The 56,604-nt window shown below is 69.4% G+C and carries 52 protein-coding genes, 1 tRNA gene and 3 pseudogenes (2 of these 56 only partly in view); 23 read left to right on the top strand and 33 right to left on the bottom strand.

Going from position 1 to position 56,604, the window contains the following annotated elements:
- Window positions 1-674 carry the 3' portion of a hypothetical protein gene (locus J8M51_RS35195; protein WP_256966295.1) on the top strand. It extends 157 nt beyond the left edge of the window, so only the last 674 of its 831 coding nucleotides appear in the window; its start codon lies beyond the left edge, outside the window; it ends in the stop codon at window positions 672-674.
- Between the two features lie 137 nt (window positions 675-811).
- Here the strand turns inward: J8M51_RS35195 and J8M51_RS35190 are convergent, their stop codons facing one another.
- From J8M51_RS35190 to dcd, 4 genes are all read right to left on the bottom strand, one after another.
- Entirely contained in the window at window positions 812-1,768 is a 957-nt protein-coding gene (locus tag J8M51_RS35190; protein ID WP_086763599.1) for a CU044_5270 family protein, read from the bottom strand.
- A complete protein-coding gene (locus J8M51_RS35185) occupies window positions 1,761-2,354 on the bottom strand; it encodes an RNA polymerase sigma factor (RefSeq protein WP_086763601.1) in 594 nt (197 codons plus the stop codon). Before J8M51_RS35185 ends, J8M51_RS35190 begins: the two co-directional genes overlap by 8 nt.
- 125 nt (window positions 2,355-2,479) lie before the next feature.
- A complete protein-coding gene (locus tag J8M51_RS35180) occupies window positions 2,480-2,998 on the bottom strand; it encodes a phosphoribosyltransferase (RefSeq protein ID WP_086763603.1) in 519 nt (172 codons plus the stop codon).
- On the bottom strand, window positions 2,995-3,570 hold the full coding sequence (gene dcd / locus J8M51_RS35175) for a dCTP deaminase (RefSeq protein WP_216588116.1): 576 nt from the start codon (window positions 3,568-3,570) through the stop codon (window positions 2,995-2,997). Before dcd ends, J8M51_RS35180 begins: the two co-directional genes overlap by 4 nt.
- A 549-nt stretch (window positions 3,571-4,119) precedes the next feature.
- Here dcd and J8M51_RS35170 point away from each other — a divergent pair.
- Window positions 4,120-4,193 (top strand) — tRNA-Gly (locus J8M51_RS35170).
- A gap of 761 nt (window positions 4,194-4,954) precedes the next feature.
- Here J8M51_RS35170 and J8M51_RS35165 read toward each other — a convergent pair.
- The gene (locus J8M51_RS35165; RefSeq protein WP_086751229.1) at window positions 4,955-6,097 is read right to left on the bottom strand and encodes an acetate/propionate family kinase; all 1,143 of its coding nucleotides are present in this window, start codon (window positions 6,095-6,097) and stop codon (window positions 4,955-4,957) included.
- 309 nt (window positions 6,098-6,406) lie between these two features.
- On the opposite strand from J8M51_RS35165, the gene J8M51_RS35160 reads away from it, so the two are divergent.
- Entirely contained in the window at window positions 6,407-6,934 is a 528-nt protein-coding gene (locus J8M51_RS35160) for a phosphate-starvation-inducible PsiE family protein (protein WP_256963986.1), read from the top strand.
- On the opposite strand, the gene J8M51_RS35155 is transcribed toward J8M51_RS35160, so the two are convergent.
- A complete protein-coding gene (locus J8M51_RS35155; protein WP_086751224.1) occupies window positions 6,908-9,085 on the bottom strand; it encodes an FUSC family protein in 2,178 nt (725 codons plus the stop codon). The two genes, J8M51_RS35160 and J8M51_RS35155, sit on opposite strands and share 27 nt — an antisense overlap.
- 81 nt (window positions 9,086-9,166) lie before the next feature.
- Window positions 9,167-10,300: a hypothetical protein gene (locus J8M51_RS35150; protein WP_179202831.1), complete on the bottom strand. Its 1,134-nt coding sequence runs from the start codon at window positions 10,298-10,300 to the stop codon at window positions 9,167-9,169.
- 445 nt (window positions 10,301-10,745) lie between these two features.
- Here J8M51_RS35150 and J8M51_RS35145 point away from each other — a divergent pair, with 445 nt between their 5' ends.
- The 3 genes and pseudogenes from J8M51_RS35145 to J8M51_RS46360 all read left to right on the top strand — a co-directional run.
- Complete coding sequence (locus J8M51_RS35145) at window positions 10,746-11,195, top strand: DUF1931 family protein (RefSeq protein ID WP_086751219.1); 450 nt, start codon at window positions 10,746-10,748, stop codon at window positions 11,193-11,195.
- A gap of 268 nt (window positions 11,196-11,463) precedes the next feature.
- Entirely contained in the window at window positions 11,464-12,888 is a 1,425-nt protein-coding gene (locus J8M51_RS35140; RefSeq protein ID WP_086751217.1) for an NAD-dependent succinate-semialdehyde dehydrogenase, read from the top strand.
- Between the two features lie 110 nt (window positions 12,889-12,998).
- A pseudogene (locus J8M51_RS46360) lies at window positions 12,999-13,394 on the top strand (IS110 family transposase); the annotation flags it as partial.
- 130 nt (window positions 13,395-13,524) lie between these two features.
- Here the strand turns inward: J8M51_RS46360 and J8M51_RS35130 are convergent.
- From J8M51_RS35130 to J8M51_RS35070, 13 genes are all read right to left on the bottom strand, one after another.
- Complete coding sequence (locus tag J8M51_RS35130) at window positions 13,525-14,187, bottom strand: SDR family oxidoreductase (protein WP_086751215.1); 663 nt, start codon at window positions 14,185-14,187, stop codon at window positions 13,525-13,527.
- Between the two features lie 589 nt (window positions 14,188-14,776).
- On the bottom strand, window positions 14,777-15,169 hold the full coding sequence (locus J8M51_RS35125) for a DUF2267 domain-containing protein (RefSeq protein ID WP_086751213.1): 393 nt from the start codon (window positions 15,167-15,169) through the stop codon (window positions 14,777-14,779).
- Window positions 15,170-15,190: 21 nt separating this feature from the next.
- On the bottom strand, window positions 15,191-17,122 hold the full coding sequence (locus tag J8M51_RS35120) for an MFS transporter (protein WP_086751211.1): 1,932 nt from the start codon (window positions 17,120-17,122) through the stop codon (window positions 15,191-15,193).
- A 475-nt stretch (window positions 17,123-17,597) separates the two neighbouring features.
- Window positions 17,598-18,095, bottom strand: a complete 498-nt coding sequence (locus tag J8M51_RS35115; protein WP_179202830.1) for an Hsp20/alpha crystallin family protein — start codon at window positions 18,093-18,095, stop codon at window positions 17,598-17,600.
- A gap of 47 nt (window positions 18,096-18,142) precedes the next feature.
- The gene (locus J8M51_RS35110; protein WP_086751205.1) at window positions 18,143-19,924 is read right to left on the bottom strand and encodes an FAD-dependent oxidoreductase; all 1,782 of its coding nucleotides are present in this window, start codon (window positions 19,922-19,924) and stop codon (window positions 18,143-18,145) included.
- Window positions 19,924-20,187: a UBP-type zinc finger domain-containing protein gene (locus J8M51_RS35105; protein ID WP_086751203.1), complete on the bottom strand. Its 264-nt coding sequence runs from the start codon at window positions 20,185-20,187 to the stop codon at window positions 19,924-19,926. The genes J8M51_RS35110 and J8M51_RS35105 overlap by 1 nt, the downstream gene beginning before the upstream one ends.
- Before the next feature lie 6 nt (window positions 20,188-20,193).
- A complete protein-coding gene (gene trxA, locus J8M51_RS35100; protein WP_086751201.1) occupies window positions 20,194-20,652 on the bottom strand; it encodes a thioredoxin in 459 nt (152 codons plus the stop codon).
- The gene (clpB, locus tag J8M51_RS35095; RefSeq protein WP_086751199.1) at window positions 20,649-23,288 is read right to left on the bottom strand and encodes an ATP-dependent chaperone ClpB; all 2,640 of its coding nucleotides are present in this window, start codon (window positions 23,286-23,288) and stop codon (window positions 20,649-20,651) included. The genes trxA and clpB overlap by 4 nt, the downstream gene beginning before the upstream one ends.
- Window positions 23,279-23,650, bottom strand: coding sequence for a chaperone modulator CbpM (locus tag J8M51_RS35090; RefSeq protein WP_179202829.1), 372 nt, complete (start codon window positions 23,648-23,650; stop codon window positions 23,279-23,281). Before J8M51_RS35090 ends, clpB begins: the two co-directional genes overlap by 10 nt.
- Window positions 23,650-24,579, bottom strand: a complete 930-nt coding sequence (locus J8M51_RS35085; protein WP_086751196.1) for a DnaJ C-terminal domain-containing protein — start codon at window positions 24,577-24,579, stop codon at window positions 23,650-23,652. The genes J8M51_RS35090 and J8M51_RS35085 overlap by 1 nt, the downstream gene beginning before the upstream one ends.
- Before the next feature lie 6 nt (window positions 24,580-24,585).
- Window positions 24,586-25,170, bottom strand: a complete 585-nt coding sequence (locus J8M51_RS35080) for a nucleotide exchange factor GrpE (protein WP_086751194.1) — start codon at window positions 25,168-25,170, stop codon at window positions 24,586-24,588.
- A gap of 10 nt (window positions 25,171-25,180) precedes the next feature.
- Window positions 25,181-27,097, bottom strand: a complete 1,917-nt coding sequence (gene dnaK / locus J8M51_RS35075; protein ID WP_086751191.1) for a molecular chaperone DnaK — start codon at window positions 27,095-27,097, stop codon at window positions 25,181-25,183.
- Window positions 27,098-27,163: 66 nt separating this feature from the next.
- Window positions 27,164-27,691 (bottom strand): general stress protein, encoded by a 528-nt coding sequence (locus J8M51_RS35070; RefSeq protein ID WP_179202828.1) that lies wholly within the window; start codon window positions 27,689-27,691, stop codon window positions 27,164-27,166.
- A gap of 250 nt (window positions 27,692-27,941) precedes the next feature.
- On the opposite strand from J8M51_RS35070, the gene J8M51_RS35065 reads away from it, so the two are divergent.
- Together J8M51_RS35065 and J8M51_RS35060 are read left to right on the top strand one after the other, a co-directional pair.
- Entirely contained in the window at window positions 27,942-29,669 is a 1,728-nt protein-coding gene (locus tag J8M51_RS35065; protein WP_256963985.1) for a PucR family transcriptional regulator, read from the top strand.
- A gap of 358 nt (window positions 29,670-30,027) precedes the next feature.
- A pseudogene (locus tag J8M51_RS35060) lies at window positions 30,028-30,371 on the top strand (transposase family protein); the annotation flags it as partial.
- Window positions 30,372-30,531: 160 nt separating this feature from the next.
- Here J8M51_RS35060 and J8M51_RS35055 read toward each other — a convergent pair.
- From J8M51_RS35055 to J8M51_RS35045, 3 genes are all read right to left on the bottom strand, one after another.
- Window positions 30,532-31,683: a tyrosine-type recombinase/integrase gene (locus tag J8M51_RS35055; protein WP_086751189.1), complete on the bottom strand. Its 1,152-nt coding sequence runs from the start codon at window positions 31,681-31,683 to the stop codon at window positions 30,532-30,534.
- Entirely contained in the window at window positions 31,683-31,895 is a 213-nt protein-coding gene (locus tag J8M51_RS35050; RefSeq protein WP_086751187.1) for a helix-turn-helix domain-containing protein, read from the bottom strand. Before J8M51_RS35050 ends, J8M51_RS35055 begins: the two co-directional genes overlap by 1 nt.
- 230 nt (window positions 31,896-32,125) lie before the next feature.
- Complete coding sequence (locus tag J8M51_RS35045) at window positions 32,126-32,383, bottom strand: helix-turn-helix domain-containing protein (protein ID WP_267299758.1); 258 nt, start codon at window positions 32,381-32,383, stop codon at window positions 32,126-32,128.
- A 493-nt stretch (window positions 32,384-32,876) separates the two neighbouring features.
- Between J8M51_RS35045 and J8M51_RS35040 the strand changes: the two genes are divergently transcribed.
- From J8M51_RS35040 to J8M51_RS35020, 5 genes are all read left to right on the top strand, one after another.
- A complete protein-coding gene (locus tag J8M51_RS35040; protein WP_086754679.1) occupies window positions 32,877-33,701 on the top strand; it encodes a helix-turn-helix domain-containing protein in 825 nt (274 codons plus the stop codon).
- Between the two features lie 7 nt (window positions 33,702-33,708).
- The gene (locus tag J8M51_RS35035) at window positions 33,709-34,398 is read left to right on the top strand and encodes a zinc finger domain-containing protein (protein WP_086754680.1); all 690 of its coding nucleotides are present in this window, start codon (window positions 33,709-33,711) and stop codon (window positions 34,396-34,398) included.
- 821 nt (window positions 34,399-35,219) lie between these two features.
- Window positions 35,220-35,621 carry a plasmid mobilization protein gene (locus tag J8M51_RS35030; protein ID WP_179202993.1) on the top strand — a complete coding sequence of 134 codons (402 nt, stop codon included), beginning with the start codon at window positions 35,220-35,222 and terminating at the stop codon, window positions 35,619-35,621.
- 4 nt (window positions 35,622-35,625) lie between these two features.
- Window positions 35,626-37,302 carry a relaxase family protein gene (locus J8M51_RS35025; protein ID WP_086754682.1) on the top strand — a complete coding sequence of 559 codons (1,677 nt, stop codon included), beginning with the start codon at window positions 35,626-35,628 and terminating at the stop codon, window positions 37,300-37,302.
- A 50-nt stretch (window positions 37,303-37,352) separates the two neighbouring features.
- Window positions 37,353-37,745, top strand: coding sequence for a hypothetical protein (locus tag J8M51_RS35020; RefSeq protein ID WP_086754683.1), 393 nt, complete (start codon window positions 37,353-37,355; stop codon window positions 37,743-37,745).
- A gap of 182 nt (window positions 37,746-37,927) precedes the next feature.
- Here J8M51_RS35020 and J8M51_RS35015 read toward each other — a convergent pair whose 3' ends face one another.
- The 5 genes from J8M51_RS35015 to J8M51_RS34995 form a co-directional block, all read right to left on the bottom strand.
- A complete protein-coding gene (locus J8M51_RS35015; RefSeq protein WP_086754684.1) occupies window positions 37,928-38,677 on the bottom strand; it encodes a DUF317 domain-containing protein in 750 nt (249 codons plus the stop codon).
- 41 nt (window positions 38,678-38,718) lie between these two features.
- Window positions 38,719-39,264 carry a DUF6879 family protein gene (locus J8M51_RS35010; protein WP_086754685.1) on the bottom strand — a complete coding sequence of 182 codons (546 nt, stop codon included), beginning with the start codon at window positions 39,262-39,264 and terminating at the stop codon, window positions 38,719-38,721.
- A gap of 75 nt (window positions 39,265-39,339) precedes the next feature.
- The gene (locus tag J8M51_RS35005; RefSeq protein ID WP_317853000.1) at window positions 39,340-40,113 is read right to left on the bottom strand and encodes a WbqC family protein; all 774 of its coding nucleotides are present in this window, start codon (window positions 40,111-40,113) and stop codon (window positions 39,340-39,342) included.
- Window positions 40,114-40,126: 13 nt separating this feature from the next.
- The gene (locus J8M51_RS35000) at window positions 40,127-40,816 is read right to left on the bottom strand and encodes a YdcF family protein (protein ID WP_086754687.1); all 690 of its coding nucleotides are present in this window, start codon (window positions 40,814-40,816) and stop codon (window positions 40,127-40,129) included.
- Entirely contained in the window at window positions 40,813-41,859 is a 1,047-nt protein-coding gene (locus J8M51_RS34995; RefSeq protein ID WP_086754696.1) for a helix-turn-helix domain-containing protein, read from the bottom strand. Before J8M51_RS34995 ends, J8M51_RS35000 begins: the two co-directional genes overlap by 4 nt.
- Before the next feature lie 118 nt (window positions 41,860-41,977).
- On the opposite strand from J8M51_RS34995, the gene J8M51_RS34990 reads away from it, so the two are divergent.
- From J8M51_RS34990 to J8M51_RS34960, 7 genes are all read left to right on the top strand, one after another.
- On the top strand, window positions 41,978-42,394 hold the full coding sequence (locus J8M51_RS34990) for a hypothetical protein (RefSeq protein ID WP_256964190.1): 417 nt from the start codon (window positions 41,978-41,980) through the stop codon (window positions 42,392-42,394).
- The gene (locus J8M51_RS34985) at window positions 42,394-42,819 is read left to right on the top strand and encodes a hypothetical protein (RefSeq protein WP_086754689.1); all 426 of its coding nucleotides are present in this window, start codon (window positions 42,394-42,396) and stop codon (window positions 42,817-42,819) included. Before J8M51_RS34990 ends, J8M51_RS34985 begins: the two co-directional genes overlap by 1 nt.
- Window positions 42,820-42,834: 15 nt before the next feature.
- Entirely contained in the window at window positions 42,835-43,134 is a 300-nt protein-coding gene (locus J8M51_RS34980; protein ID WP_398857519.1) for a DUF7848 domain-containing protein, read from the top strand.
- A gap of 130 nt (window positions 43,135-43,264) precedes the next feature.
- A complete protein-coding gene (locus tag J8M51_RS34975; RefSeq protein WP_179202992.1) occupies window positions 43,265-43,426 on the top strand; it encodes a hypothetical protein in 162 nt (53 codons plus the stop codon).
- A 16-nt stretch (window positions 43,427-43,442) separates the two neighbouring features.
- Window positions 43,443-44,639 (top strand): cupin domain-containing protein, encoded by a 1,197-nt coding sequence (locus J8M51_RS34970; RefSeq protein ID WP_086754690.1) that lies wholly within the window; start codon window positions 43,443-43,445, stop codon window positions 44,637-44,639.
- Complete coding sequence (locus tag J8M51_RS34965; protein ID WP_086754691.1) at window positions 44,636-45,622, top strand: aldo/keto reductase; 987 nt, start codon at window positions 44,636-44,638, stop codon at window positions 45,620-45,622. Before J8M51_RS34970 ends, J8M51_RS34965 begins: the two co-directional genes overlap by 4 nt.
- Window positions 45,564-46,349 (top strand): phosphotransferase, encoded by a 786-nt coding sequence (locus tag J8M51_RS34960; RefSeq protein ID WP_179202994.1) that lies wholly within the window; start codon window positions 45,564-45,566, stop codon window positions 46,347-46,349. Before J8M51_RS34965 ends, J8M51_RS34960 begins: the two co-directional genes overlap by 59 nt.
- A gap of 211 nt (window positions 46,350-46,560) precedes the next feature.
- Here J8M51_RS34960 and J8M51_RS34955 read toward each other — a convergent pair whose 3' ends face one another.
- Complete coding sequence (locus J8M51_RS34955) at window positions 46,561-48,483, bottom strand: AAA family ATPase (protein ID WP_086754698.1); 1,923 nt, start codon at window positions 48,481-48,483, stop codon at window positions 46,561-46,563.
- A gap of 176 nt (window positions 48,484-48,659) precedes the next feature.
- Window positions 48,660-49,076, bottom strand: a pseudogene (locus J8M51_RS34950) (transposase family protein); the annotation flags it as partial.
- A gap of 1,562 nt (window positions 49,077-50,638) precedes the next feature.
- On the opposite strand from J8M51_RS34950, the gene J8M51_RS34945 reads away from it, so the two are divergent.
- From J8M51_RS34945 to J8M51_RS34935, 3 genes are all read left to right on the top strand, one after another.
- The gene (locus J8M51_RS34945) at window positions 50,639-51,190 is read left to right on the top strand and encodes a hypothetical protein (RefSeq protein WP_267299757.1); all 552 of its coding nucleotides are present in this window, start codon (window positions 50,639-50,641) and stop codon (window positions 51,188-51,190) included.
- Between the two features lie 150 nt (window positions 51,191-51,340).
- Window positions 51,341-51,649 carry a transposase gene (locus tag J8M51_RS34940; RefSeq protein ID WP_041668893.1) on the top strand — a complete coding sequence of 103 codons (309 nt, stop codon included), beginning with the start codon at window positions 51,341-51,343 and terminating at the stop codon, window positions 51,647-51,649.
- On the top strand, window positions 51,646-52,563 hold the full coding sequence (locus J8M51_RS34935; RefSeq protein ID WP_012998059.1) for an IS3 family transposase: 918 nt from the start codon (window positions 51,646-51,648) through the stop codon (window positions 52,561-52,563). The genes J8M51_RS34940 and J8M51_RS34935 overlap by 4 nt, the downstream gene beginning before the upstream one ends.
- A 932-nt stretch (window positions 52,564-53,495) precedes the next feature.
- On the opposite strand, the gene J8M51_RS34930 is transcribed toward J8M51_RS34935, so the two are convergent.
- The 3 genes from J8M51_RS34930 to J8M51_RS34920 form a co-directional block, all read right to left on the bottom strand.
- Window positions 53,496-54,125 (bottom strand): transposase, encoded by a 630-nt coding sequence (locus J8M51_RS34930; protein ID WP_179203407.1) that lies wholly within the window; start codon window positions 54,123-54,125, stop codon window positions 53,496-53,498.
- 182 nt (window positions 54,126-54,307) lie between these two features.
- A complete protein-coding gene (locus J8M51_RS34925) occupies window positions 54,308-55,369 on the bottom strand; it encodes a ParA family protein (RefSeq protein WP_256966140.1) in 1,062 nt (353 codons plus the stop codon).
- A 647-nt stretch (window positions 55,370-56,016) separates the two neighbouring features.
- Window positions 56,017-56,604 carry the final stretch of an ABC transporter permease family protein gene (locus J8M51_RS34920; protein WP_086761822.1) on the bottom strand. It continues 2,277 nt past the right edge of the window, so the window shows 588 of its 2,865 coding nt (coding positions 2,278-2,865); its start codon lies beyond the right edge, outside the window; the stop codon is at window positions 56,017-56,019.

Raw genomic sequence — 56,604 nt, 5'->3', positions numbered from 1 at the left:
CGGACCACTGGGGGGTGATCACCCGCAACACGATCGGTTCCCCCGTGGCCCAACTGCGCAACGGCCCCTTCGGCTCGTTCGGCGTCCTGGGCCCGGAGGGGCGGCCCCCGTACGGCCGGGGCAGTCTCGGCATCGAGGTGGCGAACGACTCCACCACCCTCACCCCCACCAGCGAGAAGGTCGACTTCGGCAATGAGGTCGACTTCTTCAGCAAGCCGGTGTCGGGCCTGACCCAGGTCGGCTTCCATGTGTTCCAGACGGGCGAGAACGTCGGCTACGGCGGGGGCGCGCCGAACATGCCGAACATCAGGTTCGAGATCGACCCGAACCTGGCCGCCCCCAACCACAACATCAACTACTCCACGCTGGTGTGGGTACCGGACGCCGCCCCGGTGACGAACCGCTGGACCGACTACCTCGACGCCACCAAGACCGGCACCTGGTATCTCACGGGCGCCGCAGGCCCCGCGACCAACTGCGAACAGTCGGACCTGTGCGACTTCGCCACGGTGAAGGCCGCGCTCCAGGACGCCGGCGACCCGGCGACCATCCTCACCGCCGCCGTCGGCAAGGGCCGCGACTTCATGTGGATCGGCGCGGTCGACGGCTTCCGCATCAACGAGACCGTCTACGACTTCGAACAGTGGGGAGTCCGCGCCCGCCCGGCCGACTGACGACGCCTCACGGACGGACCACGACCGGCCCCTCGGGGAGGGGCCGGTCGCGTCAAAGGGCCTGATGCCGCACATCCTCAGCACACCGGACGCCCAACACCGTGAACCCGTCCGAGAGTTCGAAGCGCCCGGTCGGTTCAGGGCCTCTCGCCGTCCCGGTCGACGAGGGACTGGGTCGTCTTCATCTCGCAGAAGGTGACCTCGCCCTTCTTGTACGAGAGCCCGGCCGACGAGCCGTCCTCGTACGTCACCTCGTAGTCGCGCACCGCGATGGTCTGCCGTCCCCGGTACTGGAAGGTGTCGGGGTCGAGGAGGTACTCCTGGCGCTGAACGGCCTTGCTGCCGCGGTCCGGGTACACGGCGATGGCGTCATGCCCCATGGGGTCCTTCACCAGGTGCGGGACCACCTCGATCCCGGGGTCCGCGGCCAGGGCACGGAAGAGCCTGGCCATCCCCCGCGGAGGCACGGGATAGGCCTCGTCGAGGGTCGCCAGGAGCGCGAAGGTCTCGCGCTGCTCACCCGTCAGGCCGCTGTCCTTGCCCATGGGGAACATCTCCGCCGCCCGCTTCCGGATCTCGGCGGGGTCGTCCGGCAGCGAGGCGAGCAGGCGATACAGCCGCCGCTGCGAGGGCTCGGTGTCGCCGTCCTTGTCGTCCTCCCGCACGGGGCTGTCGTACTGGACCCACTCCTCGCTCACCTCGGGCTTGTCATCGGGCGCCGCGTCCGACGCGCCGTCTTGGCACCGCGCGGTCTCCAGATAGACCCACTGGCCGTCGCGCGGATGCGGATCCGGCTGCCGCGACACCACTTCCGCCGCCCGCTCCAGGAGTGCCGTCGCGGACGTCAGGTCCGGGCCGGCAGGCTGCACGCCGCGCTCGGGTCGGTCGCCACCGACGAGCATGGTCACCAGCACCGCGATGGTGACCACCGTCGCGACGCCCCCCGCGGCCATCACGCGCCAGTCCAGCCGCACCCTGCGGGCGGATCCCTGCCGCGCCGCTCCCAGCAGCTTCTGGCGGCCGGGAAGCAGCCGCACCCGGTCCGGCGTCGGCGCGTCGGCGCGCAGCTCGTGCACCTTGGTCATGTCATCCATGGGTTACCGCCCCGTGGTGGTCGCTTACGAGGGTGGGGTCGGCGCCGAGCGCCGTGCGCATCCTGCGCCGTGCCCGGCTCAGCCGGGAGCGGACCGTGCCGACCGGCACCCCGAGGGCGTCGGCACACTCCTGGTAGGTCAGGTCCGCCCAGGCGACCAGCAGCAGTACATGCCGGTCCTTCGCGGGCAGGGACGCGATCGCCCCGGCCAGCGCCTGCTGCGAGGCCTCGGCCGTCACCCGCTCGTCGGCCCGTTCCGACCAGGACTCGGCCACCGGGTCGACGCCGGTACGGGCCAGCGCCCGCAGCGCCCGCACCTCGGAACGGCGGTGGCTGCCGATGAGGTTGCTGGCGATGCCGTAGAGCCACGGCCGGGCGCTGGCGCGCGCGACGTCGTAGCGGGCGCGGTTGCGGAAGGCGATGAGGAAGGTCTGCGCCGTGATGTCGTCGGCGTGGCTGTCGCCCAGCCGGCGCATCACATACCGGTGGATCTCGGCGGCGTGTCTGTCGTAGAGCGTGGCGAAGATCTCCGGCCGCTCCAGGGATTCCTGGACGACCAGCGCGTCGTCGGTGGGTGGGTCCCCCACGAGGCCCTCGCTTCTTCGTGCAGTAGGAGTGGAGTGCGTTCCACCCCCTGTTGTCCGAAGCGGCCGGAAGGGTTCACGGGCGGGGGGCCCGAAGAGCTTTCCCGACTACCCGAAGGAACGCCGGGTCAAAGGGCTTCCTTCGACGGGGTGACCGGCTCCCCCGACTTCCGCACCACGGGCAGAACACTCCAGGGGAAGTTGATCCAGTCGTCCGTCCGCTTCCACACGTACTCGCACTTCACGAGGGAGTGGGACTTCTCATAGATCACGGCCGACCGGACCTCGGCCACCGCGTCGAGGCAGAAGTCGTGGACGAGCTTGAGCGTCTTGCCCGTGTCGGCGACATCGTCCGTGATCAGGACCTTCTTGTCGGAGAAGTCGATCGCGTTCGGGACGGGGGCGAGCATGACGGGCATGTCGAGGGTCGTGCCGACGCCGGTGTAGAACTCGACGTTCACGAGGTGGATGTTCTTGCAGTCGAGGGCGTACGCGAGCCCGCCGGCGACGAAGACCCCGCCGCGGGCGATGCTGAGCACGATGTCGGGCTCGTACCCGTCGTCGGCGATGGTCTGGGCGAGTTCGCGTACGGCGGTGCCGAAGGCCTCGTAGGTGAGGTTCTCGCGGGCGGCCGGGGCGGCGCTCATACCTGGGTCCGGTGGAAGTTGAGGAAGGACCGGGAGGCGGTCGGCCCGCGCTGCCCCTGGTAGCGGGAGCCGTACCGCTCGCTGCCGTACGGGAACTCGGCCGGCGAACTGAGCCGGAACAGACACAGCTGACCGATCTTCATACCGGGCCAGAGCTTGATGGGGAGCGTCGCGAGATTGGACAGCTCCAGGGTCACGTGCCCGGAGAAGCCGGGGTCGATGAACCCGGCGGTGGAGTGGGTGACGAGACCGAGACGGCCGAGGGAACTCTTCCCCTCCAGCCGCGAGGCGAGATCGTCGGGGAGCGAGATGACCTCGTAGGTGCTCGCGAGCACGAACTCACCGGGGTGGAGGATGAAGGGCTCGTCGCCCTCGGGTTCGACGAGCCGGGTGAGATCCGACTGCTCGACGGAGGGGTCGATGTGCGGATACCGGTGGTTCTCGAACACCCGGAAGAAGCGGTCGAGACGCACGTCGACGCTCGACGGCTGCACCATGGTTTCGTCGTACGGATCGATCCGCACCCGACCGGCGTCGATCTCGGCCCGGATGTCCTTGTCTGAGAGAAGCACGCCCCGAGGATACGCAAGACGCGCGGGCCGCCCACCATCAGGACGGACTCCGCGCGCCTTCACGACGGACAGCCGTGGGCGTCCGTGGTCGTGGTTACCGCTTCTCCAACGCCACCGGCACGACGCTGCGCAAGCGCGCGCAGCGTGGGCAGCGCATGAGCCGACCAGGACCGAGGCGTTCGGCCTGCTGCATCGGGAACGAAGCGGTGCTGAACACGTGCCCATCGGCACAGCGGACGACGGTGCGCTCCATCAAGTCCAAGAGTCCCTTCCCCAAGAGCCGCGTCTGGCTGTCGACCTACCTACGTCGACCTGACGACGAGCCGCCACATTACGGGATGATTGGGACGGCCCTCCAGGCGGCACTCCGATCCCGCCGAGCCCCACCCGGACCCTCTTCCGCGCCCCCACCGTACGCCCCAACTCCCGCGCCCCGCAGCCCCGTCCCCACCCCGGAAACACCACCGGGCCCCACGCCTTCAGCACGTGGGGCCCGACATGAGGTAAAGTGACGACGCGTTCCGACACCGGCACCGACCGGCGTCTTACGCGGGTGTAGTTTAATGGTAGAACATCAGCTTCCCAAGCTGAGAGCGCGAGTTCGATTCTCGTCACCCGCTCCACGATGAAACCCCAGGTCAGCGGCCTGGGGTTTGTTTGTTGTCTAGTCCAATTTGGGGGTTGCGTGCCCTTTGCGTGCCCTAAGTCCCGCCAGCGTGCCCCCAAGGTGCACATCAAGGGGTGACTCCTGATGGTGCGTCAGCCGAATATCTCGAATGGTGAGACGCACTTTCTGTGACCTGCGCCACTTCTGGCTAGTGAGACCGTGAAGTCGCTAATGCAAAACGTCAGTTCGCGCTGGCGGATGAGGAACTCTGGCGGCGGCCCGGTCGGCGAGGTCGTGGAGGACGCGTTCACGGCCTCGCGCACGGTGCCTACCGCGCAAGGAGACCGCCCCACCCGCGGCAGGGGTGCTGGTGGCTGCATGTCGTCGCTGCCGGTGCGACAAGTACGTCCTCGCTGCCCGCAACATCGCGGCCGCTCAGAATCTGAGCGACCCCCCCGTTCAGATTCTGAGCGGCGCTCCCGGTTCAGGATCTGAACAGGCAGTCCGAGCGTTTCCGACGCAGGGCTGCGAACTGAAGCCTCGTGTGACCAGCACCGGGATGCCGAGGGCTAGCCAGTCGGGGTCGCAGGGTGTCCTACGGGCGTCGAAGGGGCGGTACGGGGCTCTGATGCTGGTCAGTGGAACCTCAGCCCGTGACCAGACAGGAGCGGCATACAGGACCAGACGTCGCCGCGCCCCCGTGTCGTCTTGGTGCAGGAGACCGGTTCTTTGCGCGGGCCAGGCAAGTGTGGATGTGCCGGCAGTTTCCTCGGCCAGTCACATGCCGAGCACCCGTCGGGTCTCGGCGGCGATCTGCTGTGTCTCGCCGGTTGCGACCACGAGGACCGGGACACCTCCCGCCGCCTGATCGATGCGTCGGAGGCCTTCCCGCATCAAATCCTCCAGCTCGGGGACGAGCAGCCCGCCTCGTACACCGAGCACAGTCAGGGCCGAGCAGATCTCCTCGCGTACCTCGGGTTGGTCTTCGCCGATCTCCCCGGTGAAGACCAGCGCGTCCAGCCGGTCCAGCGAGGCGGCCACCGAGGCAATGCCCCTGCGGCAGCTGAGTGTGAAGGTCGCCAGCGCCAACGCGGCCGCGGCATCACCCTCCGCGCGGGCACGCACCAGGTCCCGGGTGTCTCCCGAAGTACCGGAGAGGCCGAGCAGTCCGGAATTCCGGTGGAGTATGTCATCCAATTCGTCCGTGCTCAGACCCTGCCGCCGCTGCAGCCACAGCAGCGCGCCGGGGTCGAGGCTGCCGCTGCGCCGGCTCATCACCAGGCCTTCCAGCGGAGTGAGGCCCATGGTGGTGTCCACGCTGCGTCCGTTCCGGACGGCGCAGGCCGAGCAGCCGCCGCCCAAGTGCACGAGCACGACCTGGAGGTCGTCGACGGGTCGGCCCAGGGCCTGCGCCGTCCTCTGCAGTGCCCACGAGTAGGAAAGCCCGTGGAAGCCGTACCGGCGCAGCCCGTATTCGGCTCGCCATCGCTCCGGCACGGCGTACGTGCGCGCCTCTGTCGGCAGATCCTTGTGAAAGACGGTGTCGAAGCAGGCGACATGAGGAACGTCGGGCAGGAGTTCTCGTGCGGCATCGACCACACTCAGGGCAGGCGTCACGTGCAGTGGTGTGAGATCGGCGACGTCCGCCAGCAGAGCCCGTACGCGTGCGTCGATCAGCGTATGTCCGGTCAGGTGCGGACCGCTATGGACGATGCGGTGACCCACCGACGCAGGAGTGGGCACCTCGCTGAGGAAGTTCCGCAGTTCCACCGCCGCAGCAGGCCCCGGAGGCTCCGAGGCGTCTCGATCCGCCACCCGTTCGCCGTCCGCCGCGAACAGTGCGATGTGAAGGCTCGAAGAGCCGGCATCAAGGACCAGTACGTGACCACCAAGGCTCTCGTGGGAGCTGTCGGCACTCATCACACACTCCAGTGCTTTCGCGTCCTCCGGCACGGTCCGCCCGCCACGCGGCAACGGGCCCAGTACAGGTTCCCCGCCATCGCTTCGCGCGACTCCGGCAACGCAGAGTCTCGCTATCGCTTGCGGATCGGTAAGAACTCGGCAGATTGCGGACGTCCAGGGACTCACCCTTGTCCTGCCGCCGGGTAGGCCTCGGTGATGTCGCGCCTCGCCGCTTCCCTCAGGCTGCCACCACAGAGAGGGATCCGCTCGTTCACCCGTTCGGCAGCACGCCGCGCCTGCGGGCCGGGGCACCCCTAGCATCTGACTGTGCGACCCATTCTCCCGAAGATCGAGGGCGGCCGGGTACAGGGCCTCCTGCAGCTCATCGAGGACGGCATCCACCTCGTCGTCGCTGGGCTCCTCGTACTGCTCGCGGGGCTTCTGACCGTCGGTGTGGTCCGAGACGTCATCAGGTCGATCCAGGGGCCGTACCGCGAGGAGGCGGTCGTTCTCTCCGCGCTGGACAACGGCCTTGTGCTGTTCATCGTGGCCGAGCTGCTCCACACCGTCCGACTCACCATCAGGAACCAGACCCTCGACGCGGAGCCGTTCCTCGTCGTCGGCCTGATTGCCGGCATCCGCAAGGTGCTCATCGTGACGGCCGAGGCGGAGAAGTCTTTCCGGTGGAACACCGAGGGGATCGAACTGCTCATCCTGGCGGGGCTGATTCTCGTGATGGCGACAGCGGTGTACGTGTGGCGGCGCTCAACGCGGCCCGCGGACTACTTCCCGCTCCAGGAGATGCGGCGCTCCCCGTCTCCGGAGCCGTCACCCACCCCGGCGCGCGGGTCCTGATCCGTCACCTTCCGCAGCCGCGGCTCCCCGTACCCGTTGCTCCTCGAGAGCGGATCCGACGTCACGTTCCAGGGGGGTGCGGCTTACGGCCGTCGTGAGGTCCTCCAGGGCCCGCTTCTGCAATTCCGCCCCGCGTCGTAGCACCGGGCTCCGTTCCCGGGCGGCGCCCCCCTCCCAGGCGTGGAGCGCCTCCGCCACGCGCGCCCAGTCCGGATTCCGGTGCTCGCGGACGTCGACTGCCGCCTGCGCGGTGTCCTCCTCCAGGGCCTCGGCGAACCGATCCGCCTCGGGGACTGAACGGCTGACGTCCCGCGGGACGTGGCTCTCCATGAGCATCGCCGCCCGGCCGAACCCCTGGAGCGCCTCTTGCGCCTCCTCCGCCTCACGCGACGTCAGACCCCTGGGACGGACCGGTTCATGCTTTGCCTGGTCGTAGGCCTCCTGCCAGGCGGCACGTGCCTCCCTGCTTGCCAGCAGTGCCCTGCGCATGTCGGCGCGATGCTCCCGGGTCGGTTCGGCGTAGCTGCGGAGCACGGCGGCCGCGTAACGGCCGTTGGCGGCGAGCCAGTCCGCAAGCCGGCCCGGCAGCCGGAGTGTCTCCCATGCGGGGAACACCACGTACGCCAGCATTGCCAGGGCCCCGCCCAACAGGGTGAGCACCACCCGTTCCGGGACCGTCTGCTCCCATGCCTGGCCGCCCATGCCGAGCAGGAAGACGACGTACGCGGCAGTGAAGCACTGGGAGTAGGCGTAGCCGGTACGGATCAGCGTGTACGACAGGCCCGCCGAGACCACCGCCAGCACGCCGAACACGTGGGCGTCCGGGCCCAGGGCCCGCACCATCGCGGTGGCGAACGCGACCCCCGCCAGGGTTCCGGCGAAACGGGCCACCGCACGCGCGTACGTCTGGTGGAAGTCCGGCCGCATCACCATCACTGAGGCGATGGGCGCCCAGTAGCCGTGGCCGAGGGGTAGCCGGGAGGCGATCAGATAGCCCAGCACGGCCACCACCGCCAGGCGGACGGCGTGCCGGAATACGGGCGAGTCCGGGCGGAGCTCACGGCGGACCGCTCGAAGGACGACCGGGACCAGCCGGAACATGGTCGGGCGCACCCGGAACTGGCCGCTCGCGGGGCCGGGCGGCGTGGGCGCCTTCCCGCGCACACCGCCGCTCCCGGCGACTTCCAACGCCTCGCCGAGCAGTTCCACGAGCCGCTCGGCGGCCTGCCGCGCGGGACCCTCCAGCACCTCATGCTCCTCGTCGACGCGCAGGACGTCCGCGCTCCCGGACGGCACCTCGGCGGGAATGCCGCGGCGGATCGAACGGGCAGCCGCGTCCAGCACGTCGGCGGCCGCGTCGAGCAGCTCCCGTGCGCGGTCCCGCCCGGGTCCCTCCGCCGGGGCGCCGATGTCCGGGTCGGCGAGCGCTGCGACGACCGGCCGAATGCGCTCGGCGAGGCCCCGGGGGCCGTGGAGGACGGGGGGACGGGTGCGGGCCTGTGACGGCGTCACGGCCGCCGCGTCCCGGGCCGTCATCAACGGCTCCGGGTCGAACGGGGCGGTCGGTTCGTGTCGCAGTCGGCGGGCGTAGTCCGCCATGGCGGCCAGGGCGTCGGCGAGCGCGTCACGGTGCGCCCCCCAACGGCGGATCGGGAACAGCAAGATCAGCACGGCCTGCGCCACGCCTCCCAGCGCGATGATCGCGGCGTGCTCCAGGGCTCGCTCGACGCTCGTCGGCAGGGTGATGGTCACCAGCATGCTGCCGACGGTCGTCGCTGCGACGATTCCAGCGGTCGATCCGACGGCCCACGCCATCCCCGCGGCAAAGGCCCATACGGCCAGCAGCGGGAGGAACGTCACGAGTCGCCCTGCCGCCAGGTAGCCCACGAAGGTGCTGAGCGCCAGACCCGCGCCCGCGCCGAGCGCGATCACCTTGCGTGGCCGCCAGGTGCGCTGGAAGGTGGCCGCACCCGCGGAGTAGGCACCGAGGGCGGCCGATGCGGCGTACGCGGGGGAGACCAGCCACAGGGCCGGTCCGATGACGATCGCCACCCCAGCGGCCGTGCGCAGCGCGAGCAAGGGCTCCAGCCGCGTCTCCTCGATCGTGAGCCCGGATCGCATGACCTCCCTGAAGGCCCGCAGCCACGTCACGGGTGTGAGCCTAGCCGGAGCGTTCCGCCAGGTCGCGTCGACCGCGCCGCCGCTGTAGGAGCCATGTGCGCTGGTGGCGGTTCACTTCGAGGGCTGGTCAGCGTGGTCGTCCTGGAGCATGTGGCGACGTTCCTGTTCGCGCTTGGAGTAGGCGGCCGCCCGGATCGCCTCGTCGCTCTCCAAGCCTGATCCCAACGCGCCGCCCACGGTGGCGACCGAAGCGACGAACCAGGCCAGCGTCAGGTACTCCCCGGCGTGCAACGGGGTTCGCGTCATGGAGGCGAACACCTGATCGTTGAGGATGAACAGCGCCCACACCCAGTTGGTGACCATCAGACCCACGTAGCAGACGAGCACCCCGATACCCACGGTCGCGACCGTCGAGGCGTTGTACAACCACGCCCTCTGCCTCGCCTCCGGCGAGCTCTGCGCCGATCGATGCCACAGCTCCGCGTCTATGATCAGCCAGCCGATCATGATCGCGACAGATCCGACCGCGGCGATGACGAGGCGTGGCGTGCTGAGGGACGCGGCCAGGTTCCAGACGGTGGAGTTCACGGTGGCGACCGCCCCTGTGGCGAGCGCCGCCGCCAGGGCTTTCGACAAGCCCGGCACCAGCCGCCACGGCCGGTTGGCGCGGACCATACCGGCGAGCACCCGCAGGTAACCGCGCGGCCCGTTGACGACGTACCGAAGGTCGTCGGTCTCCTTCTCAGCGGTTCGGCCGGGATGAACAGGCTCCAGGTGATCGGCGGAGGGCCCCGACAGCGGCTGACTTCGCGGAGGTCCTGCAGCCCCGGTGGTTTGCGGACCCACCATGCCCAGCACGGCTTCTTCGACGGCCCGCCGGGCCCTCGTCTGCAGTCGCATGCCTCCCAGGGAGGGTAGAGAGAGCAGCGCCAGGCCGTGTGCGTGATTCACATTCACAGCGAGCCTGCGCCCGTGTGAGTGCAGCGGAAGGTCGGTGAGGGCCACGACGATGTCCCAGTTCTCCGTACTCCCACGGTCCATGATCCGGCGCATCAAGGTGGGCGGGTCTTCCGTCCCCGCGGTGAAGGGCTCACTGACCACCTCGACGTCGAACCGTCGCGCCTGGCCCGATCTGTCGGCGAGCCGAGCAGAAAGGGTCCGGGCCATGCGCCGCGCGATCTCCGTCGGCGCGTCCGGATCCGCCAGGAGAGCCACGACCGTAACGCCCCGCGACGACACCTGCATGGCTGCACCCTCCTCATCGGCCGCCTCTGCCGCTCCTAAGTGCCCACAGACGCCGCCGAGGTAACGTCGACGCCGCGTGACACGCTGTCCCCCGCCTTCAGCCAGAGTCCGCAAAGCCCAGCTATACGGGAAATCCACAACGCCTGCGAGGCACGGCGCGCCATGTCCTCCCCGGCGTCGGGAAACGGCTGGCGGACGGTATGGGCCGCGTCATCCGGATCGGGCTCCTGCGCACCGGCCTCTCCCGAGCGCTCTCCGGCCCTGCCGTCGGTCCGCACGCCCGTCCGACGACCCGGGCAGTCGGACGCCTGGGCCTGGCAGGGCAATACGGGGAGGCCGATTGAGCCCGGCATGCGCATGCGTTCGCGCGCCTCCGCAGGCCAGGCTGGCTGGAAAGCCCAGGGGCCGGAACCCACCCCGACCCCCGCAGCCGGAGGTTGCCGTCATGACCGTGATGTCCATCGCCAGGTTCGAAAGGTTCTTCCGGGCCGCCGCGGGGCTGGACGTCGACAAGAACGATCTCAAGCGCTACAGCGACTTCGTCGACGCCAAGCTCTACGATCTGCTGACCGTCGCCCAGGCCACTGCCAAGGCCAACGGGCGCGACATCATCCGGACCAGTGACCTGCCGATCACGAAAGGCCTGCAGGAGAGCATTCACCACTTCCGGAAGATCGACCAGGAGGTGGACCTCAAGCCAATCCTGGAACAGCTCGCCGCCCATCCCGCTCTGGACCGCACGCCCGACGAGGAGACCGAGGCGGCCTACCCGGACATCATCGGCGGCCTCAGCCTGGCCCTTGCCCAGAGCTTCAAGATCCTCCACCCCGACCTGAAGAACCCTCGAACCCAGCACTGGGACGAGGCCCGAGCCGTCTTCGACCTCCTGCTGTGAGCGGCAACCGGGCCAGACGGTGCAGGCCAGGGCCCAACGGCATCAGAGTGCTCTGCCTCCTCGACTGCCGCAACGATCCCGCCGGCCCGTCGCAGGGCATCGTCCACGTCCGAGTCCAAACACCGGCACCCCAGGCTGATCGGCCCGCATCTCGGCTGTCCCGGACTCGGATGGTGGGTCACGTCCGCTGGACCCCCTGGCTGATCACCTCCCGAGCACGGCCGTTACGGTCCGCACACCCGAGGTGTCACAACTCCAGGGAGGCGTCATGGACGCCCATGTCACCAGCCAGGGAAGCCCCATCGCCACGGTCAACCCGTACAACGGCGAGCGAGTTCGGGAGTTCCCGGCCCTGAGCGCGGAGGACGTAGGTCGCGCGATCGACGCGGCGCACCGTGGCTTTCCCCACTGGCGTGCCCGGTCTACGGCCGACCGGGGGGCCCTCGTACAACGCGCCGGCCGGCTCATGAGGGAGCGCAAGGAGGAACTGGCTCACCTCCTGACCCTTGAGGTCGGCAAGCTGATCGACTCCAGCCGTGCGGAGGTCGACCTCGCGGCCGACATCCTCACCTACTACGGCGACCACGGCCCCGACCTGCTGGAAGAGCGCCCCCTGCCGGTGGCCAAGGGCACGGCCGTGCTGGTGAACGAGCCGCTCGGTGTCCTTCTCGGTGTGATGCCGTGGAACTTCCCCCTGTATCAGGTGGTCCGATTCGCGGGGCCGAACCTCGTCCTCGGCAACACGATCCTGCTCAAGCACGCGAGTAACTGCCCCCAGTCCGCACTGGCACTCGAGCAACTGTTCATGGATGCGGGTGTCCCGACCGGGGTCTACACCAATCTTTTCGTGCGGGGCAGAGACGTCGGGAAGATCATCGATGACCCTCGTGTGCAGGGAGCGTCACTGACCGGAAGCGAGCGGGCGGGCGTGAGCGTGGGCGAGATCGCCGGCCGCAACATCACCAAGTCCGTCCTCGAACTGGGTGGCAGCGATCCCTTCGTCGTACTGGACGGTCACCACCTCGAACGCACCGTGTACGCCGCGTTCCTCGGCCGGATGGGCAACACCGGGCAGTGCTGCGTGGCGGCCAAGCGATTCATCGTCCTTGCCGACGTCTACGACGCCTTCCTCGGCGGGCTGCGCGACCGGATGAGCGAGGTGAAACCGGGAGATCCTTTCGACCCCGCCACCACGCTCGGCCCGCTGTCCTCGGAGGCCGCTGCCGAACTCCTGATGGAGCAGGTTCGTGACGCGGTGGACAAGGGAGCCACGGTAGTGCTGGGCGGCGGGCGGCCCGCCCTGCCGGGCGCCTTCGTCGAGCCGACCCTTCTCACCGACGTCACACCGGACATGCGGGCCTACCAGGAAGAGCTCTTCGGCCCCGTCGCCGCGGTCTACCGGGTGGCGGACGAGGACGAGGCCGTGGCACTGGCCAACACCTCCCCCTACGGCCTGGGAGGCGCCGTCTTCGCCGCCGACCCGGAACGTGCTCGCGGGGTCGCGGACCGGCTGGAGACGGGCATGGTGTGGATCAACCACCCGACGGCGTCCCGACCGGAGCTGCCCTTCGGCGGCATCAAGCGCTCCGGATACGGGCGCGAACTCGGTGACGTGGGCATCGTGGAATTCGCGAACCGCAAGCTCGTGCGCTACGTGGATGCCGACGCCCCGATCGAAGAAGTGCTGGGCTGATCTACGAGTCGGTCGACCGCGCTCTCCATGGCGAGCTGGTGGTGCGGGAACCGGACTGGTCGGCGCTTGAGCGGCTTCAGCAGCGGCTCACCGGACACGGGACGACTGCCCCGCCGAAGCTGCGAGCGGTGCCGCCGACCGTTGCCCGCGAAGCGGGCTGCCTGGTCGCCCGCCTGCCCGGACCCGCGACGCGCCGGATCGCCGACCTCCACCCGGGCGAGGCGAAGACCGACGCCAGGGACGCCGCGGTGATCCCGGACGCCGCCCGCGCCATGCCGCACACGCTGCGCTCCCGTCGCGGACTCGTCGCACTGATCCGCCCCAAGGCCCCCGCGCATGGCCACCCGGCTGATCGACGACGTCTTCGACGCGCTCGACGAACGGACCGCCGTCCATCGGGGCACCGGCACCGGCTTCCCCACCGCCGCCCACCTCGCCCCCTACGCCGGCCTTGCCCCGACGACCGGCAGTCGGGCACATCCATCCATGGCGAACACGCGCCCAGAGACCCAGAGGCGGCAAGCGGCAAGCTGTCCCTCAGCCTGCGGACCACCGAGTCGGCCTCGCTGCGCAGCGCCTTTCGAAGCGCCCGGGTGTGAGTCACGACCCGCACCCGGGCGAGGGCGGAGTGCGGCGTCAGCCGCCGGCCACGGCGCGCACCGCCTCCTCGACCGGGGTGGACCCGCTGATCAGCTCAAGGATGTGCCCGGCGGTCCTGGGCTCGTGGAACAGGGCCGCGAGCACCGCGGCCACGTCATCGCGCGGCACTTGGCCGCGGTCGGTGTGCTCAGCGAGCGTGACGCGTCCGCTACCGGGGTCGTCCGTCAGCATCCCCGGGCGCAGAATCGTCCAGTCCAGTCCCGGACGGGAGGCGATGTCGGCGTCCGCCTCGCCCTTGGCCTTCAGGTAGGCGGCGAACACCGGGTCGGTGCCGGGCGGCGGCGGGCTGTCCACACCCATCGAGGAGATCACCAGGAAGCGGCGCGTCCCGGCGCGCTCGGCCGCGTCGGCGAGGAGGACGGCCGCGTTCCGGTCCACCGTCCGCTTGCGGGCCGCGCCGCTGCCCGGTCCGGCGCCCGCGGCGAACAGTGCCGCGTCGGCGCCGCCGAGGTGGCCGGCCACCTCGTCCACCGAGGCGTGCTCCAGATCGCACACCACCGGTTCCGCGCCGTCCGCGCGCAGGTCGTCGGCGTGGTCCGGATTGCGGATCAGCCCTGTGACGTTGTCGCCGCGCGCCGAGAGCAGCCGGGTCAGCCGGCGCGCGATCTTTCCGTGGCCACCCGCGATCACCATGTGCATGGGGCCATTCTTGCCACACGCGACCGCTCACACCGGTCAAGCGGGGCTGCCGCGGCAGGTCCGGTCCCGCGGTTGCCGTCAGTCGGCGTACGCGCGCACGGCGCTGGTGCGCGCGACCACCCGGCCACCAGGTCGCGCCCGCGGGGAGGGGCAGCGCCGCCGCCGGCTCGTGGAGCAGGCAGAGCGTGCGCCCGCGGCGGACTCGCTGCAGTTCGGTGGCCGATCGGTGGCCAAGGTGATGCGTCGCGCCTCACCGCCGCCGAGTTCCGTCGCGGGCCGGCCCAGCGGCCGTTGTTCTCACCGGCACGGCCGTGCTGCTGTTCGCCGCGTTCTTCCTCGTCGCCGGCGAAGGAGCTGGCCGAGGGCCACCCGACGGACGCCCGACCACGGCACTGACCGCGGCCGCAACACGTCGTATCCGGCCGCGCAGACCAAGAACTGACACCGACGCATCGTGCGGACCGCGGCTACGACCACGACAAGTGCCGCACGGCTCCGGCCTGGACACCTCCACCTCACACGGAGGCCTTCGCCATGGTCAAGCCCGCCCAGCGTTGACAACGCTCATGGTTAATACATCTGGGACCAGTCAGTCCGCGAGGTCGGCCTTGCCGAACAGGACCGCGTAACTGGAGGGGAGTTGGCTGATGATCTGGTTCAGTTCACCGCCGGTGACGGCGTCGGCGACGGTGGTCAGGACCGCGCTGGCGTCCCACTGCGCCGTCCGCGGCCGGGCATTGGTGCGCTCGGCGACCCGGCGGTAGAACTCTTCGATCCCAAAGCTCTGGGCCTGCTGCGGCGTGGCACGGTCCAGAACTTGTCGCAGCGGGCCGGGCAGCTGGGATGCGAGGTCCTTGACCTCTCCCGGGCTGATCCGTTGGGCCAGTACTTCCAGCACGGCGTTGGTGACGTCCGCGGCTTCGTCCTGGTCGTTGTATTCGCCTCGCTCGCGTACGCGGGCGAGGAATCCGTCGTACTTCATCGCTGCCTCCTTCTGTCCCGGTCACCGCTGGTCGTGGCGGTCGCGCGGTGGGCTGTCGGGCCGTGCGGGTCCGTCCGTCGGCGCGTAGCCGCCGTCCGCGAGGCCCTTGGCCCGGGACTCCCGCTCGGATTCACGCAGGGCACGGTGGAAGCGTCCGGGGCCCCAGGTACGGCCGCCCACGGCCTGTTCGAGTCGGTCGCGGCTCGTCGGGCCGGCTTCTTGGAGCGCGTGGGTGATCTGTTCGATCTCGTCGTCGAGGCGTTGTTCAGCCATGGCGGACGTACGGCTTGCCGTGCCCGCGGTACCGACCATCCCCGGCGAGTACAGGGTGCTGCCCGGTCCGGTTCCCGGGCGGTAACGGCGGGCTCCGGCGCGCTCCCGCTCCCGGCGGCGGGCGGTGCGGTCGGCCATCCGCAGCTCCCGCTCGTGCTCGGCCTGTCGGACGTGCGCGGGCCGGAGGCGGTCTCGTGCGTCCTGTGGGGCGGGCTCGTTGCGCCAGTCCGCCTCGGCTTCCTCAGCGGTGAGCGGGCGGGCGATGTTCTCCAGGGACTGTTGTTCGGCCCGGACACCGAAGAAGACCTCGGCCAGCCCGCCCAGCGCCATGGCTGCCGCTCCGACGAGGAAGCCGATGGCCACCAGGTCGGCATCGCCCGTGTGAATCAAGTGGCCGAACAGCAGGGGGCCGGTGATTCCGCCCACGGCCGTACCGATCGCGAAGAACAGCGAGATGGACAGGGCTCGGGTCTCCATGGGGAAGACCTCGCTCACCGTCAGGTAGGCCGAGCTCGCTCCCGCGGACGCCACGAAGAAGGTCAGCGAGACCAGTAGGAAGAACCACCATGCGGTGAGGGAGCCGTTGATCAGCAGGACGGCGAGGACGGCTGCCACGACCGCCGAGCCGAAGTAGGTGCCCGCGATCATCGGTTTTCTGCCGACGGTGTCGAACAGTCGGCCGAGAAGGAGTGGTCCGAGGAAGTTGGCGAACGCGAAGATGGCAAGGAAGTAGGGGATCGAGCCGGAGCCGATGTCGAAGAAGCCGTTCAGGATCGTGCCCAGGTCGAAGACGATCGCGTTGTACAGGAACGCCTGTCCGACGAAGAGCGCCAGACCGAGAATGGCGCGACGCCGGTACCGCCGCAGAGCCACGCCGGCGATCTCCCTGAACGGGATGACGTCGCGCTGTCGTACGGTGACCGCCTCGCCCGGTTCCGGCAGCTCGCGGCCGGTCTCTTGGCGCACCTCGGCCTCGATCCGGTCGACGATGCGTTCAGCCTCGTCCTCATGCCCGTGGATGAACAGCCAGCGCGGACTCTCCGGCACATGGCGGCGTACCAGCATGATGCCCAGGCCCAGAATGCCGCCCAGGCCGAAGGCCAGCCGCCAGCCGAGGTCGGCCGCCAGCAGACTCTCGTTGAGAAGCAGCACGGCGACCAGGCTGCCGAGCGCCGCACCGATCCAGTAGCTGCCGTTGATGGCCAGATCCACCTGCCCGCGGTTGCGGGCCGGAATCAGCTCGTCGATGGCCGAGTTGATCGCGGCATACTCTCCGCCGATGCCCATACCGGTGATGAAGCGGGCGAGGTAGAGGTACCAGGCGTCGTGGGCGAACGCGGTCGCGACGGTGGCGAGGATGTAGATGCCGAGCGTGAGCATGAACAGCTTCTTGCGCCCGTACCGGTCGGTCAGCCTCCCGAACAGGAGAGCGCCCGCACATGCGCCTGCCACGTAGATGGCGGCGGCAGTGCCTATGTCGGCGCTGGTCAGGTTGATGCCGCTGCCCGGCTCGGTCATACGGGCGGCAACCGCCCCGACGATCGTCACTTCGAGTCCGTCCAGAATCCAGACGGTTCCCAGACCGATGACGATCCGCCAGTGGAATCGGGACCACGGCAGCCGGTCGAGCCGGGCGGGGACCTTGGTCGTGACGACACCGAGTTCGGCGGTGCTGGTCATCCCATGCCTCCTCGTTCAGGGCCACGGGCTGTTGCCTTTGGAGGGACAGAACAGGCCGGTACGGACCGGTCCGCATAGGGTGGTCTTCTGTGCTGCGCTGCCACCTTCTGGGACACCGTTTTCGCTTTCTCCATGAGGGCGACACGATGCTCTGGCGCTGCGCGCGTGGGTGCGGAGCGGAGGGAAGCAAGCGATACCCGACCGCACAGGACGCCGCGCGTTACGCACGGGCATTCGACCGCGAGGACCAAGCGGACATGGGCCGGCGAGCACCGCTGGGTCTGCTCCCCCTTCGGCTGCTGCGTGCCTGGCGTCTGCGGCGCCGAAAGGAAGCCGGTGGGGAGCCGCGCGCCGGGTCGCCGCCGCCGTGAGGGGTTGTCATACGAGATGTCGTTCATGAGTCACCTCGGGGGTCGAAGCCTCGCCGGCCCGGCCGCGGTGCCGGATGGGTGCCCGGAACCGCGGCGTTCGCGTCTCAGGCCTTGTTCTCGGTGCCTTCACTCGTCTCGCTGATCTCGATGCGCCGGGGCTTCGCGACCTCGGCCTTGGGGACGGTGATGTTGAGCACCCCGTCCGACATCCGCGCATTGATCCTTTCGGTGTCGACCTCTCCGGGCAGCCGCAGCCGGTACTCGAAGGATCCGATACGGCGGGTGCTCCGGCGCAGGACGCCTTTGCTTTCCTTCTCCTTGATCTCTCCGGTGACCACCAGCTCCTGGCCGTTCGCGTCGACGTTGATGTCCTTGCTCTTGACGCCGGGGAGTTCGATCTCGATGTGGAAGGCGTCGTCGGACTCCGTGACATCCGCCAGGGGTGTCCACGCGACTGCGGGCGCCGTGCCTCCCACCGTGGATTCGATCAGTCCGCTCATCTCGCCGAGCAGCTGGTCGAACTCCGTCAGCGGATTGCGTGCCCAGCCAAGGGGCCTGTCCTGCATCGCGCCACCGCGGTGGCGCCGGACGGGCGTGGCCATCTCCATCGCCTCCTTCTCCTTCTCGTGATCTCGTCGCCCGCTGGGTGTCATGCGAGCCAAGCGGACTCCTTCGGACGGGTGTGCGGTGAGCTGTCGGTGCCGCCGGGCGCGGCCGTGTGGTTCAGGTAGCGGTGCACGAAGTGGATGCACATCGAGCCTTCGCCGACCGCGGAGGCCACGCGTTTCACCGAGCCGCTGCGGACGTCGCCGGCGGCGAAGACGCCGGGCAGGCTCGTTTCCAAGGTCAGGCAGTCGCGGCCCTGGCTCTGCCACAGCCCGGGGACGGAGCAGGCCTGCGCCTCCGCGCCGGTGAGCACGAAGCCGCGCGCGTCGAGGGCGAGCGCGCCGGACAGCCACTGGGTGTGGGGTTCGGCGCCGGTGAAGACGAACAGGGCCCGCAGCGCGAGCCGGCGGTGCTCGCCCGTACGGTGGTCGACCACGGTGACCGCCTCCAGCGCCTTGTCGCCGAGTGCCTCGGTCATCTCGGTGTGCAGCAGCACGCGGACCCGCGGGTGGCGCTCGATCTGATCGATCAGGTAGCGGGACATGTGCGCCGTGAGGCTCGGCCCACGGACGAGCAGATACACCTGCGGGGCGTACCCGGCCAGGAAGAGCACGGCCTGACCCGCGGAGTTGCCGCCGCCGACCACCCCCACCGGGTCGGTACGGCACTGCTGAGCCTCGTAGACGGTCGCCGAGTAGTGGACGCTCGTGCCCTCCAACGCCTCGATGCCGGGCACCTGGAGCCGGCGGTAGTGGGCGCCGGTGGCCAGGACGACGGTACGGGCGGTGATTTCGCTGCCGTCGGCGAACCCGACGGCGTAGTGCCCGTCGCGCTGTTCGAGCCGAGCCGCCTCCGCCGGGACGCTGATCCTGGCGCCGAACTTGTCGGCCTGGAGCACGGCGCGTTCGGTGAGTTCGGCGCCGGAGATCCCGGAGGGGAAACCGAGCAGATTCTCGATGCGGGACGACGTGGCGGCCTGGCCGCCGCTGGCCATGGCCTCGACCACGGTCGTGTCGAGGCCCTCCGAGGCGGCGTTCACCGCGGCGGCGAGGCCGGCGGGTCCGGAGCCGACGATCAGGAGATCGCCGTGATGGTTTCCGGCAGGCAGCGAGGGCAGGCCCATGAGCCGGGCCAGTTCCGCGTTGCTGGGGTTGCGCAACAGCGTGGTGTTCCGCCAGATGACGAGCGGTGTCTCCTCGGGGCCGACGCCGAAGCGGCGCAGCAGCTCCTCGGCCTCCTCGTCGGTCTCCAGGTCGATCCAGCGGTGCGGCAGCCGGTTGCGGGCGGCGAACTCGCGCAGCCGCCGGGTGTCGGGCGAATAGCGCGAGCCGATGATGCGGAAACCGGCGCCCTGCCCGACGAGCAGGGCACGGCGGCCCAGGCAGGCGCGCAGCACCACATCACCGAGGACGGAGTCGCGGGTCACCAGGTCACGCAGCTGGTCCATGGACAGGGCGAGGACCTCGCCGGGGGCCCTGACCAGGGCGGTGTAGAAGGCCACCTGCCCGTTCAGGAGGCCGAGTTCACCGATGAAGCGGCCGGGGCCGTGCACACGCAGCAGACGTTCGTCGGCCGTGCCGTAGCCCTCGACGATGGCGACCGAGCCGCTGAGGACGATGTAGAACGTCTCGCACCGCTCCCCCTCCCGGATCAGCACGTCACCGGCGTCGACCGCGCGCCGCCGGCCATGCCGCGCCAGGCGGGCCATCTGGTCGTCCGGCAGGCGGGGATAGGCGCCGTAGATGTCGGCGGTCTCGAAGGGAACGCTCCCCTCCGTCTCGTCCGGCACGGGCGCCGGGCTCGGCCGCGTCTCGTCGCGGGGCATCACACGAACGCCTCGTGGACGAAACACCACCGCCAGTCCTCGCCGGGCTGGAACGACCGCACGATCGGATGGCCGTCGGCGGCGGCGTGAAGGCGGGCGTGCCGGTTCGGCGAGGAATCGCAGCAGCCGACGTGGCCGCAGGTCAGGCAGAGCCTGAGGTGGACCCACGGGGAGCCGAGCAGCAGACACTCCTGACACCCTTCGGGGGTCAGTGGCTGGACCGGCCGGACGAGCGCGAGGTGGGGATCGGTTCGTACGGTCATGGCTGATCAACCTTTCCCGGCCGGTTCGTGGCCCGCGATCGACTGCTCCACCCACTGCCGCAGGGCAGGGGCAGGTGCGGCACCCGCCTGTCGGGCGATGGTCCGGCCCTTGTCGAGGACCAGCAGCGTCGGTACCGCCTGGACCTCGAACCGCTGCGCCAGGCGAGGGTTCTTGTCGATGTCGACCTTGACCAGCTTGATCTTCCCCGCGAGATCGGCGGCGACCTTCTCCAGCGCGGGGCTCACCATGCGGCAGGGGCCGCACCAGGTGGCCCACAGGTCCACGACGACGGGCACGGTGGCCTGCTCGACCACCTTGGCGAAGTCGTCGTCGCCCGCGTCGGCCGTCCACGGCAGAGGCTGCTTGCAGTTGCCGCACCTGGGGTGGCCCTCTGCGGCCACGGGTACCCGGTTGGTGCGCCCGCAGTGCGGGCAGGTGACGTTGGTGGCCTGCACGGTACTCATGCCGCCCTCGCCCCCTTCACGTCCTCGGGCTGGTCGTAGGTGACCGCCAGCTCTCCGTGCTGGGCGTCGACGCGCACCGTCGCGCCGTCCTGGACGTCGCCGCGCAGCAGGGCGCGCCCGACCAGCGTCTCGACCTCGTGCGAGATGTAGCGCCGCAGCGGCCGGGCCCCGTACACCGGGTCGTAGCCCTGGTGGGCGATCAACTCCCGTGCGGCGTCGGTGAGTTCGACGGCGATGCGGCGTTCGGCGAGGCGGCGGCGCAGTTCGTCGAACTGCAGCTCCACGATCCGCTCGATCTGGCGCTCGCCGAGGGGCTTGAACAGCACGATGTCGTCGACGCGGTTGAGGAACTCCGGGCGGAAGTGCCCGCGCAGTTCGCCCATCACCAGGGCGCGTGCGTCCGGCTTGATCTCACCCTCGGCGGTGGCGCCGTCGAGAAGGTGCTCGGAGCCGATGTTGGACGTCATGATGATCACGGTGTTGCGGAAGTCGACCGTACGGCCCTGAGCATCGGTGATGCGTCCGTCGTCGAGGACCTGCAGCAGGGTGTTGAAGACATCGGTGTGCGCCTTCTCGACCTCGTCGAACAGCACGACCGAGTACGGCTTGCGGCGTACCGCCTCCGTGAGCTGGCCGCCTTCCTCGTAGCCGACGTATCCGGGCGGCGCGCCCACGAGCCGGCTGACGGTGTGCCGCTCCTGGTACTCGCTCATGTCGAGGCGGACCATGTTCTCCTCGGAGTCGAACAGGGCCCGGGCGAGGGTCTTGGCCAGCTCGGTCTTCCCGACGCCGGTGGGGCCGAGGAAGATGAACGAGCCGATGGGGCGGCGGGGGTCGCGGATGCCGGAGCGGGCGCGGATGATGGCGTCGGCCACCAGCTTGACGGCCTCGTCCTGGCCGATGACCCGCTCGCGCAGGATGTCGTCCAGGCGCAGCAGCTTCTCGCGTTCGCCCTCCTGGAGGCGGGAGACGGGGACGCCGGTCCAGGCGGCGACGATCTCGGCGATCTCCTCCTCGGTGACGACCTCGCGCAGCAGCCGGTTCTGCCCTTGTTTGGAGGCCAGTTGTTCCTCCTCCGCGGTGAGTCGGTGCTCAAGGTCCTGGAGGCGGCCGTAGCGGAGTTCGGCGGCGCGGTTGAGGTCGTAGGCGCGTTCGGCCTCCTCCGCCTCGTGACGGACCTGCTCCAGTTCCTGGCGCAGTTCCTGCACGCGGCGGATCGCCTGCCGTTCGGCCTCCCACTGGGCGCGTTTGGCGTCGGCCTCGCCGCGCAGGTCTGCCAGTTCCCTGCGCAGTTCCTCCAGGCGGGCTTTGCTGGCGGGGTCGGTCTCCTTGGACAGGGCCGCCTCCTCGATCTCCAGGCGGGTCACCCGGCGGGTGAGCTCGTCGAGTTCGGCGGGCATCGAGTCGATCTCGGTACGCAGCCGGGCGCATGCCTCGTCGACAAGGTCGATGGCCTTGTCGGGCAGGAAACGGTCGGTGATGTAGCGGTGGCTGAGGGTGGCCGCGGCGACCAGTGAGGTGTCCTGGATCTTCACGCCGTGGAAGATTTCCAGGCGCTCGCGCAGCCCGCGCAGGATGGAGATGGTGTCCTCCACGCTCGGCTCCTCGACCAGGACCTGCTGGAAGCGGCGTTCGAGGGCGGCGTCCTTCTCGATGTGCTTGCGGTACTCGTCCAGGGTGGTCGCGCCGATCATGTGCAACTCGCCGCGGGCCAGCATGGGCTTGAGCATGTTGCCCGCGTCCATGGCCCCTTCGGCGGCGCCCGCGCCGACGACCGTGTGCAACTCGTCGACGAAGAGCAGGATCCGCCCCTCGGCGGCCTTGACCTCGCTCAGCACGGCCTTGAGGCGCTCCTCGAACTCGCCGCGGTACTTGGCGCCCGCCACGAGCGAGCCCATGTCGAGGGCGAACACCGTCCGGTCGCGCAGTCCTTCGGGCACGTCACCGCGCACGACGCGCTGGGCCAGACCCTCCACGATGGCGGTCTTGCCGACGCCGGGGTCGCCGATCAGGACGGGGTTGTTCTTGCTCTTGCGGCTGAGGATCTGGGTGACGCGGCGGATCTCGGCGTCCCGTCCGATGACGGGGTCGAGCCGCCCGGCCCTGGCCTCGGCGACCAGGTCACGGCCGTACTTCTCCAGAGCCTCGTAGGCCACCTCGGGGTTGGCGGAGGTCACGCGCTGATTGCCGCGGACCTGGGTGAGCGCGCCGAGGAAGGAGTCCCGGGTCACGCCCCGCTCCTTCAGCAGGCGTCCGACGGCGGTCGCCGAGCCCTCCTCGGCCAGCGCCAGCAGCAGGTGTTCCACGGACACGTACTCGTCCTTGAGGCGTTTGGCCTCCCGCTCCGCCGCGTCCAGCAGCCGGGCCAGGCGCTGGGTGACGAAGACCTGACCCGGCGCCGCGCCCGGGCCGGTCACCTTGGGCCGACGGGAGAGCTCCTCGCGTACGGCCGCGCGCAACTCCTCCGGGTCGGTGCCCGACTGCTGCAGCAGCCGCGGGATCAGTCCCTCCTCCTGGTCGAGGAGGGCGAGCAGCAGATGTTCGCCGTCGACCTCGGTGTGGCCCAGGCGGCCGGCGGCGCTCTGGGCCTCCTGGAGGGCTTCCTGTGACTTCTGGGTCAGGCGGTTCATGTCCATGGTGGTAGATCACTCCTCATGCCTGCACGCCGCAGCGCGGCTTCGAGCAAACTGATGCGGTCGAGCAGGTCGAGCACCAGACCGAGGGACGCGTAGTTCAGGCACAGCCCGGTGCGCAACCGCTGAACGCGGGCCAGGGCGGCCGGGGCCGTGGGGGCGAACACCAGCCGTCCGGAGGCGTCAGGACCGGCGTCCACCAGTCCGAGGGCGACGAACCGACGGATCAGGTCGGGATGGAGGCCTGAGCGGCGGGCCACGGTCTCCAGGGAGAGCCTGGGCACGGGCACGATCGCGTAGTAGTGCACGCCCGCCTCGTGCGTGTGTGCCTGGGACGGGCGGGCCTCGGGCGGTCGGTCGGTCATCACGTCCTCCTGGGGTCGAACGAGGAGACGGCGGCAAGTTCCTCCATCAGCTCGCGCTCCCGGTCGCCCAGCCGGGGCGGCACCATGATCCGAAGCTCCGCGTACAGGTCTCCGTTCTCGCCGCGAGGGCTCGGCATGCCCTCGCCGCGCAGCCGCAGGCGCCGTCCGCTGGAGGACCCGGCGGGCACGGTCACCTTCGCCGTGGCACCGCTCGGGGTGCGCACCGGCACGGTCGCGCCCAGCGCGGCCTCCCACGGGGCGACGGGAAGCTTCACGTGGACGTCCCGGCCGTCGAGGCGGAACTCGGGGTGCGGCTGGATCCGCACCCTCAGGTACAGGTCCCCGGCGGGAGCGTCGTCGCCGCTGCCGCGCCCGCCTTCCCCGGCCAGCCTGATGCGCTGCCCGTCGGTGGCGCCGGGAGGCACGTCGACCTGGTAGCGCCGCTGCCCGGCCGGGCCGGCGAGGGTGACCGTACGGCGGCCGCCCCGATAGGCCTCCTCGACGGTGAGCGGCAGTTCGGCCTCCTGGTCGGCGCCGGGCACGCGCATCCGGCCGGCGCCGCCGAACAGCGAGCCGAACAGATCCTCGACATCGACCCCCTCGCCGCCGAAGCCCGCCGTGGAGTACCGCACCCTTGGACCGCCGCCGGTGGTCCCCCGGAAGCCGCTGCCGGCGCCGGCGGCGACCCGCTCCTCCCAGTCCTCCGGGATCTTCCGGAAGTCCCCGCCGAAGCGGTCGTACCGGGCTCGCTGCTCCGGATCGGACAGGACACTGAAGGCCTCATTGACCTCCTTGAACCGTTCCTCCGCCTGGGGGTCCTTGTTGACGTCGGGGTGGTATGTGCGGGCAAGGGTGCGGTAGGCCCGCTGGATCTCGTCCCGGTCGGCGGTGCGCGGAACGCCGAGCACCTCGTAGAAGTCGCGTGCCATGGACGGTCACTCCCGCTTGGCGACGGTCACGGCGGCAGGTCGCAGCTGCCGCTCGGCCTCTCCGTAACCGGGTCGCAGCACCTGGACCACGGTGTTCGGATCGGCGTCGGGATCCTGGACCACGCCGACCACCTCGTGCCGGGCCGGGTCGAACGGCACGCCGCTCTCCGCGTGGCGCGGGTAGCCCAGCCGCTCCAGGACGTTCACGGCCTGGTCACGCACGGCCCGGACACCTTCGACAATCGCGTCGGGGTCGGCGGTCGCGTGGCTCAGGGCGAGTTCCAGGTTGTCGATGACGGGCAGGAAGGCCGCTGCCGTACGGGCGCGTTCGGACGCGGCCACCCGCTCCAGCTCCCTGGCATGGCGTTTGCGCTGGTTGTCGAGGTCAGCCAGGGCGCGTCGCCAGCGGTCCTCGGCCTCTCGCAGCGTGGCCGCGTGTGCGTCGTCAGGTGCGGCGGTTCCGGTGGCGGCGTCGGGTTCGGGCTCGGCCTCTCCGGTCCGCGGTCCAGGCTGCGTCAGGTCTCCGCGCGGCGGCTGTACGGCGCCTTGCGGCGGCGGGTCGGGCTCTCGGTCCCGGGGTGGGATGGGCATGGCGGGCACCTCAGCCCTTGTCGAACTCGGCGTCGATCACATCGTCGTCGCCCCCGGCGCCGTCCGGCGTGGCCCCTCCGGGGCCGGATCCGTCCGGTGAGCCGGTGTCCGCGGAACTGGCCGCGGCGGCTCCCGCCTGGTGGGCCGAGAGGCCCGCGAAGACCTGCTGGAGCTCGGATGCCAACGGTCGGACCTTGTCCACGCCGGCCTCGTTCTTGACCGCATCGCGGGCCTCCGCCACCAGCATCTCGGCGCGGGCCTTCTCGTGCGCGGGCGCGGCGTCGCCCAGCTCGCCGAGGCGCTTTTCGACCTGGTAGGCGATGGCGTCCAGTTCGTTGCGGGCGTCGACCGCCTCGCGCAGGGCCTGGTCCTGTCCGCGATTGCTCTCGGCCTCCTGGACCATCCGCTCGACTTCACTGCTGTCGAGGTTGGAGCTCTCGCTGATGGTGATGCTCTGTTCCTTTCCGGTGTCCTTGTCCCGCGCGGTGACGTTGAGGATGCCGTTGGCGTCGACGTCGAAGATGACCTCGATCTGCGGCTCGCCGCGCGGCGCGGGGCGGATGTCGGTGAGCTGGAAGCGGCCCAGGACCCGGTTGTCGGCAGCCAGCTCACGCTCGCCCTGCAGGACGACGACGTCGACGGCGGGCTGGTTGTCCTCGGCGGTGGAGAAGGTCTCGGTGCGGCGCACCGGGATGGTGGTGTTCCGCTCGATGATCTTCGTCATCACGCCGCCGCGTGTCTCCACGCCCAGCGACAGGGGGGTGACGTCGAGCAGCAGGACATCCTTGACCTCGCCCTTGAGGACCCCGGCCTGGATCGCGGCGCCCTTCGCCACGACCTCGTCGGGGTTGACGCTCATGTTGGGGTCCTTGCCCCCGGTCAGCCTGCGCACCAGGCTCTGGACGGCGGGGATGCGGGTGGAGCCGCCGACGAGGATGACCTCGTCGATGTCGTTGTCACTGACCTTGGCGTCGTCCATGGCCTGCCGCACCGGGCCGAGGCAGCGCTCCACCAGGTCGCCGGTGATCTGTTCGAACGTGGATCGCATGATCGTCGTGGTCAGATGTTTGGGCCCGGAGGCGTCGGCCGTGATGAACGGCAGGCTGACCTGCGTCTGGGTCACCGAGCTGAGCTCGGTCTTCGCCTTCTCGGCGGCCTCGAACAGGCGTTGCAGGGCCTGGGGGTCCTGGCGCAGGTCGATGCCGTTCTCCTTCTGGAAGCCGTCGGCGAGCTGGTCGACCAGCCGGCGGTCGAAGTCGTCGCCGCCCAGATGGCTGTCGCCGGCCGTGGACCGTACCTCCACCACGCCGTCGCCTACGTCGAGGATGCTGACGTCGAAGGTGCCGCCGCCCAGGTCGAAGACGAGCACCGTCTCGTGCTGCTTCTTGTCCATGCCGTAGGCGAGGGCGGCCGCGGTCGGTTCGTTGATGATCCGCAGCACTTCCAGGCCGGCGATCCGTCCGGCGTCCTTGGTGGCGGTGCGCTGGGCGTCGTTGAAGTAGGCGGGCACCGTGATGACCGCCTCCGTGACCTTCTCGCCCAGCTGCTTGGAGGCGTCGTCGGCGAGCTTGCGCAGCACCTGCGCGCTGATCTCCTCGGGAGCGTAGAGCTTGTCGCGCACCTTGAAGCGGGCGGCGCCGCCGTCTCCCTCGACCACGTCGTACGCGACGGCCTTGGCCTCTTCGGAGATCTCGTCGAAGTGCCGGCCGATGAACCGCTTGGCCGAGTAGATGGTGCCCTTGGGGTTGAGGATCGCCTGGCGGCGGGCCAACTGGCCCACCAGGCGCTCGCCGGTGTCGGTGAAGGCCACCACGGACGGTGTAGTGCGGTTGCCCTCGCTGTTGGGAACGACCGCCGGCTCGCCGCCCTCCCAGACGGCGATCACCGAGTTCGTGGTGCCCAGGTCGATGCCTACTGCCTTGGCCATGAGGAACTCCTTTCGCGACAGGCGGCCCCGTTGGCCTCGGAGTCGCGCCCGGTCTTCCGCACTCGCTCAGGTGACGGCGGGACCGCTCCGCGGGCGCCTGCTCTTCCCGGCCCCGCTGCTTGTGCCGGTGCCGGTCCCGCTGGGCAGCTCGGCAAGCAGCCGCACCGCCTCCTCCGCGACCGCGTCGTCGGCGACGACGTCGTATCGGCTGGGCTGCATGAAGCTCACCGAGGCGAAGTCCCGGCGGCCACGCTGGGCCGCGTGCACCAGCAGGCCGAGCAGAGCGCCGACGAGTGCTCCGAAGATCAGCCCGTACAAGGCGAGGAGCAGTCCCGACACGACCGGGTCCAGCCAGTTCAGCAGCCCGAAGATCCACCCGATCAGTGCGCCGGGCAGGGCACCGCTCGCCGCACCCTGGAGGGCGGCCCCGCTGAGCCCCATGCGGCCGGTCACCTGCTCGACCAGGCGCACATCCTGTCCGACGATGGCCACCGTCTCGACGGGAAAACCCCGATCGGACAGGTGATCGACGGCGCGTTCCGCCTCCTGGTAGGTCGTGTACGAGGCGATGGTCCTGCGGGCACGCTCATTCATCAGCCACTCCTTCCCGCCACGGCCAAGCGCGCCGGGCGATCCCTGACAAGCCCAGAGTTGCAGGAGAGCAGCGCGCTCCGCCTGCACCCGACAGGTCAGAAATCGCCGCGCCCGGTCGGTCCACGAGAACGAGGCTCAAATTCGCACAAGTCGGTTTTCCTTGCCTAGGCTGGGTGCTCAGGACACGCCCAGGCGTGGCTCCCACGACTCGCTCGATCGCCTCCGGTGATCAGAGGAGAACGGAGTGACCATGGCCTCCCATCCATCACGGAGGCTCTTCCCGCACGTCTCCGGCCAGAAGGTGACCCGCCACCCGGGCGAAACCACCGGCACCGGACGGCACGACCCCCGTCCGCTCGCGGCGCTGGACCCGCACGGGCTGCTGATGCTCTCCCACACCCTGTTCACCTGCGCGGAGCAGAGTGAGATCGTGCGGTTGGCCATGCGGCACGTCAGTGCCCTCGGTCCCTACCACGCCGAGGCCGGCTACCTCGCGACGAACGACGGTTTGTCCCGTGTCCCCGGCCACGACGCGGGAGCACCCACGGTTGACGACACGGGGATGAGGGAGCTGGGCGACGCCGACGGCTCCGTATCCCTTCCGGAGCGGTCCTGGAACTGGGCGTTCGGCCTGCGCGAGTCCGGCGTTCTGCTCGGCTACATCGTGGTCTCCTCCCGGTCCGAGCCCGATGAGCATGGGGACTTCCTCCTCGCGACCCTCGTGAGGCTCACATCGGCGGCCCTGTCACTGACAGTCATGAGCCGCCTCCGCACCGAACGGGACGCCGCACTGCGGCAGTTGGACACAGTGCGCTCCGAGCTGCACCTGCAGAAGACCGTGCACGAGACCCTCGCCCGCGTCGCTGCCCGCGGCGGCGGCGAGGACGCCATCACCCAAGCGCTGTACGAGCTCACCGGGCTGTCGGCGCTCATCGAGGACCGGTTCGGCAACCTGAGGTCCTGGGCCGGTCCCGACCGGCCCGACCCCTATCCGGTGCGGTCCTCGACCTCCCAGGAAGAGATGCTGAGCCAGGTCGCGCGGGAGGCGGGACCGGTCAGAGTCAAGGACCGGCTGATCGCCCTGGCCCGGCCACGCGGCGACGTCCTCGGCGTACTCGCCATCGAGGACCCCGAGGCGACGGCCGACGAGCAGACCATGATCGCCCTGGATCACGCCCAGCAGTCGCTTGCCCAGGAGCTCGTGCATATGCGCGAACTCACCGAGGTCGAACTGCGGCTGCGCCGCCGGCTGATCGACGACCTGTTGGAGGGCACTGACGAGACGAGTGCCTACGCCCGGGCCGAAGCCGTCGGCCACGACCTGCAACGCACTCACTACGTGGTCGTGGTGCGCTGGCCGGGCAACCCCACGAACAGCTCCTTCACCCGTGCCGTCGAGCAGGCGACGGCCACCATGGCGACCCGTCCGCTGATCACCCGTCGCGGCGACCGGATGGTCCTGCTGACCGAAGCGAGGCCCGACGACGATGCCGTCCACGCGGCGCTGGCCCATGAGCTGGGGACGCCCGACGGAGCGATCGGGGTGAGCACCCGCTGTGACTCCCCGGACGGCATTCCCCGCTGTTATCAGGAGGCACTGCGGGCCCTGGACGTGCGGCAGAACTCCCGCCAGCGCAGCGGGACGACGTTCTTCGACGACCTCGGGCTGTACCGGATCCTGGGGCCCGGAAACGATCTCCGGGAGCTCAACGGCTTCGTGCGAGAGTGGCTCGGCCGGCTGATCGACTACGACGCGGGGCACGACACGGAATTGGTGGAGACGCTCTCGCGCTACTTCGACTGCGGAGGCAACTACGACGATACGGCCGCCGCGCTGACCGTCCACCGCAGCACCTTGCGCTACCGCCTGCAGCGCATCCGTGAGATCAGCGACCGCGACCTGGCGGATGTGGACACCCGGCTCAATCTGCAGGTGGCCACGCGCGTCTGGAAGATCATCCTGGGCGGGCGGCGCTGACCGCGGGCGCCCGGGGTCAGCGTGCGGGTCAGCCGGCATTCGAACAGGTCGCCTGTGAGTCAAAGTGGAAGTTGCGGCCTGATCGCCTGCCACCCAACCCCTTCGAGCTGCGGAAACTGCCCTGAGGTGTGCTGGTGCCGCCCCACGGGACGCATCAGCACCGACGTGGGTAGGCCAGGCCTGCGCTCACACGTCGGGCCTCACCCTTTTCTCACGGCCTCTCCGCATGTCGACACCGGAAGGCGGACGATCTGGCCACCGACCCCACCGGGCCTGGGCAACGGCCCTCGCAACGCAGCCCCCGCCGCCACCGAAACCACATCACCGCCCGCCGCCATGCGGATGCTCGCCGACGGTGCTGCTGTGGATCTCGCCCGCGCTGTCGGGCCGCACCCATGACCTGACCGCGGCCCGCGGCCACCGGATCAGCCAGATCTGCGAGCCACAGGGAGTCCCCATCCTGGCCGACCGTTCCTACCAGGGCGCTGGCCCCTGGGTCACGACCGGCCTCAAACGACCACCCGGAGGCGAACTCACCCCCACACAGCACACCGTCAACCGCGCCCTCGCCGGCGCCGAGGTCCCGTCGAACGCGGCATGGCACGGCTGAAGTCCTGGCAGATCTACCGCAGGGCCCGCATCAGCCCCAACCGCATGACCGTCATCACCAAGGCCGTCCTCACCCTGGAGAGGCAACGCTGAAAAGGCTCACCGAGTGAACAGCTCGGCTACGGTGGCCCCGGCGGTCGCAGCGCCTCGAAACCGCGGCGGTGACGTAGCAGCCGACAGCGACGGCACGATGGCGGACCGGGACGCCGCGCTTGCCGACCCACTCACGGATCGCCTGCAGGATGCCGACGGTCTACGCCTCGCGTGCTTGCTGCCGCGCCGCACTCGACTCGCGCAACTGCTGGCGCACCTCCACGTCGATACCGTGGGCCAACTTTCGCTGGTGCTTCGCCGTCGAGTGCTGATAGATCAGCTGGGCACGCTCCGACGACTGGCCGGCGCGGACCATGAGGTCCTTCAGCTTGGCACCAGTGTCGGCGGCCAACGTGTTGCCGGTGTGGCGGAGGTCGTAGAAGCGGAAGTTCTCCGGCATGCCGACCTTGGTCCTCGCCTTGCGCCACTTGCGACCGAAGGTCGAGCGGCGGAAGGGAGCGCCCTTCTCGCCGACGAAGAGGAGGCCGTCGCGCTCCTTCTCGGCGAACCACTGAAGGTGGCGACGCAACTCCGGGAGCATGAAGTCGGGCAGGTACACGGTGCGTTTGCCCGCCCGGGTCTTGGGGTCGCCGGTGACACGCCTGCCGTTGGTCAGCTCGGGGGAGGCGAGCGTGATCCGCAGGGAGCATTCGTCGAGATCGACACTGCGACGGCGCAGTTCGGCCAGTTCCTCCGGGCGGAGGGAGGCGAAGGCGCCGAGCAGGACCATGAGGCGCCAGCGCGGACCCATGGCGTCGGCGAGGTCGAAGACCTGCTCGATGGTCGCGGTGGGACGCTCGTCCGCCTCCTCCTTGCCTGCCCCCTTGATCCGGCACGGGTTGGTGCGCAGGAGTTCGTCGTCGACCGCCGTCTGCAGGATCGCCTTCAGGAGGCGGTACGACTTGGCGACGGTGGTGGCGCCGGTCGCCTTGAGGCGTTCGGCGCGCCACGTGCGGACCGAGGGCGAGGTGACCTCGTCCAGGTTCCTGCCCCCGAAGGCCGGCAGGATGTGGAGGCGGAGGAGGCCGTCATAGCGGTCGAGGGTGGTAGGAGCCAGGCCCCGTTCCTCCATCCAACGGACTGCGTACTTCTCGAAGTTCACGGCTCCGGCGTCGGGGTCGCGCCAGTGGTCGCGCTCGATGTCGGCGCGGGTGAGGTTGAGCCACTCCTGCGCGTCGGTCTTGGTGTCGAACGTCTCCGGCGCGGTGTATCGCCGGCTGTCGGGGCCGACGTAGCGGGCCTGCCAGCGGCCGGACGACAGCTTCCGCGTCGTTCCGAACTCGCGCCGCCGCTGTGGCTTGCGCCCTGCCATCAAGCCGCCTTCCCGTAGCGGACGCGGACGCGGCGGACCGGCTCGACGGTGCGCGCCTCGACGTACTCGGTGATCGCGCTCTCGGGGATGCGGACCGGGCGGCCGAGTTTGACATAGCGGATGCGGCGTTCGGCGATGAGGCGGCGGACGAAGCGCTCGCCCGTGCCGAGCAGTTCGCCGGCCTCGGCGACGGTCAGGAGGCGGTCAGGCATCGGCGTTCACCTCCGGCTCGGTGCGCTGGGAGTGGTCGAGGCCAGGGGGTATTGCGAGGTGGTGCAAGGGCGGTGGGTCCTTTGCTCTGCGGCGTCCGGGCGTCCGGGCGTCCGGGCGTCGGGGCGTCGGGGCGTCGGGGCGTCGGGGCGTCGGGGCGTCGGGGCGTCGGGGCGTCGGGGCGTCGGGGCGTCGGGGCAGCAACGATCCGGTTCGGTCCGAGGTGGGCGGCCTAGTAGGACCGGCTCCCTGTGAGGAGAGCCAGCGGCGAGACGCGGAGGGCCTGGGCCAGGGCGACGAGGTCGTCGATGTCGCATCGGCGTTGGGCGCGTTCGATGCGGGACAGCATCGTGTTGGACATCGGGCGGCCGAGGGCGGTGACGCGAGCGGCCAGCTCACGTTGGGCGAGACCGCGTTCGGTGCGGAGGATTTCGATGGTGCGGGCGGTCCTTATTCCGGCCGGACCGATTTCCAGGGATCGTGCTGCCATGGCTCCATTGGTAACTCGCATTCGCCGGTTTGGTTAACCGGCGATCGTCGGCTATGTTTCGCCCGGCCGCACGACGGGAGGGGCCGTCGCACGTAGATCCGGGGCATCGGGCGAGGGGCGACTGGGGTCGCCGGACAGGTGCTTTGACGTGGGGTGTTGTGTTGTAGCTTGCGCCCCGACGGAGGTCAACGGCTTCCCGATGTGATCCTTCTGGCTCGCCCTCATGGGCAACCGATTTCGGCAACGGCCATTCTGGGATTACCATTTTCGGAATGCCTCGGAGTGAGCGTTCGCCGTCAGCTGTCTGATTTCTCGGCGGAATGCTGGACTTCTGCGGCGTCGATGTGGCTGTCTTGGCCAGGCGAAGCCACCAGCCTTCCTCCCGGCAGTCCCTCGGCCCTCCGGGGCGAGGCCGCGTCGCCCCCTCCCCACCGCGCACGGCCTGACACGGGCCCGCGCCCCCTGCCCGCCCCGACCTAGGAGCCGCCGCCCCATGAGCTACGACGCCCGCGAGTGGGTGTGGGACCACAGCCGAAGCAAGGGCACCGCCCGCATGGTGCTCGCGTTGATCGCCGACCGCTGCCTCGACGGACGCTGCATCGCGTACGCATCCGTGCCCACCCTCATGAAGCGGGCGAACGCCTCCCGTACCGCCGTACGTGACGCCCTGGCCAAGTTGGTCGCCGACGGCGAGCTGGTCCAGCTCGCCGATCGGAAAGGGCCACGCGGAGAGACGTACTACCACCTCCCGCGCGCCGCTCGGTTCCTCGCCGAACAGAGCGTCGAGGGGGACCGGAATCCGGCCCGCGAGGGGTCGGAATCCGACCCTGTCGGCCCCGCCACGCGGGGGCCGGAACCCGACCCCGGGGAGCGGAATCCGACCCCGGGAGGGTACGGAATCCGACCCGGCGGGGGCACGGAATCCGACCCCCAGAACGGTAGAGAACCGAAGGTGAACGGTAAGAGCAGCAGCTCTGCTCAGCACGTCACCGCCGACCAGTGGCAGATCGACGACAGCGCTCGGGCCTGGCTCCAGCAGCACGGCCACCTCGACCGCCTCGGCGAGCCGGCCCTGCAGACCGCCCACGAGAAGTGGAGAACCTACCGGGCGACCTACCCGCCCCGTACCGCAGCCGCCTGGGCCGCCGACTGGCGCGCCTGGATCACCCGCGAGCGCGCCCCCGCTCCAGGCCGCCCGAACCTCTACGCGGTGCCCGGCGGCACATCCGATGCCGCCCCCACCGCCGGCATGACGCGCTCCGAGGCGCACATGGCCGCCCTCCTCGCCGCCCTCGACGAACCGACCGGATCGGAGTAACCCGCCCTTGGACCGACGCGAAGTAGCCGCCGTCCTGGCCTACATCGGCCGCCTCGACCCCCGCACCATCCGCAGCGGCACGGACGAAGCCCGTGACCAGATCGCCCAGTGGCAGGAACTGCTCGGCGACGTGCCGTTCGCCACCGACCACGGCTGGGACGTCCGCGAGGCGGTACGGAATCACGTCCTGGACTCGCCGTACCCGATCCTCCCCGTGGACGTCGCCCGCACATGGCGGGCCCACCGACGTGCCCGCCTCGACCGGCACACCGACCCCACGCCGGCTGCCGACCCGGACGATCCGGTCGCCTGGCGAGCCGAGTTGCTCCACGCGCGGCGCGCGGTCGCCGTCGGGGCCGCCGCCCCTTCGACGCACCGGCAGATCACCAGCAGTGGCTCTCGCCGCGACATCGAGGGACGTCTGCGTGAGATCGGGTCGTGTATCCCGCCGACAGTGCGCGCTGAGTTGGCCCGCTACCGGCCGACCCGCGCCGCGCGCGAGGCCGCCGTCGCCGAGGGTGTCCCCGACACACTGAGCGTCCGGTGCGAGTGGTGCTACGCGCCTGTGGGCGCACCATGCCGTCAACGACGGGCGAGTCCCGAAGGCGCTGCGAGAGGAAATGCCGTACGTGCGACTCCGCATCCGTCGCGCATTGATCTCGCCACTGCCCGACTCGATCGCCGGCGGGTCGCGTGACGGAGCCTGGTCCGGCTCCCCATCACGGCTGCACGGTCCTGCCACCGCCCGGTCCCGGGGACCGGGGTGCTGGAAATCAGGGACCGAGGATCGGGGACCGACGGTCCCCGCGATCACGCCTTCTCTTCGTGGGGACCGTCCCGGGCGGGACCGTCGTGAATGTACTGCGTGGGGACCGTGTCCCGGGGACCGCGACGACGGCCCGCCGGGGACCGAGAGGGGACCGATGCTCCTCGGAAGCTGCAGCTCAGAGGGCTGATGGCCGGTCCCCGGATCCACCCGGGCGACGGGGACCGGTTCGCACCGGTTCGCACCGTCGGGGACGGGGACCGTGCGTCCTAGCGGGACGGTCCCCCTGACGACGTGTCACGGGGACCGGTCCCCGAGGAGCATCGCGTCCACGGTCCCCAGCCGCACGGGGACCGTGCGGCACGGCATTTCGGGACCGGTCCCCGCCGCGTCCGTTCATCCGAAGCTCGCGCCCGCCAGCTCCACCTCAACAGCCCACCCGGATCTCGTCCCGCGACAGTCGAGCCGTCGCAGCTGTCGCCCGCAGCCATCGTCGACCGGCCCCTCCACAGCTCGACCGCCCGACACGAACACGCAACGGAGATATACACGTGCACGACGAACACCATGAACGCCACGCCACCCACCAGGAGGCGAGGACAACGCCGGCCTCAGCCGGAGCAAGTTGTCCGGTAAGGAGTCCTTACCGGGCCCCCGCCCCGGGGGAGGCGGAGGCATCCGGCGCAGGGGCGCCGGAGTCGGTCGGCCCGGGGGAGCCGACCGGGACAGGGGGTAGCGACTCGTCGTCGAACGTGCCGCAGCACTCCGCACCGCGTCGCCGCCTGCGTGACAAGCAACTGCGCAAGCGCCGCATCCATCCCCGCTACAACGACGACGAGATCGCCCTCGTGCAGTACGCCGCTGCCCTCAGCCGCATGAACCCCGGCGGTTACGTGGCCGAATGCGCGCTCGCCGCCGCCCGCGCCGACGATCCCACCGCCGCCGTCGCCGACTACCGTGCTCTGGTGAAGGCGCTGATGGCCGCCAACGGGCAGCTCGGCAAAGTCGGCAGCAATCTCAACCAGCTCACCCGGCACCTCAACATGGACGGCGCCCTGCCCCACCCCCACACCGTCCAACGGCTCCTGGACCGCGTCGAGGCGTCCATCACCGAGTTGGACACCGCCGTCGCCCGCATCACAGACGGGCGGTGAGCCATTGATCCCGAAGATCATCCTCGGCAAGGGGCCACAGGCCACGCGCCGCACCATCGGCTACCTCTTCGGCAAGGGCCGGGCCAACGAGCACATCGACCCACACCTGGTGGCCTCCTGGAACGACTTCGCCCCCGACCCCGGCCGCAGCCCGCACCGCGACCCCAAGGAAGTGGAGGCCCAGCTCGCCGCACAGCTCGACCAGCCCGTGAAGATGCTGGGCGACAAAGCACCCAAATACACGGTGTGGCACTGCCCCATCCGCGCCGCGCCTGAAGACCCGATCCTCACCGACGCCCAGTGGGCGGACATCGCCCGCCGGATCGTGGCCGCCGCCGGCATCGCCCCCGACGGGGACGAGGAAGCCTGCCGCTGGGTGGCCGTCCGCCACGCCGACGACCACATCCACATCGCCGCCACCCTCGTACGCCAGGACGGCCGCCGCCCCCGGCGGGACCACGACATCCGCGCCGTGCAGAGGGAAGCCCGCCAGATCGAAGTCGACTACGGGCTCAGGCGATTGAAGCCGGGCGACGGCACCGCCGCCAGGCGCCCCACCAGCAAGGAGCACTTCAAGGCCAAGCGCCTGGGCCAGGACGCCACCTCCCGCGAGATCCTGCGCCTGCGCGTCCGCCGCGCGATGGGCGCCGCCTCCACCGAGGCCGAGTTCTTCGCCCTGCTGGAGGCGACCGGGGTGACCGTGCGCCTCAAACTCGGCCCGTCCGGCGACACGCTCGGCTGCACCTTCGCCCTCCCCGGCGACACCAACGACAAGGGCGAGCCCGTGTTCTACGCGGGGTCCACCCTCGCCGGCGACCTCTCCCTGCCCAAGATCCGCCAACGCCTCGTCGCCACCGGCCCCGAACCGGTGGCTGTCCGTCCGGGCAGCCCCTGGCACCAGGCCACCGCTGCCACCGAACGCATCCCCCACCACCTGGCCCTCAGCGACGACGCGGTGGCCCAGGGCCAGCTGGCCGCGCTCGGCGGAGCACTCGACCTGCTCCCGCTCACCGCCCCCGCCGCGGCGAGGGCAGAACTCGAACGAGCCGCCGTCGCCTTCGAGCGCGCCACCCGCTCCCGCATCGCCGCCGACCACGCCAGCGCCCGCGTCCTGCGCCGCAGCGTCCAAGCAATCTGGAAGGACCCCGCACCTCGTGGCGACGGTGCCGGGCTGGCGATGCTGCTGGACGTCGCGCTCACCGCGGTCGTCTACGCGATGCACTGGCACCGCACCCGAGAGCACGCCCAGCAGCAGGCGGCAGCCGAGCAGACCCTCATCCACCTGCGGGCCGCGTACGCGCAGGTCACCGGACCGGTCCTGGCCGGCCTCGCCAGCCGGGCACCCAGCACGCAGACCAAACGCCGCTACGCCCACCACCTCCGAGAGGCGGTCCCCGAGCAGGCCGAGCGCATCCTGGCCGACCCGGCCTGGGACGCCCTGGCCACCGTGCTCGCCGAGGCGGAAGCGGCCGGGCACAACGCGACCGCGCTCCTCGACCGGGCCCTCAACCAGCGCACGCTGGACGACGCCCACAGCCCCGCCCGAGCACTGACCTGGCGCATCCGCCGCCTCGGCGAACGCCACGCGCCCGGCTCACGCGCCCAAGCAGCCAAGATGCACCACACCGCCAAGCACCCCACCGCTCCGCACCCGCAGGAGCCTCAAGCGCGACGACGCTGATCACGCTCACAAGCACAACCGATCTCACGACACCACCCAAGGAACCGTCCATGCCCCACTCCTCCGTTCGCCCCGAAGTCGTCGTCCTCATCACCGATGTGGACTTCGACCGGCGCGACGACCCGACGCGTCCGTACCACCGCGATGGACGTCCGTTCACCGCAGCCGAGCGCGCCCTGCTGGTCTCCTGCACCCCGGCAGAGAGAGCCGCCGCCAAGGCACAGATGCGGCTCGAAGCCGACTGGCAGCGTGAACTAGACGCGATGCAGGACGCCTTCGTCGAGCTGCTCATGAAGTACTTCGCCAAGCTCCCCAAGGACTCTGTGGTCAGCGACGCCGTCGCCATCATGACCGACGAGGACCACGCGGAGTACGAACGCCTAGTCAAGATCGTCACCGCGGAAGACACCCTCGAACACCGCGCCCTGCACGGAGAGAACTGACCGGACACACGCCAACGGCGGCCCACCCAGTGGGCCGCCGTTGTGGCAGGACTGAAACGACCGCCAAGAGGCCGCGCCCGGCACAGCGGAGCGGATGCCGGGGCCTTCTCGCCGTCCAGCTGCACCGAGACGGTCGTCAAGCAACGAGCCGCACACCAGCGGCTCCAAGGGGACAGGGGTCGTCAGCTGCGGCGGACGACGGTAAGCCGGCCCTCGGCGCTCTCGGGCACGGTGCGGCGGGGCACCGGGACCGGAGAGGCGAGCGAGGACGCGAACTCGGCGACCAGATCGTGAGGGACGCTGGCGCTGAAGGTCGCACACCACAGATACGGGGCGCCGAGCACAGGTTCCGCCCACGCCTGCCAGCCCGCCAGGTCGGTGCGCGGATCGGCATCCTCGATGAGCGGGGGCAGCACCTCCAGGGACACATGGGAGGCGAAGCCGGGGTCGGTGGCGGTGGTGGCGGGCCGGTCCACGTCGCGGAACCAGCCGCGTGCGTCGAGCCCGTCGAGGACCGTCTCGGGACCGTCGAAGCCGACGTCGGGCGCCTCGCGCGCGTCGAATGCCACGAGGAGGTCCGCCAGTGCCTCGTACGGGACGCCGGTGGTGAAGTACGCGTTCCACTCCGCCATCACCGAAGCCGGATGGGAGCGGGCGCTCAGCTGCCAGGCCACGGGCAAACCGCCCAGTTCGAACGGGTAGGCGGCGAGAATCCACTCTGCGCCGCGCAGCCCGTCCGGGCTCACATACAGAAGGGTGTGGCGGGAGGTGGGCCACAAGCGCCAGCCGAGGCCGAGCAGGGTGTCGCCGATCCGTTCGGCGAGTACGTCGTCGTCACCGGCCAGGTGACGCGGGGTGACCCAGTACACCGGGTCCGGCGAGTCGGGGCGGAAGGGTTCGCTGGGGTGGTCCGGGTGCAGGGGCGCCTCCATGGGCTCGGGTCAGGTGGTGGACGGTCGTCAGTTCTGCAGACTCAGGCCGGTTCGTTTCGGTGTCGGGGCTCGTACGCGGCGTGTGGGATGGCGGCGGTCCAGAACAGGTCACGTATGCGGACGCACTCGGCCACGATGTCCATGTCCTTGATGATCTCCGACCCCAGCACGCGGCCCTCCGAGTCGAAGTGGCCCACGGCGAGGAGACGGTCGTCGTACAGCCACCAGTCGTTGCCGTCGACCGGGAGCGTCAGGCCGTCCGTCACCTGATGGCGCGGCAGCCACCGGATGTCCTCCCCTGCCTTCTGGTTGAGGTGGGTCAACGAGTGCTCCCAGCCGATGTACGGGGAGTGCGGCTCCGTGATGACGCGGACGCGTCGCACGGTCTTTCCTTCGCTGGTGACTCGCTTCATGAGCCCCGTCCAGGGCCCGAGCCATGCGTAGTCGTCAGGCTCGCCTCTCTGCCAGCGGGCGTACGGGGTGTCCTCGATGGGGGACCCGTAGTCGTCTCTCAACTCCAAGTGAAAGGCGTCGCGTTCGAAGCTGGTGAACAGCTCGTCGCGCTGGGCTGAGGTGATCAGGTCCACTGTTCCCCCTCGATCTTCGGAAGGTCGTCTACGTTGACATGCCGTGCCGCGGCACACCAGGGGCTTCGGGCTGTTTCACGTCTGCCTCCGGCGAACTCCAAGGAGATGCGCTTCTCGTTCGCCTTCCAACGCGGCTGTCAAGGCCGTCGGCCCGATCTCGCTCACCGCCCATAGGCTGCTGATGCGTCGGGCGCAGTGCCAGAGCCGGTCGTCCGGGTTCTCGGGTGTCCGGAACGGCACGACGGTGATGCCGTGGGCGGCGAAGGGCTGCGGGTCGAGGTAGCGCAGGCCGCCTGTGCCGCACAGGTAGCTGGTGCTGCCGGTGACCGTGGCGAGATCCGCGAGGCGCTCGGAACGGCCCCGGCGGGTGGGGATGGAGCTGCTTTTCAGCACTTCACCGCTCCAGCCGAGTGCGGTGAGCAGGGCGAGCGTCGACGTGCTCGCGAGGTCTGCCACGCGGTTCGTGTCCTCGAAGCGGTCGAGGACCGCTTCGAGGGCTTCGCTCACCGCCAGCCAGTGGCGGCTACGGCCGTAGAACTGGCGGATGAGGAGACCGACCGTGCGCCGGGAGCGGTGGGGATCGGCCAGCAGTGCCTGATTGACCGGAGTCGGGCGCCCATGGGGCAGGTGTGTGGGGAGGGTGAGCCATTGCTGCCGATCGGGGTCGTCCGTCGAAGCGAGCCGGGCACGGTGCTGGTAGTCGCGTCGCGCGAACTGGACGTCGTCGAGGACGATCCACCGGTCGGCGGCGTACAGCTTGGCCAGCGTGGACAGGCGCGGGAAGAGGTTCGGCTGGTGGATCGCGCACACGCCACCCGTCGCCGCGCGCTCTGCCACCGCGTCTGCCACGGCATCGGGCGTCTCAGCTACCGATGAGGCGGCTGTCGAAGCTGGCACCCAGGAGGCGCTCGTAAGCGTCATGCACGTCCCCCGGTACGTCCTGCTCGACGGCGAAGCCGAGCTTCGGGTACTCGATCACCCGCTGCAGATCGCCGACGAGCATGTCGACGACGAGCCGCTCGTCGCCGATGGACTTGATGTAGTCCTCCAGCTCCAGCGGCTCGGAGGCGCACACGACCTCCGCCTCGGGCCACAGCTTGCGGCAGGTCGCGTACGAGCGGCGTTCCATGTACGGCTTGGAGATCAGCAACAGCGACTCCACCTCCACACCGGCCCCGGCCAGCAGCTCGCGTGAGTAGGTGATGTTCTGCCCGGTGTTGGCCGCCTCCGGCTCGACCAGGATCGCCTCGTCGGGGACGCCCAAGCTCAGTGCATGCTCGCGGTAGTGGACGGCCTCGCCGCGCGGGAAACGGGCGCGGGTGGTGGGGCTGTTGCCGCCGCTGAACACCACGACGGGGAAGAGACCGACCCGGTAGAGATCGGCGGACGCGGTGGCCACCCCGAGGTCGTGGCTGCCCAGGCCGATCGCCGCCGAGCAGGGACGCACCTCGTGTCCCATCTGGTGGTAGTTCCAGATCAGCGTCGCGTCGTGGAACTGCTCGTCGGTGATCTGGCGCTGCTGGTGCTCCGGCACTGGCACTCCCTGGCTCATCGCTGCTGGCCCTTTCGGATGCCCTCGATACTGCGCAGCTGGTGACTCAGGCCGTACTGCCGGGCCATCTGCGCCGCCTGGTCGAGGACGGACAGCCCATCATTCCGGGTCGCCCTATCCGACAGAAGGATGTGCCCGTACGCGGTGTCCAGCCGCACCCTCTGCATCGGGGAGTCGAGCGTGCCCGTGGTGCGCGCGATGTCGATGTTGTGCAGGGCCTGCTTGAGGTCGCCGGCGCCCCGGTGGGCGAGCGCCAGCTTCTGGTGGGCGACCGACCAGTCCTCCGGCTCGCCCAGTTCCTCGAAGGCATGGGTGGCGGACGTCATCACCTGGGTGGCGTAGGCGTTGTTGCCGTCCTTGCTCAACGCCGTGCCCACCCAGAGGCGGGCCCTGGCCCGGTCACGGGGGCTCAAGCGCTCGTCTGCGGACAGCAGTTCGTACTGACGGGCGGAGGCGTCGAGGCGGCCGGACATCTCCTGCACGACGGCGAGGGACAGCTCGATCTGCGCCGCCCGGCGCGGGATGCCGAGCTCGGTGAACATACCGTGCGCGGACCTGTACGACTGGATGGCAGAGAGCGGCCCGAGGATCGCGCCCTGGTCCCGCTGAAGATCGCCGAGGAGAACGAGCGAACGGCCGTACAGATAGAGGCCCTTGTCGTCGAGGTGGTGCGGGTCGCGGCTGCCCAGCCAGCGGTTCAGCAGGGTCGAGGCGAAGGGGAAGTCCTGGCGACTGACGCAGATCACCGCGCGTTCGATGTCCTCGGTCCAGGTCTCGTAGTCCGCAGGACGCACGGCCGTCGTCCGTTCCGGGAAGAGCACCTCTTCGAACCGAGCCTGTTCGGCGGCGTCGGCACGGGCGAGCGCGGTGTCGAGGATGGCCTGGGTGTCGGGCCGTGGATGAGTTTCCGCCCCCAGACTCTCCCACTTCGCCACCGTACGCAGGGCCACACCAAGGTGCTCCGCGAAGGCGCGCATACTCATCCGCAGCGCAGCGCGCAGAGCGCTCGCCTCCCGGCCCGTCCATTGCTTCACGCTGACCACGAACAACCCCCTTCCCTCCCGTATGGAAGCACTCTGGGTGACGAGGCGGGCGTGAAGTGCAACGGAAGTACAACATACGGTCATTTCACGGCCGTTCGCCACGGCCGAGGCTGTGGGCATGGACGACGCACTCATCACGGAACGCCGCCCGGTCTCGTGCCCGCAGGTCTTCGGCTACGTACGCCACGTCACCGGTGGCCTCGCCCGGCACACGGCACTCGTCGACTGCCTCTCCGACTACTGCCGTCGGCACGAACTGACTCTGTGCGGCGTCTTCACCGACCGCAACGCGACCCTCACCATCCGCTCCCCGGCCTTCGTCGGCCTGCTCGACGCCCTCGAACTCCCCTACACCTACGGCGCATTGATCCCGTCGCTCAACCACCTGGGCCCCAAGCGGATCGCCTTGGAACGCAAGCGACAGATAGCCGCGACCAACACCCAACTGATCATCCTCCGCTCCCCCAGAACTGCACCGGGCCGTGTTCGCTCCTTCAACGCCGGCCACGACCTCCAGCAACAGGGAGGCACATAATGTCCGTTCGCGACGCGCTGCGCAGCGCTCCGTTGGTCAACGACCTACCCGGGCTGCGCCTGCTCCGAATCGGCGACCACTGGGATTTCCTCCGGACCCCTGCGGACATCGGCTTCCTGGCCCTGGCTCACCTCCGCACGACGGGCGTGACGATCGGACCTGTCCTGTACGACGGGCCCAACGAACGTCTCTACTACGCGATCAGGACCGGCACCACCGACGGCTGGAGCGATCTGCCCGTACGTCATCTCTCCAGCGGATCATGGCTGGTGGCCCCTGGTCTTGAGCTGATGGACGACTGGTTCGGCGGCTGGTGCGAGCTACCGGACGACGACACTCTCACGGACGCCGACGCCCTCCGGGACGCGCTCCAGCACCCGTACGTCGCAGCTAGCCAGCCATCTTCCTCCGCCCTCTTCCGCTAGAGCAGAGAGGCATCCATGAAGATCCAACTCGCCTCGTCGAACCCTGACCCTGCTCCCGGTGAAGCAGCCGATCCGATTTCACGTGCCCGCGCCGTGGTCTGCCACAAGGAGTGGACCCTCCAGCCGGACCGGGAGCCGGACGCCGAGCCCATCACCTACGCGATGCGGTGCGCGGTCTGCGACGAGACCTCGCCGACCAGCATCGACTTCGTCGAACCGCAGGACTGGGTGCTCGCGCACGGCGGCCAGAACCCCTCCCACCACACCTACCGGGAGATCATCACCCGGCCGTGGCGAGCCTGGTGGAAGCCGTGAAGCGTCGTACGTCGCCGCCCACCCCCTGAACTCCCGCTCCGGGCGGATCACCGCCCGCACCCCTAGGACAGGTCGAGCGCCGTCCGGAGCGGGGCACCACCCCAAAGTCCCCCAACCTCAAGGAGGAGCAGTGACCACGTCGAACCCCGCCAGCATGGCGGACGAGACCACCACCCCGACTTCGACGACGTCCGGGCTGGTGAAGGCCCGCCGCCGGATCCAGGCCGCCCGCGAGCGCGGTGTCACCCCGTCCGACGGCGGCAGCACTGGCCGTACCGACGGCAACGACTGATCCCAGAGGAGAAGCGTTGTCGCCGCTGAAGCTGGCGGCTCACCTGGGCCAGGACGAGTTCCTGGCCCAGGTGCTCCACCGCCACCACCGCCACGTCCCCTCCGCCGTCCCCAACCCGGCCGACCTGATCACCTGGGACGACGTCAACACCATCCTGGCCACCCACCGCCTGGAATCGCCCCGCTTCCGCCTGTCCGCGGACGGCGAGATGCTGCCCGCCCACCGCTACACCGCTCCCGTCACCACCCGCCGGCACACCGTCTGGCAGCGCCTGCACCCCGCCGAACTCCACGCCCGCCTCGCCGAGGGCGCCTCCCTGGTCATCGACGCCGTCGACGAACTCCACCCACCCATCGGCCGCGCCGCGATGGAACTGGAGCAGTGGCTGCGCACCGGCGTCCAGACCAACCTGTACGCCTCCTTCACCGCCCGCGAGGGCTTCGGCATCCACTGGGACGACCACGACGTCGTCGTCATCCAGATCGACGGCACCAAGCGCTGGAAGCTGTACGGCCCCACCCGCACCGCCCCCATGTACAAGGACACCGCCGAACCCGAGCCGCCGCCGAAGGACCCGGTCGCGGAACTGGTCCTGCACCCGGGGGACATGCTCTACCTCCCGCGCGGCTGGTGGCACTCAGTGGCCGCCTCCGAAGGCGAGCACTCCCTCCACCTCACCTTCGGCATCCAGACCACCACCGGAGCCCAACTCCTGTCCTGGCTCGCCGACGACCTCCGCCGCCACGACGTCCTCCGCGAAGACCTCCCCGTACACGCCACCCCAGAACAACAGGCCAGGTACCTGGAGCGACTGCGCAAGGAGGTCGCCGCCGCCCTGGAGAACCCCGAACTGCTCGGCCGGTACACGACGACGCGCGACAGCACCGACCTCACCCGCCTCCGCCCCAGCCTCCCCCACATCACCGGCATCCCGGCAGATCCGGACCTCCGCATCCGGCTGACCACCACGCGTGCGCAGCTAGAGCCCGCTCCCGACGGGAACGGAGTGATCTTCCGGGCCTGCGACAACGAGTGGGAACTGACCGAGGAGGCCCTGCCTCTGCTTCAGCACCTGACATCCGCCGCCCCCAGCACCGTCTCGCTCGGCGAACTGGTCGCGGCAACCGGCATCCCCATCGCGGACGTGGCGGCCGTCGTCTCCGATCTGCTGAACGGCCAAGCGATCACCGTCCTCGGTGGAGGCCGACAATGACGATCGCCACCCTCGGCCTGGGCACCTACCGCATCCACCCCTCGGCATTGCCCGACGCCGTCATCCGCGCAGCCGCCGATCCGGCCGGCGCCTGGATCGATACGGCCCCCAACTACCTCGACGGACAAGCCCAGTCACTCCTCGCACCGGCCCTCGCCCGGCACCGCATCCCGGTCTCCACGAAGGTCGGATTCCTCACCGACCGGGCCGCCAGAGCCGCCGTCGCGGACGGGGCTCTCACGACCGGCGCCGCCGAACGCGGATACTGCCTGAGCAGCCCGTACGTCCACTGGCAGTGCGCCCGCAACCGCACCGAACTCGGCCGCGACCGCCTCGACCTCGTCTTCGCCCACAACCCCGAGCGAACGGACAGCGACCCGTACGAAGCCCTGCGCGACGCCTTGACCGCCCTCGAAGCAGAAGCGGCAGCAGGCATCATCAGCGCCTACGGCGTCGCCACCTGGGACGGCTTCGACACCGGCACCCTGAACGTCCCCGCCCTGCACCAACTGGCCACCGAAGTCGCCGGCACGGAACACCACCACCTACGGGCCATCCAGCTGCCCGTATCCCTCGTCACCGCCTCCGCGTTCACCCAGGCCCTGGACGGAGGAGGCCCGATCGCGCAGGCAGCCGAACTCAGATGGCAGGTCTACGCCTCAGCACCCCTGTTCGGCGGCCAACTCCCCCACCTGGCCACCCCCGAACTCACCGCACTCCTCAACCCCGGCCTCACCGTCCCCCAGGCGTGCCTCCTCGCCGCGGCCTCATGCCCAGGAGTGACACGGATTCTGATCTCCGCCTCCACCCCGGCACACTGGGCCGAGGCGCAACGGGCCCTACGCTGCCCCGCCATCCCGGTCCCCACGCTGCGAAAGGTGCTGGATGTACTCGCCGCCGCCCCACCCCGCCGACCAACAGCGCATGCGCGAGGCATTCACACGAGCAGCCAAGACACTCGACGCCACAACGGACGGGCCTGAAGTCTGGGGCTGGCACGGCCGCACACTCAGCAGCCGCACCCACCACCCCGACCACGGCGACTGCTGGCTGAGACTCCTCTCCGCACCCGAGGACAAGGTGACCGGAAAAATCTGGGACGGCAACAGCCAGGCCGCCCCACTGTTCGACGGACATGTCCGCAAACCGCTGCTGTACGACACCTCCGACACCGTCAGCAACGACCACGCCTACCGCGCCGAACTCCACCAGTACGTCAACGAACCCGCCGTCTCCCCCAGCCCCGTCCTGCACACGGATCCGAAGCCGCCGGCCTCGTGGTGGGACTCACTGCGCACCGACCTGGACCACATCAGCCGCGTCCCCACGGACCGCGTGGCCGTACGCCAGGAATGGGTGGACCGCACCGTCCCCCGCTTCCTCGGCGTCCCCGGTCCCCGCATCACGGACTGGACGACAGCCCACGGAGACCTCCACACCGCCAACCTCACCAACACCACCCCCTACCTCCTCGACTGGGAGGGCTTCGGCCAAGCACCCGCCGGCTACGACGCCGCCATGCTGCTGGCGTACTCCCTGCTCGCACCCGGCTTCGCCCAGCGCGTGCGGGACACCTTTCCCGTACTCAAGACAAGCCCCGGACGCAACGCGCAGATCATCGCCATCACCGAACTGCTCCAGTCGGCCGCACACGGAGACCATCCCGAACTCATCCCCGCGCTCCGGGCCGTAGCCGCAGAACTGACCTGACCAAACGGGACGAGGGCAGGGGGTGCGATGGCCGGCTTGTTCAGTAGCAGAACAGGCTGGCCGTTCACGCACTGAACGAGCTGCCCTCCGTGCACCCCATCACTCCGCAGACGACTCCAGAGCAAACCGGCCTCCAGCACCAGCCGGAGGCCGGTTCCACGCTCCGCGGTATACCCAGCCCGCGTGTCACCAACGTGGTGGGACAGCACACCTAGCGTCGTCCCACAAGGGATCGAACGTTCTCCAGCAGTGCATGCAGCAGGAAGGGCGGCTCCGCCACGACGGTCCGGGTCGTCTCCAGATACGTCGCCGCGTTCTTCCCCCCGACGCCCTCGCCTGTGCGGACGAGCTCCTGTCGCCGCTCCTCCCAGGCTGGCCAGTTGCGGTCGAGGAAGGTCTCCAGAGTGTCCTCGAAGACGGTGTAACGGGCCGTCGAGTCGTCGGCAGGCTGCGGAGTCGGCGTCGCTCCCAGGTACTGCAGAAGATTCGAGTTCTTGGTCCGATTCGTCCGCGCCTGGCGCTCGAACTCTTTCTCTTTCTCGTGACGTTGCTCAGGGATGAGATAACGCACCGACTCCCTCTTCCGGTCTTCCATGCCAAGGTCGCCGTCGAAGACGACGTGACACGAGACGCCCAAAGCGCTGAAAAGCGCGTCGGAGATCATGAGGTTGTCCTTGCCGTTGACCTCGATGAGGCTGACGCCGTCCGCACCCAGGTTGATCCCGGACCGCTCAGCGCAACCAGTGATCACTCCCGCGTCCCCACGCCCCTCGACCAGAACCACGACATCGGCAAAGAAGCCCTCCGCCAGCGCGCCTCCAAGCGTCCCCTCAGTCCTGCTCCTGATCACGTTCTGGTCGACAAGCCCGTCGAGGGCCGTGAACAGATCCTCCTCTGTGGCCTGCCATACCTCGGTGACGGGGTGGTCCTCGCCGACGGCGCGGCAGAGGCGGCGGATCTGGTGGTAACCCTTCGGGTCGATGAAGACAGGGCTGTGGGTGGCGTACATGACCTGAGCACGGCCATTCGGCGATGTGGCAACCAGCTCTCGCAGCACCTTCGCGAAGGTCCGCGCCTGAGGTGGATGCTGGAACAGCTCGGGCTCCTCAATGGCCAGGCACAACGTCCGCATACCATCGGCCGACCGCCGGCGTTCGGCCAGGTACTTCAGCGCCGCAATGATCAAGGCCCGCTGAAAGCCATGCCCCTGCCGGTGCACCGAGGTACGAGCGGCACCGTCCCGGATGCTCACCTGGAAGGTGGTCCGCGCCGGCCTCGGCGCCTGCACTGTGGGGGTCACGACCACCTCGCGCCCGGTTGTGAACCTGGCGACCTCCGCAGAAAGCGCGGCCGACACCTCGTCCAGTACGGGACCGTAGACCTTGCTGTGTACCTCCTGCCGGGCCAGGTGGGCGTTCTCCTCGATCTCTCCGAGCTCCTCGTTCGCCTGCGAGCGGTCCACAGTGTGGTCGAGGATGCGTCCCAGGGCCGTCGCCTTCTGGTCGTCGGCCTCTTCATACGCCCGCAGGTCGGCGGAGACGAACACGAAGTCGATCAGCTGGGCCAGCCTGCTCTGTCCGGCGAAGCCGAAGAAGTGCGTGTCCTCGACCTCGGCCTCCGTGAGGAGGTCGCGGTTGGCCAGCTCCCAGATGCGCATCGCCTCCAGAACCTTGTCCTTGGTCCCGGCGGCCGGCAACCTGAGGCTTGACTCCCTCTCCCTCAACTGGTCGTAGGCACGGCGCAGTTCCATGGCCTTGTCGTGCTTCCGCACCTCCTCGAAGGGGCCATACGCGAGCGCTTTGCCCGTGATCTTGTCCTCGCCGTCCTGCCAGTTTCGCCAGACGCTCACGCTTGCAGCCCCGTCTGGTGCATACCGGCCGAGAGTCTGACGGTCATCCTCAGTCAACCCGTCGAACTCCACCTCTACGGAGATGCGACCGCCATCGGCTGCCGAGTGAACGTCATCGTCGCTGAGCGCGACGCCCTTTTCACCGTTGAAGAACCAGTCAAGCGCGCGGAGCACGGTGGACTTGCCGACGCCCGTCGGTCCGATGAAGGAAGTGATGTCCTCGAAGGACACCTCCACCTTGTGCAGGCAGCAGAAGTTCTCGATGCGAACGCGCTTGATCTTCACGGTCGTCCTGAGCGTTTGGGGCGGGCGGGGCATATAACTCCCCGTGTGACGTTTGTGGACGTTAGCAGCCGCCCTGACGGCCAATCACCCGAATTCCCGAGATAGGCGATTCCTCGACCTCAGAGGCCCCACCAAGCAACTCCAGCGGGAACGGAGCCAGCAACCACTGAGCTGTTTCAGCGTTGCCGCTCTAGGGTGAGGACTGCTGCGGCGATTGACGCCATTCGATTCGGACTGCACCGGGATCTGCGGAAGATGCGCCAGGACTTCAGTCGTGCGATGCCGCGCTCGACCGGGGCCCGTGCCGCGGCCAACGCGCGGTTGACGGTTTGCTGGGTCGGGATGAGGCTACGGCCCGGTGGGCACCTGAGGGCTGTCGGCGCCCATGGGCCAGCTCCCATGTAGGCTCGGTCGGCGAGGATCGGTATGCCCTGGCGTTTGCAGATCCGGATGATCCGGTGGGTGCGGGCCGCGGTGAGGTCGTGCGCGCGGCCGGGCAGTGCGGGCGAGATCCACAGCAGTCGCCCGGCCTGATCGGACGGCAGTGTGCGGTCGTTGGCCGTTCCAGCGCCCTCACGTCTGTTTCGTGGACTCGTGGATTGTCATCTCGCGCGGGGCCAAGGCGCACTTCAGCCCCACCTGACAGCCTCCCTAAACGGTTCCATCACCCAGGAAGTATGTAGGGGTAATTTCTCCTGGCTAGCGTCCCGCCTCATTGCTATGAGGCGGGAAGTCCGCGAGCGGAAAACAACCAGGCCTTTCCTGCCTCAGTCGTCCGCTCCTGCACCCACCCTGCTGCCAGCCCGATCCGTCAAGATGTCACGCGGGACGAGCAGTTCCGCCACCGGTAAACGGCTGGCGGAGGTGGCCGGGCCATCCCCCGCGGACGTCGCCCGGGCGCTGCGAGACCACGGCGACGCGGTCCGTGAGTGGATCGTCCGGGAGTTGCGGTTCCGGCGGTGGCCTTCGCCACCACGAACTCAGCCCGGATGGGTGTCAGTTAGCAGGTCGCCTCGTTACGGGCCGCCTGGTACAGCCCATAGATCACCTCCTGGACGTCATATCCGGTGCGCAGCAGGCTGCGGGCGGGCTTGCCCTCGATGAGCGTGTCCAACACGTCGGGAGTGAAGCCATGGTCCATGAGTTCTGCGGCTGCCTTCGGTCGGCTCAGGCCGACTGCCCAGGCCCACTCAGTAAAGTGTTCGCGGCCAGTCACCATCCGTGCCCACTCCTGGGCTAGTGGCCAGGCGGTGTCGCGGCCGTAGCCAACGGGAGACTCCCGGACGCGGTGGAAGATCCACACAGGGAGGCTCTGCTGCGTTGACTGGGGGCGAGAAGTGTGTCGACGAGCCCGGCTTGCCCGGGACGCGAGGAACTGGGCGAGGTTGAGGTCGAGTCCTTCGACCTGTTCGACCTCTACGGCCGTACGTGGTGTAGGGCGGCGGCGGGGAAAGTTGGCCGGCGTTGGCGCCGCACCCTCACGAGCCGGAGTGTGAGACCGCAGGTTGTTGTACGTGGCTTCGTCATCGCCGCTGAAGTCAGGCATGGGAGTCCCTTCGCTGGGCTGGAATACGGGCATGCAAAAGGCCCCGTCCATGTGGACGGGGCCTTGAGAGTGGCCGGGAAGGCCCTGGCAGGGACACAGAGCGCTAGTTCAGCTGCCGCACCAGGGCATAGAAAAAAGGCGAGGGATCATCGCCTCGCCCTGTCAACCGGCAGCGCTCGGGCATGCCGGACTTGGCAGCCAGTTTGCCGGAAAGCGGACCACGTTTCCAGGATCTTCTCAGGAACTGGGCACGCCGAACGCACGACCAACTGTAGTGGTCCACGGCAGTCAGCGTGAAGCTGGATCGCGAAACCGGTCCGAGAAACCTTGTTCCAGTCACGCTGGAACTGCCTCCGTCCGCTGGGCGTGTTGTTGCCTCGTACCGTTGCACGCCCTGACGCAGATGGGAGCCATCCAACCTGCGGCGTCCCTCCGCGCGGGAGGGACAAGCCCTCCCTGCCGTGATCCATGCCCTCAAGTACGACGTGCGGCAATCTCAACTCACTATCGAGCGCCAGCGGCTCAGCAAGCGCCCCTCGCCTCTGAGCACCGGGTGGCAAGCGACAGCAACCCGTCTCAGGCGCTCGCGACCGGCCATAATCTCCTTCCATGACGCCGGAGGAGCTTGAGGAGCGAGTCAGCACGCTTGAGGTAATCAACGGGGAGTTGGACTCACGCCTGGCGCGGCAGTCGGGCTCGCTGTCGCAGATCGACACGAAGTCGGTGTTCCTCGTCGGGTTCGTCGCGACGGCCTCGCAGTTCCTCGCCACGCAGGACTATCAGAGGTACGTGGGAGCCGCCGCATTCGCTGCGTACGCCGTCGCCTTCGCAGCCGGGCTGTCGGCCTTCCGGATCAGGGACTACGACGATCTCAAGCCGCGGGAAGTGCTGGATCACAACGGCAGGGAACCGAAGAGCAAGGTACTGATGGGACTCGCTGCCACGAGGATTCACATCTTCGAGAGCAACGCGACAAAACTCGACCGCAAGGCGAGGTCCTGGACGATCGGCCTGTGGGCCCTGGTCATCGGTCTCGTCCTCTCCACTGTCAGTCTCGTACTGCACACTGACCCGCATGACCGACACACAGAACCAGGGAGCGGGTCAGGCACAGCCGTCACCCCCGCCCCCTCCGCCCCCACCCCCGCCAAGTCTCACTGACACCTTCGCCAACCCGGCCCTCGTCGGCACGGAAAAGAGGAACGAGACCCGCCCACGCTTCACCCGGGTGGCGACGCCCTCTGAGGTTCCCCCGAGATGCGGAGGAAGTTGACAGCGGGTCAGATGGGACTCATGAGAGGACCTGTGACCATGGCTGCACCCCGGAAATACTCGCTCGAGTTGCGTGAGCGTGCGGTACGGATGTACCGCACCACCGAGCCGAAGCCGCAGATCAAGAAGCTGGCCGTCGACCTCGGCGTGCACCCCGAGGCCCTGCGCGGCTGGATCCGCCAGGCCGAGGCGGACGCCGGCGAACGCGACGACCGTCTCACCACCGACGAACGCGCCGAGCTCGCGGCCCTGCGCAAGGAGAACGCCCAGCTCAAGCGGGCCAACGACGTCCTGCGGACGGCCTCGGCTTTTTTCGCGGCGCAACTCGACCCGACCCGGCCCAGGTGACGGCGCTCGTTGACGAGCATCCCCGCCTGGGAGTCGAGTGCGTCCTGCGGGAACTGCACATCCCCTCCTCCACCTACTACCGCTGGCGCCGCGCGGAGAAGGAACCGTGCGAACGGCGACGCCGCGACGTCGAACTGGCCGAGCGGATCAAGGAGATCCACGCGGAGTCCGGCGGCAATTACGGATCGCCGCGCGTGCACGCCGTCCTCAGACGCGAGGGCACACGCGTGGGCCGCAAGCGGGTCGAGCGCCTGATGCGCGAGGCCGACATCGCGGGGATCAGCCCGCGGCGGAAGGGCTTCACGCGCCGCGATCCCAAGGCCAGCCTCGCCCCGGACCTGGTCAACCGGGACTTCACCGCACCGGCGCCGAACCGGTTGTGGGTCACCGACCTCACGATGGTCTCCACCGGCGAGGGACCGTTGTGGCTCTCCGCGATCCGGGACGCATTCTCCCGGCGGGTGGTCGCGTGGGAGACCTCCGCCCGCGCGGACGCCGACCTGGTCCTGACCACGCTGGAGTACGCGCTCGCGTCCCGCGAGGTCGAGCCGGGCAAGCTCATCCACCACGCCGACCACGGCTGTCAGTACACGTCCATCAAGCTCACAACCCGGCTGATGCGGGCGGGAGTTGAGGCGTCCATGGGCTCCGTCGGGGACTCGTACGACAACGCCCTCGCGGAGAACCTCTGGATGCTCATCAAAACCGAGGGCCTCCGTGGCCGCACCTTCACCACGAGGGCCGAGGCGAATCTCGCGCTCTTCGAGTACATCGACGGCTTCTATAACTCCCGCCGCATCCAGGAACGGCTCGGCTTCCTCAGCCCGATCGAGTTCGAGGAGAAGTACTACGCCGAGCAGGCGACGGCCGAACCAACGAATCTGAACACCCGTCAACCCCTGCTGACCAGCTGATCAGCGGCTCCCGCATGACGGGGGAACCTCACTCCAGCAAACGCCGCTGACCGACCGGCTGCCCGGCTGAGCACAGCGACAGCAGGGCAGCCGGCACCCGGTTTCCGGGCAACGACCGAGGGAATTGGCCAGCCCACGCGCATCGTCGGTGTCCCGTCGCCGACAACACCTAATCCCGATGAGCTGACAAGCGCTTTACGCCCGCAGGTACGAGCGACCTGCCGTACCTCACGCCATGCGCAGACAGCGTCACCGACGTCCATCAGCAGCTTCCGAACCTGTCGGATCAGCATCCGCAGAACGCCCACGGCAACAACTCCCCCGAGCTCCATGCCAATCCCACGCACCAGATATCTCCTCGCGCCGGGTTCAAACCTTCCCGGTATGAGGTCCGAAGTCTGCACCACAGTTGGTACATTTCGCGATCTTCAGTGCGTTGACGCCTGTCATGTGCAGCCGCAATGCCGCTTGGCGCCCGACGCGCCGGAGCCCCCGGCTTCGGCGCCAACCGCAGCGTCAGCCCTGGCCCCTCCCGGCCGCACGGCGCCCGTGCCCTTTCCGTGCCCTTAAGACCGGACAACCACGGTCAACCACGGTGCGATCCGGCCGGCGAAGCCACCCGGAACGATCACGTATGCGCAGCTCAGAGGTACGACACCCATCCAAGCGCCATCGCTTCCCAAGCTGAGAGCGCGAGTTCGATTCTCGTCACCCGCTCCATGATGAAACCCCAGGCCAACGGCCTGGGGTTTGTTTGTTGTCTAGACCAATTCGGGGATTGCGTGCCCTCCACGTGCGCTAAATCGAGGCCACGCACCCCTTTACCGGACCCTCGGGCGTCACTTTGCCCCTCCAGCCCACGACCGCCACAACTAACGGGGCGCATTTCATGTGACCTGCAGCATAGGTCGAGCGAATGGCGACTAAGTCGCTTACGCAAAGGGCCACTTGCGTGGCGCTGGTATGGCCGGGCTGTTCACCATGCCCGGTATGGCTGCCAGGTACGACGGTTCCCGAAGACGCCGAACGACAGCGCGCTGTGGTCGTCCCACGCAGAAGGGGACGCCGTGCAAGCTCCTGTGGGAGATCGGCAAGGGCTGTCGGCGCCATGCCACCCGAGGGAACCGGTCGTCAAGGCGTTGCAGCAGTTCGCGGGCGTCGTTGCCCACCTGCTCCAGGCGGGCGACGGGGTGGCTGGGCTGGGAGCACAGGCGAACCGGCCGGCCGTAGCGTTGGGCCCATTCGGCGGTGGCCAGCTCATCCAGCACCTCTGGCGCGTCGCGGGCCGCCTCTTCCAGCACGGCGCGGACCGCCTCAGTCACCAGCTCCAGGCAGGTCGGCTCCCGTGCGGCGGACAGGACGTGGGTGGAGTCGGTGCGCTGCGTGACGCGCCCCTTGAGCAGGCCGGCCCGTCGGATCCGGGTGAGTGCGAGGCCCAGTAGCCGGTCGGCGCGGTCGCCTTCGGCGAGTCGGTGGCGGAAGGCGGACAGGACGCTCTGGTGGAAGCCGGGATCGTCCAGGTCCAGTCCGAGTGCGTAGGTGAAGTCGATTCGGCAGCGCACCGGCCCGGCGGCCCGGCGTCGGAGAGGTTCATCGCGTACTGCAGCAGCGGACGGTGGCGAGCTGGGCGGGTGAGAGCTCATGACGACCGTCACGCGGGGACCAGGCGGTGCAGTCCTCGTCACTCCAGAGGTCGTCGAGGCGGTCATGGATCCACATCGCGGTGGTGCCCTTGGGGTTGGCATCACTCCAGGGAATCCGGGCAGTAGTCGCACCCACACTCATTGAGATACGGGTCCGTCCACATGCGCCTCGTCACCTCCCGGTAGTCCACGGCGGCCACCGAGTCGGGCAGGAGGATCGGGAGGGGAACTGCGTCCTCGTAGATCTTCTCGGCGTCTGCCGAGTATCGGATGTAGGGCAGCAGCACGGAGCTGTACATCGCCTCTGCCGCGGCCGTTCCCTGGCGGGCTGCCACCTGGTCCTTCCAGGTCAGCGGCGACGTGCCGGTGAGGATCAAGTGCTTGAGTGTCGGCCGGCCGGGGACGGACGGGCAGCCGCGATTCTTGTCGCGGACTCGCTCCAGTTCGTCCGTGAGCCGCTTGACCAGCTTGACGGCCTTGGGGTCGGCCTTGATCGACGGAATGACGGAGTCGTCCTCGTCCAGCATGCGCAGCACGGAGTGGGGCATCTTGCCGTAGCTCGCCGGGAAGTCCAGGTAGAAGACTGCTTCGTCGCCCGCGTAGGAGTGCAGGATCTCGGAGAACCAGTCGTTGCGGTCCGCGTCCTCTGCGAGGGCGCGGTCCGCGTCGGCCATGGCGGGGCTGCCGGGCACGACGCGCAGGTTCTCGATGGGCGCGAAGTCCTCTGCGGGGTCGTCGCCGTCGCCGATGCGGTAGCGGGCGGGCAGCGCGACCTCGTCCAGGGTGGCCCTGCCGTGGAGCAGGTCGATCGCGGTCTTCTTGCCCTTGAGGGCGGTCTCGTCGTAGCCGAGGACGGTGGTCGACGACATGTTGCTGTCGAGGTCGAAGACAACGCCTGGGTAGCCGTCCAGGGCGGCGATGACGGCCATGGACGTGGCGCTGGTGGTCTTGGTGGACCCGCCGCCTTCGATGATGTACGCCCAGATGAGGGGCCAGTTCCGGCCCTTGGGGCGGAAGTCGGAGTCGTACCACCACAGAGACGACAGATCCGGGTCCAGGGTGTCCCCGCCGCGGTCCGTGTCGGTGTACAGGGCCTCTTCGGGAGCCACTTCGGGCTTGGACTTGGCGCTTTTACGCTTGAGCCGCGGGAGCTCGCCTGCCATGAGATCTCCAGGACTGCGGTGGGCACGGGCGGCGAGACTAGCGTTTCCGGATCCTTCCCCGCCCAGAATTTGTGCGGGATACGGCGGGAGGCGGCTCGCTCCTGGGTGGCGGGGTGGGTCGACAACGCCGCGTCGACGCTTCGGTGTTGACCCCGGTGTCGCGCGTTTCCACTGGAACCGCAAGAAGCGCCCTGGTTCCCAAGCGATGGAGGCCGGGGCCCTTTCTGCGCGTGCTCAGCCACGTCAGGCTGCGCAGGTGGCGGGGCTGCCCGCGTCGGGGTTGGGGATGTCGGCGGCGGTTGCCGATGCGGCTGGGCCCTCTGCGTTTCCTAAGTCGCGGGCGCGTAACGCATATAAGGGCCTTCGAGTGCCGCTTCAGGCGCCACGAGGCCGAATCACCTCCCCTCGCGAGACGCGTTCTCGGTGACTGGGTCATGAGGTGCGCGAAGGTCGGCCAAGTCGCTCAAGCAGAGCAGCAGTTGTCAGGTGGGCCAGGGCCGCTGCCCACGCGGTCGTCGTGCCCGGAGGTGGAGATGGCCCGGAAGCGCTGGGCGGCTTCGGGCAGATTCCTTGGGACGGGGACCGCCTCCTGCCCCTGGACGAGGGTGAGTCACCCTCGTCCAGGGGCAGGGTCCGGCGACGGAGGCTCAGTGCGCGGCGCGGCGGGCCAGCGCCCCGCGCGAGCGGGTCACCAGCGCGGCCAGCAGGGCGGCGCCGAGGGGTACGACCACCAGGAGGGCGGCGAGTGTCTCCCAGGGGACGATGATCGGCACGTACGGCGGGGCGTCACCGGTGCCGCTCCAGCCGTTGTCGAGAGCCTCCTGGTAGGAGCGCAACTGCTCGCGCTCCTCGGTGAGCCGCAGGCCGACCGCGGGCAGGACACCGGCCGCCGAGCCGAGGACCACACCCATCGCGGCGACCACACCGCACTGGAAGCCGCTGAGCATGCGGCGCACCGAAGGCGGGGCTCCGACCGCGGCGAGCGTCTTGAGATCGGCCTCCGCGTCGGCCTGGGCGAGACCGGTGGCGATGCCGGCCGCGCCGATGGTGACCAGGCCGGCGAAGACGGTCAGCGCGAGCAGGACGAGCCCGTTCTTGTCGACCCAGCCCTGCTCCACGGTCAGCTCGACGTTGCTGCCGAGCTTGGCGATCTCGGCGTCGAGCTTCTGCCGCTCCTCGGTGCTGGGGATCCGGTCGGTGCTGAAGAAGGCGCCGAGGGGGACGGTGGTCAGTCC

Origin of the sequence: Streptomyces griseiscabiei, assembly GCF_020010925.1 — a bacterium.
Taxonomy (GTDB): domain Bacteria; phylum Actinomycetota; class Actinomycetes; order Streptomycetales; family Streptomycetaceae; genus Streptomyces; species Streptomyces griseiscabiei.
The sequence above is the reverse complement of the archived record's forward strand: the minus strand, read 5'-3'. Positions and strand labels throughout refer to the sequence as shown.

Bases quoted from the DNA above. Each gene is read 5' to 3' on its own strand.
- J8M51_RS35190 (WP_086763599.1), bottom strand. From the start codon at position 1,768: ATGGATGACATGACCAAGGTGCACGAGCTGCGCGCCGACGCGCCGACG.
- J8M51_RS35180 (WP_086763603.1), bottom strand. From the start codon at position 2,998: ATGAGCGCCGCCCCGGCCGCCCGCGAGAACCTCACCTACGAGGCCTTC.
- J8M51_RS35165 (WP_086751229.1), bottom strand. From the start codon at position 6,097: ATGAGTGCCGACAGCTCCCACGAGAGCCTTGGTGGTCACGTACTGGTC.
- J8M51_RS35150 (WP_179202831.1), bottom strand. From the start codon at position 10,300: ATGCAGGTGTCGTCGCGGGGCGTTACGGTCGTGGCTCTCCTGGCGGAT.
- J8M51_RS35145 (WP_086751219.1), top strand. From the start codon at position 10,746: ATGACCGTGATGTCCATCGCCAGGTTCGAAAGGTTCTTCCGGGCCGCC.
- J8M51_RS35140 (WP_086751217.1), top strand. From the start codon at position 11,464: ATGGACGCCCATGTCACCAGCCAGGGAAGCCCCATCGCCACGGTCAAC.
- J8M51_RS35130 (WP_086751215.1), bottom strand. From the start codon at position 14,187: ATGCACATGGTGATCGCGGGTGGCCACGGAAAGATCGCGCGCCGGCTG.
- J8M51_RS35125 (WP_086751213.1), bottom strand. From the start codon at position 15,169: ATGAAGTACGACGGATTCCTCGCCCGCGTACGCGAGCGAGGCGAATAC.
- J8M51_RS35120 (WP_086751211.1), bottom strand. From the start codon at position 17,122: ATGACCAGCACCGCCGAACTCGGTGTCGTCACGACCAAGGTCCCCGCC.
- J8M51_RS35115 (WP_179202830.1), bottom strand. From the start codon at position 18,095: ATGGCCACGCCCGTCCGGCGCCACCGCGGTGGCGCGATGCAGGACAGG.
- J8M51_RS35110 (WP_086751205.1), bottom strand. From the start codon at position 19,924: ATGCCCCGCGACGAGACGCGGCCGAGCCCGGCGCCCGTGCCGGACGAG.
- J8M51_RS35105 (WP_086751203.1), bottom strand. From the start codon at position 20,187: ATGACCGTACGAACCGATCCCCACCTCGCGCTCGTCCGGCCGGTCCAG.
- trxA (WP_086751201.1), bottom strand. From the start codon at position 20,652: ATGAGTACCGTGCAGGCCACCAACGTCACCTGCCCGCACTGCGGGCGC.
- clpB (WP_086751199.1), bottom strand. From the start codon at position 23,288: ATGGACATGAACCGCCTGACCCAGAAGTCACAGGAAGCCCTCCAGGAG.
- J8M51_RS35090 (WP_179202829.1), bottom strand. From the start codon at position 23,650: ATGACCGACCGACCGCCCGAGGCCCGCCCGTCCCAGGCACACACGCAC.
- J8M51_RS35085 (WP_086751196.1), bottom strand. From the start codon at position 24,579: ATGGCACGCGACTTCTACGAGGTGCTCGGCGTTCCGCGCACCGCCGAC.
- J8M51_RS35080 (WP_086751194.1), bottom strand. From the start codon at position 25,170: ATGCCCATCCCACCCCGGGACCGAGAGCCCGACCCGCCGCCGCAAGGC.
- dnaK (WP_086751191.1), bottom strand. From the start codon at position 27,097: ATGGCCAAGGCAGTAGGCATCGACCTGGGCACCACGAACTCGGTGATC.
- J8M51_RS35070 (WP_179202828.1), bottom strand. From the start codon at position 27,691: ATGAATGAGCGTGCCCGCAGGACCATCGCCTCGTACACGACCTACCAG.
- J8M51_RS35065 (WP_256963985.1), top strand. From the start codon at position 27,942: ATGGCCTCCCATCCATCACGGAGGCTCTTCCCGCACGTCTCCGGCCAG.
- J8M51_RS35055 (WP_086751189.1), bottom strand. From the start codon at position 31,683: ATGGCAGGGCGCAAGCCACAGCGGCGGCGCGAGTTCGGAACGACGCGG.
- J8M51_RS35050 (WP_086751187.1), bottom strand. From the start codon at position 31,895: ATGCCTGACCGCCTCCTGACCGTCGCCGAGGCCGGCGAACTGCTCGGC.
- J8M51_RS35045 (WP_267299758.1), bottom strand. From the start codon at position 32,383: ATGGCAGCACGATCCCTGGAAATCGGTCCGGCCGGAATAAGGACCGCC.
- J8M51_RS35040 (WP_086754679.1), top strand. From the start codon at position 32,877: ATGAGCTACGACGCCCGCGAGTGGGTGTGGGACCACAGCCGAAGCAAG.
- J8M51_RS35020 (WP_086754683.1), top strand. From the start codon at position 37,353: ATGCCCCACTCCTCCGTTCGCCCCGAAGTCGTCGTCCTCATCACCGAT.
- J8M51_RS35015 (WP_086754684.1), bottom strand. From the start codon at position 38,677: ATGGAGGCGCCCCTGCACCCGGACCACCCCAGCGAACCCTTCCGCCCC.
- J8M51_RS35000 (WP_086754687.1), bottom strand. From the start codon at position 40,816: ATGAGCCAGGGAGTGCCAGTGCCGGAGCACCAGCAGCGCCAGATCACC.
- J8M51_RS34990 (WP_256964190.1), top strand. From the start codon at position 41,978: ATGGACGACGCACTCATCACGGAACGCCGCCCGGTCTCGTGCCCGCAG.
- J8M51_RS34985 (WP_086754689.1), top strand. From the start codon at position 42,394: ATGTCCGTTCGCGACGCGCTGCGCAGCGCTCCGTTGGTCAACGACCTA.
- J8M51_RS34980 (WP_398857519.1), top strand. From the start codon at position 42,835: ATGAAGATCCAACTCGCCTCGTCGAACCCTGACCCTGCTCCCGGTGAA.
- J8M51_RS34965 (WP_086754691.1), top strand. From the start codon at position 44,636: ATGACGATCGCCACCCTCGGCCTGGGCACCTACCGCATCCACCCCTCG.
- J8M51_RS34960 (WP_179202994.1), top strand. From the start codon at position 45,564: ATGCGCGAGGCATTCACACGAGCAGCCAAGACACTCGACGCCACAACG.
- J8M51_RS34945 (WP_267299757.1), top strand. From the start codon at position 50,639: ATGACGCCGGAGGAGCTTGAGGAGCGAGTCAGCACGCTTGAGGTAATC.
- J8M51_RS34940 (WP_041668893.1), top strand. From the start codon at position 51,341: ATGGCTGCACCCCGGAAATACTCGCTCGAGTTGCGTGAGCGTGCGGTA.
- J8M51_RS34925 (WP_256966140.1), bottom strand. From the start codon at position 55,369: ATGGCAGGCGAGCTCCCGCGGCTCAAGCGTAAAAGCGCCAAGTCCAAG.